Here is a 57671-nt window from a genome sequence, read left to right on the forward strand (position 1 = left end):
ACCTTTCGCCCGCCTATCACCGTCACGATACGCATCAGCTTCTCGTGCGTGGTGCGGCTTACATACAAGGGCTGTCGGTCTGCCAGTTCCACTTTCTGAAAGTAGGTTTCCCGGTAGTCGCCCGAACCGCCCTTGCGCTTGCGGGGTGTCGATTTCTCTACTTGCACCGTTTCTGTTTGTATTTCTTGCGGTACATCATTCGTCTTATTATTATCTTGTTTACTGGGGACACCTTGCGAGATAAGTTCTTTCATGAAATCCTCGTCTATCTTCGGCATCCCGCCGCTTTGCTTTGCCATATCATTGTAATTTGATGTAGTACGTTATTTCGGTTATCAGTTCTTCCAAGTTGCTTCCCCTTACCAGCGGGCGGCTGGCGGGAAAGAGCGTGGAGCGGAACACCGCTTTTTTATCCGCCACCAGTTCCTTTTTGTAGCGTTTGGTATCGGGGATAAAGGTTTTCATCAGTGGCAGTTCCAGTTCCTTAATCGTCTTGTCGTAGGCGGTGTAAAGGTCTGTTTTCTCTCGCCCGTCCACCATGTTCCAAAAGAGGTACAGCCCGGCAAGTCGGCAGGCTTCATTCTTCACCAATAGCTTTTGGATAGCCATTGCGAACGACAAGCTGCTTTCCAGCACCACCTTGTCGGCTGAAATGGGGGTGAAGATGTAGTCCATGCCCGCAAGGGAGTTTATCACGCCCTCGCTGTTCACCGTGCCGGGCAGGTCGAAAAAGACAATATCCGGCACGTGTCCGGCGGCTATATATTCGTCAGCCGTTGCAATCGCCTTTTCGGGCGAACTGCACAGCACCGGGTAGGCTTTCTTCCCCAGCCGGGTAAACTGTTCATACGCCATACGCTTGTAATCTTCATCAGCCCCGACCTGCTCGGCATCCCGCTTTCGCATCCCGGCAATGGAGTGTTGGGGGTAGTCGCAATCGACCACCGCCACATCGTAGCCTTTGAGATAGTAGAGGTAACTCGCCGCCAGCACGGTAAAGGTTGTTTTGCCGACCCCGCCCTTTTGGGTGGAAAAGGCGACATAAAGGGGTGTTTTCTCGTTTTCCATATTGCTTTCGTTCATTATTGGTTGATTTATTTATTGCTTCCAATCATTCATTCTTTCCATGTTGCAATCTTGAAATATTGAAAGACTGTTTTATTTCAATCTTGTTTTCTTGCTTTCATTCTTTCTTGGAATATTGAAATAATGCAATCATGCTTTCTTGAAATCATGCTTTCAATCATTCTTTCCTGATTGGAATATTTCTTTCAATCTTGAAATCCGATGCAAAAAAAGGGAGAAAAAACGTCCCCTGAAAACCTTGTCCCGATTTGTCCACCAACTACTTATTTTACAGCATTATAAATCACCGTTACTTTGCAGCGGAGTAACGAACCGCCGGGGGCGCAGGTGTAAAAACGGGCTGGTGAATGCAGGGCTTACCGTTCCACACTAACCCCAATCCGTCCGTGACGGATTTCGATTTTCGTCAGAAAATAGCAAGGTGTGTTTTGTATGCTACAAAACCGTTTTCCGTGCCTGAAAACGCCTTGCCCCTTGCGGGGGTAAAAATCACTCCGAAGTCGTAATTTTTTAATCCAAAGAAGTATGGAAACAAGAAGAACCAACAAGGGCGGTCGCCCCGCCCTCGCAGACCCGGCGAAGCATCGCCATGTCCTTTACTTGAACGACCGGGAGAACGCCCGCTTCCTCTCGCAGTGGGAGCAGTCGGGCGTTACGAGCAAGTCCCGTTTCATCGCCGCCCGGCTGTTCGGCGAGCCGTTCCGGGTGGTGAAAGTGGACAAGTCGGCGGTCGAGTATTGCGCCCGGCTGACCGAATTTTACGCCCAGTTCCGGGCGGTAGCGGTCAATTACAACCAAGTGGTAAAGGTGTTGCACGGCAATTTTTCGGAGAAAAAGGCACTGGCTTTTCTCTATAAATTGGAAAAAGCGACCACTGAATTATCTATGTTGAACCGTCAGGTTATCGACCTGACAAACGAGTGCAAGGAACTATGGTTGCCAAAATAAGCACGGGCGGCAATATGTTCGGCGCACTGGCGTACAACCAAAACAAGGTGGACAGCGAGGAAGCAAAGGTGCTTTTCTCCAACCGGATGCTGTTAAGCGAGGACGGGAATTTCTCTATCGGTGAGTGTATGCGCAGCTTTGAAATGCAGATGCCCGTCCAGCTATCCACCAAGAAGCCGATACTTCATATTTCCATAAACCCGCACCCGGAAGATAAACTTTCAGACCAGCAACTTGCCGACATTGCAAGGGAATATATGCGGAAATTGGGCTATGGCGACCAGCCTTATTTGGTATATAAACATACCGACATTGACCGCCACCATATCCACATCGTGGGCTTGCGGGTGGACGAGAACGGCAGACCGCTGAACGACAGATTCGAGCATCGGCGCAGCAAGCAAATCACCCGTGAACTGGAAAAGAAATACAACCTGCACCCGGCAGAGCGAAAGGAGCGTGCCGAACGCCCGGAACTTAAAAAGGTGGACTATGCCGCCGGGGACGTGAAGCACCAAATCGGCAATACCGTGAAAGCGGCTTGTTACGGCTACCGCTTCCAGTCGTTCGGGGAGTACAAGGCTTTGCTTGCCGCTTACAACGTGTGCGCCGAGGAAGTCAAAGGCGAGATAAACGGCAAGCCCTATCAGGGCATTGTCTATTCCGCCATGAACGACAAGGGCGAAAAGACAGGCAACCCGGTAAAGGCTTCCCGCATCGGCAAGTCGGTGGGTTATGAAGCGGTGCAGCGCAGAATGGAGAAATCGGGCGAACTGATTAAGGACGGAAAGCTGAAAGAGCGCACCCGGAAGATTGTCGCCACTGCCATGCAGACCGCCCGTAGCCGCAAGGAACTGGAACAGCAGCTAAGAAAGCAGGGCATTGACGTGGTATTCCGTCAGAACGACAGCGGGCGCATCTATGGCGTTACGTTCATCGACCATGACAGCCGTGTGGTGCTGAACGGTTCACGCTTGGGCAAGGAGTATTCGGCGAACGTGTTCAACGAACGCTTTTCGGGCGAAACCGGAAAGATGCACCAGCCCGAAGTGTCAGCACCGCAGCAAGACCAATCCACGCATCAGGAACAGCCGGGCTTCACGCCGAAAGCCGACATCGTTTCGGGCGTGGCTTCCGTGCTGGGTGCTTTCGGTGGATTGTTGGGCGGCGGTGCATCAGGCGGTGACGAGCCGCAGGACACCGCCCGCCAAAAGAGAAAGAAGAAAAAGAAGCGCACAAGGCGCATCGACTAACTTAAAAAACATTACAATCATGCAACAGGAAGATGATTTGAGAGGGCTTGCACGGGTCATGGACTTTATGCGGGCTATCAGTATTCTATTCGTGGGAATAAACGTGTACTGGTTCTGTTACTCCACCCTGAAAGAATGGGGAGTAACCTTTGAGGTGATAGACAAGATACTGTGGAACTTCCAGCGCACCACCGGGCTGTTCTCGTCCGTCCTTTGGACGAAACTTTTTGCAGTGGTGTTCCTCGCCCTGTCGTGCATCGGCACTAAGGGCGTGAAAGAGGAAAAGATAACGTGGACGAAGATACATTGCAGCCTTGCGGCGGGAGTAACTTTGTTCTTTCTGAACTGGTGGTTGCTGGAACTTCCGCTGCCACACACGGCAGATGCCGTGTTTTATATCGTTACGCTATCGGCGGGCTATATCTGTATGCTCATGGCGGGTACGTGGATGTCCCGGTTGTTGAAAAACAACCTCATGGATGATGTCTTTAATACGGAAAACGAAAGTTTCCAGCAGGAAACAAGGCTTATCGAGAACGAGTATTCTGTAAATCTGCCTACCCGGTTCTACTATAAGAAGAAATGGAATAATGGCTGGATAAATGTCGTGAACCCGTTCCGTGCCAGCCTTGTACTGGGAACGCCGGGCAGCGGTAAGTCGTATGCAGTGGTAAACAGTTACATAAAACAGCAAATCGAGAAAGGTTTTGCGCTTTACTGCTATGATTATAAGTTTCCCGATTTGTCGGAAATCGCTTACAATCATCTGCTTACCAACTTGGGCGGTTACAAGGTAAAGCCCAAATTCTACATTATCAATTTTGACGACCCCCGCAAGAGCCACCGATGCAACCCGATAAACGCCAGCTTCATGTCGGACATTGCGGATGCCTACGAAGCCAGCTATACGATTATGCTTAACCTCAATCGCTCTTGGATAAGCAAGCAGGGCGACTTCTTCGTGGAAAGCCCGATTATTCTACTTGCAGCCATTATTTGGTATTTGCGCATCTATCAAGGCGGCAGGTATTGCACGTTCCCCCATGCCATTGAACTGTTGAACAAGAAATACGCCGATGTATTCACCATTTTGCGCAGCTACCCCGAACTGGAAAACTACCTTTCTCCATTCGTGGATGCTTGGGAAAGTTCGGCAGTTGAACAGTTGCAGGGGCAGATTGCCAGTGCGAAAATTCCGCTTTCAAGGATGATTTCACCCGCCCTTTACTGGGTTATGACAGGTGATGATTTTTCACTGGACATCAACAACCCGAAAGAGCCTAAAATCTTGGTTGTCGGCAACAATCCTGACCGCCAAAATATCTACTCGGCAGCACTGGGATTATATAATTCCCGTATCGTGAAGCTGATAAACAAGAAAGGTCAGCTTAAAAGTTCGGTGATAATAGATGAATTACCGACTATATATTTTCGTGGGCTTGATAATTTGATTGCCACCGCCCGAAGCAACAAGGTTGCGGTTCTGTTAGGCTTTCAGGATTACAGTCAGCTTACCCGTGATTACGGGGACAAGGAAAGCCGGGTGATACAAAATACAGTGGGTAACGTGTTCAGCGGTCAGGTAGTTGGTGAAACGGCGAAAATCCTGTCCGAACGTTTCGGTAAAGTGTTGCAGAAACGGCAGAGTATGACAATCAACCAGCGGGAGAAGTCCACCTCGATAAGCACCCAAATGGACAGCCTGATACCCGCCAGCAAAATATCCAACCTCACGCAAGGTATGTTCGTGGGTGCGGTAGCAGACAACTTCGATGAACGGATAGAACAGAAGATTTTCCACTGCGAAATCGTGGTGGACAATGAAAAGGTGAAGCGGGAAACCGCCCGTTACGTGAAGTTGCCGCAGATAATCGACTTCACCGACAAGGACGGCAACGACCGGATGCAGGAGGAGATACAAGCCAACTATGACCGCATCCGTCAGGAAGTCCGGCAGATAGTCGAGGACGAGATAACCCGGATTAAGAACGACCCGGAGCTATGCCACTTGATTAAGGAGGAAGAATAGCCGTATATAATAATGTATAGGAACATCAAAGCCGTAGTTTTTATACTACGGCTTTGGCTATTTATTATCGTTCTATCAACAATTCTATTTTCTTGGCTATTTCTTCCGATGTCGGTAATAGTTTTTTGTAGGCTTCGGGTAATTCGGAAGAAAGGCTGTATGTTGCCACTCCGATGGGCATATTGGAACTTTTCAAGGCATACTCCACTATCATGCGGCTTTTGGACTTGCAGATGATAATACCGATAGCCGGATTTTCATGCGGTAGTTTTACTGTATCATTCAAAATGTTCAGATAAAATTCCATTTTCCCTTTATACTCCGGCTGGAACTCTCCGATTTTCAGTTCTATGGCAATCATGGCTTGCAAACGTCTGTTGTATAACAGTAAATCTATGAAGTATTCTTTCCCGTCCACTTCCAGCCGATATTGGTTGCCTATAAATGAAAAATCCGTACCGAACTCCATAAGGAACGCACGGATATTCTTAATAATAGCCTGTTCCAATTCATATTCCGAATGTTCCTCTGCAAGCCCTACAAGGTCAAAAGTATATTCATCCTTTAATGCAAGTATGGCTTGATTTTTTATGCTATCAGGCAAGGTTTTATCGAAATTACTTTGTCCGAGCAGATAGTTTTCGTAAGTTTTGGCTTCTATCTTATTAAGAAGAACATTATTAGTCCACCCATATTTCTTTGTTGCCAATATATAAAATTGTCGTTGCTGGGTTTCCTTGCACTTCGTCAGAATGACTATATGTTTTGACCAGCTAATTTCTGCGAGCAATGTTCGCAGAATTTCATCAGACTGATATTCAGCATAAAAACGTGCCATATCCCATATATTCCGTGCGCTAAAGCCTTTTATTCCCGGAAACTCTTTCTGTATGTCCCGTGAAAGGTTTTCCACAACGGATTTTCCCCAACCTAATGCCGTCTGTTGCTCGGTAATCCGTTTGCCGACTTCCCAATATAAGGCTATCATTTCTTTGTTTACTGCCTTTAATGCTTCATACTGGGCAGACCTGATACGGGCAGTTATCTCATTTTTGAAGTTGAGATATTCGGGGGATAATATAGAGCTATTTTTCTCTGTCATATTCTGTATGTATAATAACTGATTACAAAGTTATGTTTTTCTTTGGATTAAGTAATGGATTGCTCCTACTTTATCACCTCTTTTTTAATCCCGACCGGACAAATCGGGACAGCGCAGGACAAATTCGGACAGCCGTTGCCGCCCGTCCAAATATAGCATATTTAGTCGCTACCTTTGGGCGGGACTATTCCCGTAACCACTAAAATTTCAATTATTTATGGCAAACAGAATGACCCCGCCCGCAGAGGGGCAGGAAAAAGACGTGCTGCTGGTCTTGGATAAACAGCAGGGCAAGGTGAGTGCCGTTAAGGGTATCGACAAGGAGGGCAATTTGCAGACCGTACCGCCGACACAGGGCGGCGAGTTCATGCAGGTGGACAAGAACAGCGATGTGTTCAGCAACTTCATTTCCAACTTCTACCGCAAGTATCAGGACACTTCCGGGCTGGAACTGTTCAGCGTCAAGGCTTCCCAAGCGGAGCGGGACGCAAAGGCAATCGAGGACAACCACCGCAACCCCACGCCGGAGGGCGGCAAGCGGGCTGAAATGCTTCGAGTTCCGAAGCCCGACTTCCACGAGTTCAAGCAGGGCTACCGCTTCGACCCGTCAAAAATCGACTGGGAGAACCTGAAAAAAGTCGGCATCACCGCCGACACTCTGAAAAACACGAAGGACTTCGACCGGGTGATGCGTGGCTACAAGTCCCGCAACACCTACACCGTTTCGGGGACAGTGGGCGGCTTCTACCTCAAACCTACCGATGTCAAGCTCTCTTTCTATCAGGCTAAGGACGGCACGGTAGTACCCAAGCTGCACGGCGTGCAGCAGGACGAGAAACTGTTGCAACGCCCGTTCCACGAACACGGGTTCACCAAGCAGGAACAGGGCAACTTGCAAGGCACTGGCAACTTAGGCGGCATCGCTGAAATCAAAGACCCTAAAAGCGGCGGGCAAATCCCCGTGTTCGTCAGCCGGGACAGGTACACGCACGAACTGGAGTATATGCGGGCTGACAAGTGGAAATGCCCCGACACCATTTGCGGCGTGCAAGTCAGCCCGGAGCAGAAAGCCGCCTTTGAAGCCGGGCAAGCGGTGAAAATGGAAAACCTGCAATTCAGGGACGGCACGAAGCGCAGTGCCTATTTGCAGGTCAGTGCGGTGGAGCGTGGCTTGGAGTTCCTGCCGAGGTCTGCCGTCCAGTTCTTGCAGCAGGTAGCCGGGTTAAAGGACGGCAAAGGCGTTGAGTTCAACGGTCATGTGCAGCCCGGCGCACAGGGCAAATCCCCTGACAAGGTGCAGCCGAAAGACGTTACCCCCGCCGCCGAGAGCCGGACGCAGGTAGCGGTCAATTCGGAGGGCAAGACCAACGAAGCCACCAAACAGGGCAAAGAGCCGCTGAAACAGGGTCAGGACAAGCCCACCGCCAAGCAGAAAGAGAAGCAGGAGAAAGCGCAGGACAAGAGCCTGAAAGCGGACAAACCCAAGAAGTCCAGAGGAATGAAAATGTAATATCCACCATTAAAAAGTAAAGAATTATGATTGCATTGATAGCAGAAAAGTTATCATAACTCGTGATAACTTTTCTTATCACAAGTAAATTATTATCCAAAGCCTTTATTTTTGTCTGTCTGTATATCAGCTATTTAAACACATTACTTTATATTACAGCTTTGGATAATAATCATCTTCATTTAGATAGATTCCTTAGCCATATCTTAAGTTCCTGGTCTTTTTCCCATGAACGTTCTGTTATATCGTTTGGTATCATATTAACATAAGCTGATTCCAAAGCCTCTCTTTTTTGTTTAGAATCAGCCCGAGCATATATTTCAGTAGTTTGTATAGATACATGTCCTAAAATATCACGAATATAGACCAAATTTACACCAGCTTGTAACAAGTGCATAGCTTTACTGTGTCGTAAAGTATGCGGGCTTATTTTTTCCGGTATAAGTTCCGGATCTTGTATTCGGGCGTGATTAATATAATTATTCAAGATATAAGATATGCCAGAGTTTGTTAGCTTTCTGCCACAACTGTTAAAGAAAAGAGGTCTTTGATTAAAACCGGACAGGTCTAAACGATTCTCTTCCATATAACTGCGTAATAAATTCACTTGTTCGTCTTGTAAAGGGACAATTCTTTTTTTGCGTCCTTTACCAAATAAGGTGACATGACAAGGCTTTTCCAATTTCAAAGATGCGGGTGTCAAGTCTATTAATTCTTGTACTCTGGCTCCACTATCATAGAGCAGGGATATCAAAGCTAAATCCCGTCGTCCTTTTTTCGTGTTGATTGGTATTTGTGCCAATAAAAGCTTAATGCCATCTATGCTGAGATAATTGACACTTCTTTTTTCATGTGTTTTTACCTTGATGGATAATATCTCTTGCCATTGTTCCAGACGCTTTACATCCTCATATTGCATATATGTACAAAAAGAACGTAATGCCGCCAATCTTTGATTTCTAGTCGCGTTACTCGATTTTTTCGTGTCTTGTAACCAATCAAGGAAGTTTAAAACCGTTTTTCTGGTAATATGTTCCAATCTAAGATTATCAGCCTTTATGTTTACCTGTTCGTCCAGAAAGTTTAACAGCAAGCTAAATGATTCGCTGTATGACCGTATGGTATTAGGGCTTACGCCTCTTTCTCCGATAAGGTACTCTGTGAAAAAAGCCGTTAAATGCTTCGCAAAGTCAGTCGTTTTCATAAGTATCTACATTTAAATTAGTTATTATGTTTGTTTGAGGGTACACAAACCGTGTTATCGTATTTTGTTTCAATAGAATATCGGGAAACATATCTTGTGTCAGGCGCACGTAGGTTTCAGTCCCTTTCAACGTCTTATGCCCCAAGAAGACCGACAAAAGAGGAAGCGCACAATATATGTCCATTCCTTCTTGCACCATCTTTGCAAGGGAATGGACGGCAAAAGTATGTCTGAGACTATGTATGCAGGCTCCTCCGGAACGGTTGCTCGAACAAGGTATATTGCATTTTTCCAACACTTTCTTGAAACCGCCCAAAACAGTACAAGAAGATAACGGTCGTCCTGATGGGGATATTAACAAGAACTTGTCCGGGGCATCAACGTCTGGCAAGGGCATCTTGTTGCGATATTCCAAATACTGTTGTAGAACCTTGGACAGGGAGTCGCTTAAAGGAATAAGCCTTTCCATCTTGTTCTTTGTCTTCCGAATAATGATGCAATTCCTTCTCAAATCAACATCCCGATTCCTAATGGATATGGCTTCCCCGATTCTAATCCCTGTAGCATATAAGATTCTATATAAAGCAGGTAATGCAAAAAGATTACAATATATATTATGACTATGCATCCTTTGCTTGTCGCAAGCTTCAAAGATGTCCTGCATCTGTCCACGGGTAAACACATAAGGAGTAAAATCCGAATATTCCTTCTTTGGTAACTTGGGTATATAGCATTCTTTTCCTATGTGGCATAAGTATAGGCAAAACTGTCGGAACATGGACACCTTGTCATAGAGGGTTTTCTTTTTATCATGTATGCGGGTGCACTTCCATGTATCAATCATGCTTTTAGTTATGAACACATCCCTGATGTTGCTATTAACAAAGAACTTGTCAAACTCCAAGAGCATCCACTTTATCCGTCCAATGTCGGAAACCTGATTTTCTTTCATCGCAAGAAAATCCTTAAAATAAGGTGCGAACACGCTTTGATATATGAATTGTTCAGACATAGAACAAACCTCCTTTCTGTGTGTAGAAATCGGATGGGACATCCGGGACTTCAAGGACACATTTCATCAAACCATCAATGTCTATCCGAAGATAGCCCATTGTCGTTTGTGTAGTTTTGTGTCCCAATGTCTCAGAAATGACGGGCAGTGATATGCCATTACGCAATAGCTGGCTGGCTAAAGTATGTCTCATAGCGTGAGGACCTTTTTTTCTATCCCTTGTATCTATTCTTGAATGGCAGATAATCTTTCTGACCGACAAGGAAACCACCGCCCCATTCACAGGATTATATGGGGCTAAAGAGGATAGGAATATCTGTTTGGAAGAAGAACTCGGTCTGCCATATTTCACATAATTGATGATAGCTTCTCCTACATCCTTTAAGAGTGGCAATTCTATTTCACGTTTAGTCTTGTACTGTATCAGGCGGATAATGTTTCTATCCCAGTCTAAATTACTGAATTGTAATCCGGCAATATCGGAGGAACGTAGTCCTAACCGTGTTGCTAATAGGAGCATGGCGTAATCTCGTTTTCCTACAGGAGTGGATTGATTTACCGAAGATTCTATTTGCAAGACTTCTTCACAAGTGTATGTCGACGGTAGTTTTTCTTTTACAATATAACGGTTTCTTCCTATCACATAATCAATATTCTTATTGATAAGCTTTTGTTCGTACAGGTAACGACAAAATGCACGCATCGTTGCCAATACTCTTTGTTTACTGTTTTGGCTGGAAGATATAAAAGTTAGCACATCATCCTCACCTATATCTGAGATGCGGGATACATTCCTCAAAGACAAATGCCTGAGAAAATAGCTGAACACATGTTCGTAGCCATCTATCGTTTTAGGAGATAGTCTTTGTTCTTCCAAGAGATGAAGGTATTTTGTCATAATGCCTCCTATTTCTCCTGAGAATTTGCGTATAACGTATCTTACAACTGGTTTTTGGATAGTTCTATCCGTAAGATAATTAACGAATAGCAGTAATCGATAATTGGTTCCATGTATCAACCGCGTTTTTTCTTGTGGCATAGTCTTTAAAAACAAATCGATGGATTCTACATTACAGTCTTGTATGTAGTTTATATCCATGTAAACGATAAAAAGACGACAGGTCTTTTTATACTGTCGGATAGTCGATTCTGAATATCCGGCTTTACGCAACGCTTCTAAAAAATCCGAAACTTTGGATTCAAAATGATTTTTATTGTCCATAATACTATATTTGGAGGGAGCAACATTACTCTCTCCACAATATAGCATATTATTATCAGAACATTATTATCACGAGTTTGATTGATTATCTGTCAGTTATTTGGTGTATTAGCTTATAGCTTTGGATAATAATTTACTTGTGATAAGAGAAGCCCAGCGTGGCAAAGGACATCGCCCGCATCATCGGTGCGACCCAGCGTAATGACGGTTATCTTTCCGGCAACGGGTATATGGTGACATGGGCGTTCGGCCACTTAATCCAGCTTGCCATGCCGGAAGCCTATGGCGTGGCGAACTTCCGCAGGGAGAGCCTGCCCATACTGCCGCCCGATTTCCAATTAATCCCCCGTCAGGTGAAAGCGGAGAAAGGTTATAAGGCAGACCCCGGCGTGCTGAAACAGTTGAAAGTGATAAAGGAAGTGTTCGACCAGTGCGACCGGATTATTGTCGCCACCGATGCAGGGCGTGAGGGTGAGTTAATCTTCCGCTATATCTTCCATTACCTGAACTGCCGAAAACCATTTGTGCGCCTGTGGATAAGCAGCCTTACCGACAAGGCAATCCGTGAGGGGCTGGATAACTTGCAGCCGGGAGAATGTTACGATAACCTCTACCTCTCTGCCAAGTCCCGCAGCGAAGCAGACTGGCTGATAGGGATAAACGCCACCCAAGCGTTGAGCGTAGCCGCCGGGCAGGGGGTGTTCTCGCTGGGCAGGGTGCAGACACCCACGCTCGTGATGATATGCAGCCGCTATTTGGAGAACAGGAATTTCGTACCCGCCAAGTTTTGGCAACTCAAAGCGGCAACCGCCAGCGGGGGAATAAGTTTCACCGCCCAATCGTCCGCCAAGTGGGAGCAACAGTCCGAAGCCATAGCCGCCCTGCAACGGGTTAAGGATGCCGGACAACTTGCCGTGAAATCCGTTGAGAGGAAAGAAACCAGCCAAGAACCGCCGCTTCTATACGACCTTACCACGCTGCAAAAGGAAGCGAACACGAAGCTGAACTTTTCGGCTGACAAGACGCTTTCCATAGCGCAAAGCCTGTATGAAAAGAAAGTGATGTCCTATCCCCGAACCGGAAGCCGCTATATATCGGAGGACGTTTTCGATGAAATGCCGGAGCGTGTCGCCCTGTTAGGGCAATACCCCCGCTTTGCCGGGTATGCCGCCGGGCTGGACGGCACACCCCTGAACCGCCGTAGCGTGAATGACGGCAAAGTGACCGACCATCACGCCTTAATCATTACCGAGAACCTGCCCGGCGAACTCACCAAAGACGAGCGGGCGGTTTACGAGCTGGTAGCCGGGCGTATGCTGGAAGCCTTTTCGGGCAAGTGCGTGAAAGACGTTACCACCGCCATATTGTCGGCTGGAGATACCGACTTCACGGTAAAAGGGTCTGTGATGAAAGAAGCCGGGTGGCGTGCCGTGTTCGGCGAGCAAGAAACGGGCGGGGACGAAGAAGCCGCCAGCCTGCCGCCGCTCCAAGAGGGCGAAAGCCTGCCGATTTCCAACGTGGATCTGCTCGAAAAGCAGACCAAGCCGAAACCGCTGCACACGGAAAGCAGCCTGCTTGCCGCAATGGAGAACGCCGGAAAGGAACTGGAAGATGCCGAACTGAAAGCCAGCCTGAAAGATGCCGGGATAGGTACGCCCGCCACCCGTGCGGCGATTATCGAAACGCTGTTCGCCCGCCAGTACATCGTGCGTGAGAAGAAGAACCTTGTGCCTACCGACAAGGGGCTTGCCGTTTACAAGATAGTCAAGGACAAGAAGATTGCCGATGTCGAAATGACGGGTATGTGGGAAACCGCCCTTTCCAAGATAGAAGCGGGCAGTATGGATGCCGACACATTCCGAAAGGGTATCGAGGTGTACGCAACGCAAATCACCACAGAACTGCTATCGGTGCAGCTATCTGTCGCTACTGGTGAAACCTGCCCCTGCCCGAAATGCGGTAGCGGGCGCATCCTGTTCTACCCGAAAGTGGCGAAGTGTTCCAACGTGGATTGCACGCTTACCATATTCCGCAACAAGTGCGACAAGCAGCTTTCCGACAAGCAGATTGTCGAGCTGGTGACGAAACGCAAGACCGGGCTAATCAAGGGCTTCAAGGGCAAGAACGGCAAGGCTTTCGATGCTTCGCTGGTACTGGACGAACAATTCAATGTCGGTTTTTCATTCCCCGAAAAGAAAGCGAAACCGAAGAAATAGCCTATCTTTGCCGCTGAAATTTCATTGTGATAGGTTTTACAACTTATAATAATTGAAATTTTAGTGGTTGCGCCCGGCGGGAACCGGGCGCATTTTTTATACGCTCCCGCCAAACAGGTAGGTCGAACAGACCACCCCGTTATCCAGCACCCTGCTTTCCGAGAGTTTCCAATGTGAGCCGAATGTTTCCCCGATAAAGCCGATGCCTTTGCCCGCCATGACCGGGACGGTGTATATTGTCAGGCTGTCCAGCAACCCGGCTTTAATCAATGAAGTAAGCAGCTTGCCGCCGCCCACCACCAGCATGGCGGTTTCCTGTTTCAATTCATAAATTCTTTGCAGCGGTTCTTCGGTCAGGAACTCCACGCCGCAGTCCGGCGTCACGTTGGTGTCGTAGTGTGACACCACAAAAGACCGCTTGCTTTTGTGCGGCCACCCGCCCCAGTGTTCAAAGATGTAGTTGTAGGTGTTCGCCCCCATAAGCAGGCAGCTTGCGGCGGCGTGTTCCCTTGCCGCCAGTTCCTTGACCTCACGGGGCATCCAGTCCAGTTCATAGTCCGGCGTGGCGGTATGCCCGTCCAGCGATACGGCGATGTGCGCTTTGATTTGTTCCATATTGTCAGGTATTAAAGTGATATAAATCCCTACTGTCTTTGCACGTTAGCCGCCACCCCAAAAAGAAAGCGTGGCATGACGCTGTTTCAAAGTAGAGGTACTGGCATACCCAAATGTGGAAACAGTGCAGCCACGCTATGACAAACGCATAGCATATCCTGCGCTGAATATCCCCACATTTTGAAAAGTGCCAGTTTTCTACTTTGGGACGTTCGGCGAACGTATATGTTATATATAAAGGCAATATTCCGGCAACCGCCGTCCAACTGCCGTTACTTTTTTCGTGTAACTTCTGCAAAGTTAAGCAAATACCCTGAATTTTCACGTGCAAACAGAAAAAATCCTGCCGTGTTTCACAACAGGGCAGGACACAAGCACCTAAAAATACACAAGTTCAGCCCATGCGCCTACGGGCAGCTTGTGTTCCTTTGAAGATTATATGAACCGATGACAAAACAGCTTTGGTTCGCCGTGTCTTTGGTGATGATGTCCCTTTCCCGCATGAAGCGGATATAGCTCTTTGCGGTGCGTTCCTTGATGTCCAAGACCTGCTGCAACTGCTCGCAAAGGTCTATGTAGGTGATGCGTGTCTGCCGCCCGAAGATGTCACGTGCGACATTCACCAGTTCCCTTTCCTTGCGCTTCTCCTTTTCCTCACGGGGCTTCTCGCCCTTGTACACGTGCATCCCCGCTTCCTTGTCCCATGCAAAGAGCATCAGCGGCACGTCCAGCGGGCTTCCGTCCCTTACTTTCAGGGCTTTTACCACCGACTGGGCGGGTTCATCGTCTTTCTCTATCGAAAGGATTGTAGCCGCCTTGCGCTGCAACTCGCTGCCCAAATGTCCCCGCAGTTTCAAACCGTTAGGGACGAAGTGCAGCACGCACAGAATACACGTGTTGTAGATGCCCGCCAGCCGATAAAGTTCATCTATCACCGCCACGCTTTCCGCTTCATCGTTGGCACTTTTCACAAGGTCGGCGATGCCGTCAATGACGACCAACTGGATGCCGCCGTACTGGTAGTAGAACTTATCCATGCTCTGCACAATGGCGTTCAGGCGTTCCTTGCGTGACATACCAGTCAGGCAGAACGCTTTCAGCTCATTGGGTTTGTCCTGCTGCCCCGCTCGTGCCAGCAGGTTGCTTACATTCTTGAACAGTTGCACTTCCGACTGTTCGGTGTCATAGAGCAAGACCGCCTTGTGCCTGCCGTTGGCGGTTATCTGTATGCCCAGCGTATCTATGTCCGCACCAGCGGGGCAGATGCAGCCCGCCACGATTGCGGCTACATAATTGCTCTTGCCCGTTCCCTCGCCCCCGGTGATGCCGAACAGGTTGCCTTGTGTTCCTAACGGAACGTCACCCGCCGAAATAATCTCTTGCGCTTTGGCGGGCGGGTTGTTGAAATCTATCTCGCACGATTTTAGCATAATTAGTGTGTCACTATACAGGTTGTCTAAAAATTCGATAAACAGTTTCAGGAAATCTTCACGGGTGTTCCCGGCTTTGAAGTAGTCGGAAATGTCCTTTTCCTCTTTCGTTCCCGGAAGCGGGAGCAGCAGGCGTTTCACGCCAAATTCTTCCAATAATTTTTCCTGCTTGCGTGAACTTTCCCTGCCCGTCTTGTCCATGTCAAAGAGCAGGACGATGTGCTTGAAGCGGAACGTCAGCCTATAAACCAGCGTGGGCGGTATCGTCACCGTTTCGCTGTTGAAGCAGATAGCGTGAAAACCATGCGCCGCCAGTGAAAGTACGTCTTTCTCGCCACCCGTGATAAAGAGCGTGTCACCTTTGGCGGGCAGTTGCTCCAGCCCGAAACAATAGTTCTCGCCGAAGCTGCCGCCGTAGAGGAAACGGGGTGTGGAGAACGGGCGGTACAGCTTGATGTGCTGTTTGCCCTTGTAGCCGTACATGGGTTCTGCCACCGATGAAATGTAGGTGTACGGCTTCCCCTCTGCCGTTTCACTGTTGTATTCCCGGAGCGAGCAGACCTTGTAATGTTCCAGCAGTTCGGGCGTGATGCCGTACTGTTGCCAGTACACTAATTCGGCAAGCGGGAACTTCTGTTCCCGGAACTGGTAGGGCTTGACTGGCTTTTCGGGTGTTTCTTCGGGTTTGTCCGGCTCTGCCCGGCGGACGGTTGCCGGGGGAATGGAAACCGGAGTGCCGGAAGCCAGCCCCAAGCCCAAATCCCGGTCGATGATTTCCAGTATCTCCACGAAGTCAGCCGCCCTATTGCAGTCCAGCCCCTTTAACTGCCCCACGAAGAAGAAACAATCGCCGCTATAATTGTCGTTACCGAAGTCTTTCATCTTGTACATACCGCTATGGCGGTCGAAATAGATGTTGCAGGAAGCCTTGCTGTCCTCGTACAACGGGTTAAGGAAGTTGCGACCTATGCGCCAGTTACCGGGCAGGTAGTGTTTGAATACCGCCAGCCCGTTACTTGTTCTTTCTAAGATTTCCTCTTTCCTTAGCATACAGTTGGTGGTTGGTTATCAGGTTGTCGATGTTCTCCTTGTTGCTCCTTATCAGGCGTTCTTCCAGCATCCGGCGTATCTCGCTGACCTTGTAGAAATAACGTCCCCTGATGTTGGAATAGGCGATAGTCCCCGACACTCGCAGGCGTTGCAGGGTCTTTTCGCTTATTTTCAAGAACGTGCAGACCTCGTAGCTGTCCACCCACATATCTTCCTCGCTTTGTCTTGCCGTTTCCACGTGGTTGAAGATGTAGTCGGCAATGGCGGTAATCTTGTTGTCCAGTTCCTTGTAGGCTTTGGACTCGAATGTTATTATTTCCATAATGGTAACTAATTGATTTGCCGCAAAGTTCGGGTGTCCTGAAAAATAAAACGCCACAGGCGAACCCACCTGTGGCGAAATAAATTTTGTTAAAGCACGGTTGCCTAATCCTGCTCCCTCATGCGCAGCAGCAACCTGTCTTTCAGGGTGGAGAGGAAGCCCGTGCGGTCTTTGGTCTTGGCTTTTAGTTCCATGTAGGTGTGGTAGAAGTCGCCGAGGTCGATGTCGAACACATATTCAAAATAGGCTACAATCTCCTTTATATCAACCGTTCCCTTGTTCAGACAGCCGCAGGCGTCCAGTGCATAGACAAGCTCCACCAACGCCCTTTTCGTCCCCGTCCAGCGCAGCACCTTTCCCGTGAAGCCGTTCTTCACCCGCTTGCGCTGTTCCCGGCGTTCCAGCTCGTGCAGTCGGTTGGTGAGGTATATTTCCAGCAGTTCGTTGGCTAAAATCTTGGCTACCTTGAAGTCGTGACTGGTGCTGAACTGTGGGTCTGTTTCGTAATAGAAACTGTCCACAATGATTTGTATGTCAGGCTTCCCACGCATGAAATACTGCCTGTCCAAGTAGGTGGCTTTCGTGCGGTGGTACTGGTAGAACGCCAAGTTCCGCTGGAACGACTTTGAAATCCGGTCGGTTTCCGACAGCAGGTAGTCCCGCTGCACGTCCTCGCTGCCGCTGGGGAAGCGCACCTCTATCTTGTAAACGGTATTGTAATAGATGATTTTGCTTGCTAAAAGCGGTTTCAGTTCCTTGAAGAAGTGTATTTCTTCCTCCGTGCTGGCGAACGGGTAGGAGATTATAAAGGTTTTGAGTTCGCCCAGTATCTCTTGCAGGTAGTCCACGCACAGGCGGCAAAGCGTCAGCGTGTCCGCTGCGGTGTCCTCGTATTCCTGTATCTGCCATTCCACTTTTTGAAGCAGTCCGGCGAAGTATGTTTCCAACAGTATCTTATGTTCCATAACCTTGTGCTTATCTTTTATGAAGCACAAAGTTACGGGCATAAAAAATCTGTTTTATTCTTGATTTTTCACATTACGTTCTTGTAACTGTGCATTTTCTTGTTTCCTGCGCTTTTCTGCGTATTTCTCCGGGGGTATCTAAAAGATACGCCTTGCAGAAGTCGTTCAGGTTCGATGTCGATGCGAACCCGGTGGTGAACGCCACTTCGGTAAGCGTGAGGTTTGTGTTCAACAGGTAGTGTTCCACGTCCTTTACCCGTTCCTTTATCACCCATTCCTTAGCCGTGTACCCGGTCATTTTCTTTACCTTTCGCCGGAACGAGCCGTATTCCATGCCGCATTTGTCCGCCAGTTGCTCGGCATCATAGACCATGTAGCCTTTCAGACGTACCATTTCGGTGAACGTCTGCCTGCCCAGTTCCGGCAGCATCCGTTCGGCGTGGCGCAGCTCCTTTTCCGTCACCAGCAGTCGGTTGTCCCTTACCGGGTTTCTCCGCAGCAGGTGGAAAGCGTGGCATACCGTGTTGTACACGTTGCATAGGTACTGCCGCCCCGGTCGCATCCAGTGGAGCGCATCGCAGTAGGCGGTCAGTTCGGGTATGTCGTCCCGCTTGCGGTGCTGTTCCGCCAGTTCGTCCAGTATGGCGTAACGGGTGGTGGACATACCCAGCAGGATGATGATTGCCTTGTAGTCCTTGTATGCCGCCAGTGTCGGCGTTTCCGGCAGGCTTTTGAGCGTGTCGCACACGTGGGCGCACAGCCGCCCGTCCTTGCTGAACGGTTTAAGTTCCAAGTAGTTGTCCATTTTCCGGCTGTTGTGCAGCAGCCATGTTACCTTTTCGTCCAGTTCCTTGCAGGACGCTTCCAGCTCCGCTTCGGGAGCGGGAAGCAATAGTGATGTAATACGTTGTTCCATATCTGAATAAATTGATTTGTTTCCTGTACGTTACCCGGTAGCCCATAGCCAGACCTTTTGGATTAGCCGCCAAACCACGTGATAAAGGAACATGGCGGCAAGCATAAGAAAACCTGCCCGCAGGAAATATTCTTCAATGCGTTGCCAAACGCTCGTTTTTCGTTCGGGCATCAGTATGTCCGCCACTTCCTCAAAGCTCTTGCAGGCGAAAATCACTTGCCGGAACTCGTCTGCGCTGTTCCAGCATTCTTCCTTGAACCACCGTGTCTTGGGGTATCGTTCCGCTACCAGTTCTTGCAGTTTCCGTAACGGGAACGGTTCGGGGTCGTCCCCGTACTCGTATTCAATGGAAATCACTCGTCCCTGCATCCTGATGCAATATCCCAATATACCTTGCCACTTCACTTTGTGCGCCCTCTTTTCAACATATTTCGTCCCGGTTGCATCCACAACAATGTAGTTCTTCCGCTTCTTCAACAACTTGGTATTGGTCGTTGTGTACAGTTCTTCCTTGCGAAACACGTATATCATGTTGCCTTTGGGGGCAAAACTGAATATCGGGTATTTTAACTTCGTTTTCATCTTTCAATACCCCCGCCAAATCTTCAATAAAATATTTTTAGAGGGGCAACATCTGAACAATTCTGCCAGTTCCTCAAAACTCTTGCATCTGAATACGGTCTGTGTGAATTCATCTGCGTTTTCCCAAAGCCCGGAACGATATTCTTGTGTTTTTGGGTATCGCTTAACGACAATCTCCTGTAATGTCCGTAAAGTAATGCGGACGGGATTTTCCTCGTATTCATTCTCTATTTCAATAATGCCGCACTGCATACCTATAAATCCACGTATGCCTTTCCAGCGGATGAAATGGGCTGATTTTATTGTGTACATCATACCTGAAGCATCTACTACAATGTTCTTTTCACGTTTGTTCCGCTTGAACCATGTTATACTTGTGGTATTATATGTATTCTCTTCCCAACAAACATATACCACGTTGTTTCGGGGAGAGAATGAAAATATCGGGTATTTTAGTCGAGCTTTCATTGGGAATAGTTTACTGTTTTATAAAAGCAAAATAAAGCAGGGTAACACCTACCACAACCCCGAAAAAGATACAACCTGTAATATTGAAAGCCCAATCGGGGTAATGGAAATCAAGTTCTTCATAAGGAATGGCGGCTTTCTTTATACATCTGTTCCATACCCATATCAGAACTTTTCCAAATCTCTTTACTGTGATAAGGCTACTCATATTGTTAATGGTTTGGTGAGGAACAACGTTTAGCTGTTATCTCGACCTTGTTAGCAAAATATTATACCCATTCTAATATTGGGTTAGGTCTATGAACAAAATACTGTCTATTACCCGGAATTGAAAATGTTATTCCTGTAATGCGATTTCGTTCAAGTTCCTCTTTTAGTTTGTCAGATATATAAATCATCCATGAAAAGTAGGGTATTTGAAACAAATCCATTGAAAAATCAAAAGAACGATTAAAATATATCCTATCAACTTGTTCAAAATTCCAATACTCCTCAGATAAAGTAGATATTTGTTTCTGATTTTTTTCTCTTAGCTTTGCCGTTTCAGACAACTTACTTATCATTTCCGATATAGTTTTGTTATGTATAGGCAAGTTCTCTACATCTTTTCTATCTCTTACTAAGTGATATTCTCCTGCTTTTGTTTTTATCCGAATATTAGATTTTTCATAATCAATCATTCCTAATATATCATTTTGAATATAGGTAAAGTCATAATGTAGAGCATAATAGTTGGCATCTACTTTATTCCTTTTTTTAGGCATATAAACATCTACATTAAAAAAACGATGTTCGGGTAAAGAACAAAGTTCTATGATGTTTTTGACCTTTTCGGATATACACAAATGCTCTATCGGGCTGAAAATAAAATCATTCAGCCTATTAAATTCCACATCATCATAAATCCTAATTTCAAGATTTAAATCGGGAATTTGTTCAGGATACGCACCGTTTTCTTTGATATATTCTCTCAAAGAGAATTTCGGCTGCTTTTTCCAATAGTTCTTTGTAAACTCCGCAGAACTTGTGTCCTCTACTTCTAATACATGGTATTCTTTGTTCATAGACTTTCTGTTTTTGCTAATGGTTAGCAGGGAACGGCTCGTCCGTTATCCTGCGTTGTTAGCTGTATTTTAGTCAAAAGTCATGTAGCACAAACAGACTTTTAACAAGATAATTTTCTACTGTCCATACGGCATAATATCCGCCTGCACCGTCACTGTTCTGCGTGCTGATGAACAGTGAGTTTCCTTTACCCAATGCCACGACAACATTGTTTCGGCTCGGTTCGTATAGATGTGTTATGTATGCTGTTGGAAATTCCAATATTCCGGCAGGGTGCTTGACGGTGACAGATGCGTATTCTTCATGCGGAATATTATCATCTATGCCTGTCAAGTCAGAACAACCGTCAATACTCCGAACAAAACCTGCTTCCAAATCATAAACAATGGCATGTTTTTGTGGATTAAAATTTTGGAAGTCTATCTTTACAGTTAATGTGTCGTTGGCATATACAAGGCATTTATCTGTGCTTTGCGGCTGTTTCTTCAACTGTGGCAAATCTGCCAAATAACGGATGCGGCTTTTATGGATTTCTCCTATATGGGTATTTCCATTCGGGCAAGTCTTGGTTATGCCCGTTTCTGCTCCATACTCTACGCTATGCCATTCTTTATGGCTCTTTTGTGCATCCCAATCGACAAACACATGATTATCCAATAATTTGCCTATTACTGTTCCACTTGTATCACGTACATTTACATATCCGTCCGCATCCTGAATGACACCGAAGAAACGCTGTTGTGCTTGTATAGGCAAGCAAAACAGAAGTGCCGATATGTAGAAAATAATCTTTTTCATGCTTCTATTACAGCTAATGGCTTGACAAGGAGCTGCGTTCAGCAGCTATCTTGGCTTGTTATCAACATTTATAATTACTTACTCCCATATTATTTCACAAAGAGCCAGCTTGTTATCTTCATTACAGATAAATGCCCGGTTATTCCAAACATCTAACACTCGGAAAGCACTATATCCACGAGGCATAACGAGGTCAACTAAAGTACAATCAGAAAGGCGTAATAGTTTTTGCTTGCCTTTCCATTCATCTGTTTTGAAAATGGAAGATAAAATTAGCCAAGTTCTATCCCCTGAGAATTTACCTCGCATCCCATGTTTTCCGGGCAAACGGCTTAAATTGTCTTTACCCCACAATTTATTTTTAAACAAGCCGTTAAACTCCAACTCTATATACCAATAATATCCCATTCCAACCAAACCTGCCGGATTAATTGTGCTGCTTTCCAAAAAAGCATATAAATGTCCAGCCTGTTCTTGCATAGAACCTATCAGAGGATAGTTATAATTGAAAACTGCTTTGGAGAAATCTCCATTCGCTTTTGTCACCGAATCAAGATGCGCCTGCCGAGTTCCAGCTTTGTTATATACACAAGAACCAATGTCAGACCAACGGGCAGTCATTGTTGCAAAATTGACAGTCAAAGTTGTGAAACTATTTGTTGCTTCCAAAACCCTATCCACTCTACATACAATAGGAAATACATCATGTTCTCCAGTAACAGCTATTGGCATAGGTATGCCTCCGGCACACCAGTTATCCATAGAAATAGAAGTCCAATCACCATTTATTTCAGATAACCACCAAAGAGTTTTGCTGGCTCCACAAAGAAATAATATTCCGTTATTACAAGATAAAAGTACGGGGTCTTGCACTTCTTGGGGTTTTGGAGTGGGGATAAATTGGGAAATATCTCCTTTTATCCATAGCACTCCTTTCGACTTTTGCTGTGAATGATAAACAGAGAATACAATTTCATCTTCGCTACGAACTATCATCCCTTTGCCGCCAAGTGGACTATATTTGAAAGAAGTGCCAGACAATTCAATTCCGCCAAACTCCCAATCTTTTATTATTTTCAGTTTCGCTTTCATGATTAAAATTCCGTTTTTGTTGATAATTTATTTATAACCGCACCTTATGGTGTCGTTCCTACATTCCTATAACTGCACCTCACGAATTATCCAGTGTATCAAGAGGATTAGGGATTTTTGCTTTATGGGCACTTGACACATGAAGATAAATGGTTGTGGTCTTGATGTCGTTGTGTCCCAGCAATTCCTGTATCGTGTGCAGGTCTGTTCCCTGTTCCAGCAAGTGTGTGGCAAAGGAGTGGCGCAGCATATGTACGTGTACACGGTGTTTGATGCCAGCACGATGTGCGGCTTCTTTCAGCACTTTCACCAATGCACTTGCCGAATATTGCTCTCCGGGTGTTTCGCCCTCAAACAGCCATTTTTGTGGACGATATTCCCGAAAGTAGTGCCGTAGTTCTTCCAGCAATTTGGGTGAAAGGAGCGAATAACGGCATTTCTTCCCCTTGCCCATAATGCGAACCGACATTGTTTCACTGTTGATGTCCTGCGGGGTCAGGTTAAGCAATTCGCTTCTTCTAAGTCCGGCAGAGTAAACCAACGAAATCATGCAGTGATGCTTGATGTTGGAAATTTGTGCAAGGATGCGCTTAATTTCATTCTTGCTCAACACTTCGGGCAGGCTCTTGTACTCTTTGGCACGGGTGATACCGCCGTAGTATTGCCGTTTGCCGCCTTTCACCTGCTCGTAATAGAACTTGATAGCATTGATGCGCATATTCTGTTGCGACACCGAGATTTTCTTCTCGTTCACAAGATAGAGTATGTACTTGTTGATGTCCGGCACTTTCAGGCGGTCGATGTTCCGTCCCTTGTGATATTCCATGAAATCGCTGAAATAGGCACGGTATGTTTTGACTGTCGAGGGGCTGTAACGCTTCTGTTCCAGCAGTTCGAGATAGCCTTTCGGCAGTGTGTATTCCCTTTTAGGTTTGGGATGCCGCACGTAAATCCGGCTGTAATCAATATAGGCGTGGGGTGAATAGCGGTCGTAGAAATCCGGCAGGCTGAAAGCGGCTGACGCTATGTATGCAGAACCGTTGCCAGCCATTTCCATGCCCGTGTCTTGGGCGAGCAGTTGGGTTACAGCCTGACTGTTCGCATATTCTATTCGTATGTAGTCTGCACCGTCCCTTGTTTCTTTGTGTAGCACGATGCTTCCTCTTTGTTTCTGAACCTTATCCATGTCGCTGAATTTTGCTTCATGCTCCAAAGATAAAACAAAAACGCCACATTTTGAACATACGTTCAAAAATAATAGAGGTTAAAAAAACAAAACTGTATCAGGCTTTAAGCAGCGAATAGATATAGCGAAAGTTTTCTGCCAGTTCGTCCACGTTCAAACCGTTCAGAAATGCTTGTTCGTATGACAGTCCTAAAAACATTTGCCGGAACATGGTAGCCGTTTTCCTCACGTCCGTGTCACTTCTGATTTCCCCGCTTTCTTTTGCTTTCTGCACGACTTTCGCCCACAGGTCATGGTCATGGCTGAATACTCTTTCGATTTTCTGCCTGATGCCCGGATAGTACGTACGCACTTGTGACAGGAAATGAAAGTAGTAGAAGCTGGGGCTACAATCATGTGGGCTGTTATTATCGTCAATCAGTTCAACAATCCTTTTCATGGAAGCGGCTACCCCCGCCACGTATTGCCCGATGAACTTCTCCAACGTATCGGCAGGAGTTTCAAACTTGTTTTCCGGTTCGTGCATTTTTAACACGTATTTGTCTGCCACAGCCATGAATAAATCCAGCTTGTGCGGAAAATAATAAACGATACCCGTTTTTGTCACTCCGCAGGCTTTGGCAAGCGTGATGATGCTTGCTTTCTCGTAGTTCATCCTGACAAATACCCCAAATGCTTTATCTATTACTTCTTCACGGTTAGTTATTATCATACACGTTTGTTTTTAATCGGTTACGAAGATACGGATTTTGTTTTAACCATTTGTACCCCAGTGCTTTTTTTTAGTGCAAGGTGCAAGTATATATTTATATATATAGCTTGCACCTTGCACTAATCCAAAAATATTTATTATCAGATGTTTGCGAGTTTCAAAAGAAAGCCGTATCTTTGAACCCGAAAGTTAGGCAGACAAACAGCGGTCAAAGTTGGACAGGCTTAACGGTTGAAAATCGTTACTGTTTCGTTACCTATTTGAAATTTTGAAAGCAAAGTAGCTGAAATATAAGCGGTTAGAGTTGTAGGTTCAAAACCCTGTCTCTCCGCGAAGCAGCATAAAAAGCTGCTTTTTTTATTTTATGGAGGGCTGTATGTTCTCCCAACCTTCCCAAAAGGAGAGATGCTCGAGTGGTTGAAGAGGCACGCCTGGAAAGCGTGTAAACCCCTAAAGGGTTTCGCGGGTTCGAATCCCGCTCTCTCCGCAAAAAATCTTTTTACATAATAATTGTGTAGACGCGATGAAAATGCTATCTTCGCACCACTGTTAACAAATGACTGGTGTGAAGAAATGAAGAAGTGTTTTTATCTCATTGTGACCTTATTGTGTGTTTCTCTGTCTGCTGCAGCCACTCCGATATCCCGTATTAAAGGGAAAATTGTGGATGCCGGTACCAATAAGCCATTAGATTTTGCAGACGTTCTCCTTTTTAAGAAAGGAGATAGTAATCCTGTATTCCATGCCCTGCCTGATATGGATGGGAGTTTCGGAATCGCAGATGTGAAGAACGGAGAGTATAGCCTGATGATCCGGCTGGTAGGGTACGACCTGTTTACCCGCCCGGATATTGTGCTGGCATCTTCATCGGCTGTGGTCGATCTGGGTACGATCCCCATGAAACCTCTTGAAGTAGGGCTGGCTGAAGTGGAAGTAGTCGCCCAAAAGAAACAGGTGATCTATAAACTGGATAAGAAGGTGATCGAAGCCTCCTCCAATATGCTGGCTAGTGGCGGAACAGCTGTCGATATTCTGGAAAATACCCCGTCGATCCGGGTGGATGCCGAAGGCGAAGTCTCTTTTCGCGGAAGTACCGGATTTACCGTTTATGTGGATGGCAAACCAAGCGTATTCAGTGGTACACAGGCATTGGAGCAAATCCCTTCCGGCCATATCGAAAATATAGAGATCATAACGACGCCATCTGCCCGTCATGATACAGGCGGCGATGTCGGTATCATCAATATCATCACCAAGAAACATGCGCAACATGGTTTCAGCGGGATGGTCAACCTGACCGGAAGCACATTCCTCTCCAGAGGCGTAGACTTTTTACTTACCCAGCAAAATAAAGCTTCCCGCCTGTATTTTGGTGGAGGCTGGACGGATCGTTTGCGTAAAAGCCATTTCGACCAGGAAAAGACAACGATCGTTGCCGATACGGCGACTACCTCGCATTCCAATGGCCCACGCGAAAGTAATAACTTCAACTATTCGCTGAAAGCGGGTTGGATGTACACATTGCCCCATACCACCTTCAATGCGGATCTGGAAGGCGGTTACGGAGGTCGTACCCGGAAAGGGGATCTGGATTATACCGAGGTGCGTATGGTTGAAAATAAGCCTTTTGCCAACGGCGATTATTACAGCCGCGACGACTATGACCTGCACGAAACCTATTTCCAGGGAAGCCTGGGCTTCGACCATAAGTTTGATGACAAAGGCCACCAGCTTACCGGTAGTTTTTATCTGAAATACGGAGGAGATGCTATGGAGTATTTCCAGAGCGACCTGTTCAACAAAAACAATGAGCGTGAACAGGGACACCGTGCCTGGGAAGACGAACATCGCTGGACTGTCCGCGGAAACCTCGATTATAATTACCCGTACAGCAAAACCGGCCATATTGAAGCCGGCTATCAGTATTTCTCTTATCTGGAGGACGGCGATTACAGTATGCAGTTCTGGAGCCCCGAAAAGCAGGAGTTTTACTGGCGGGATGATATCTACAATACTTTTTATTTCCAGCACGGAATAAACTCCATCTATGCCATTGTCGGCGACAGCTATAAATCATTCGATTTCCAGGCAGGCGTGAGGGGCGAACATACCCATCGCGTACTTCGCAGCTCTATCCCCGGAAAGGATCGCGAATATAATAAGTTCGAGTTTTTCCCATCCGTACATCTGGGATATACTTTCCCGAAAGATCATAAACTGATGGCTTCCTATTCCCGCCGTATCACCCGCCCGGAACTCTTTTTTATGGAGCCGTATATAACTTACCGCGACTACTATTCTGCAGAGATCGGTAACCCTGATATCCGTTCGGAGTACATCAACTCCTTTGAACTCAACTACAAAAAGAATATCGGTGAACACACCGTTTCCGCCACTGTTTTCCACCGCAGCCGTAAAGACAAGATCGAACGCCTGCGTGTCCCTTACGAAGCAGGAGTAACGCTCGATTCTATGGCTAATGTCGGCCACGATTATTCTACGGGATTGGAACTGAGCGGTCAGGTTCAGCTGACCCATTGGTGGAATATGAACCTGAACGGCAGCCTTTACCATTATAAGGTAAAGAACCAGTATAAGCTGAATGGCACGAACGAGAAAAGTACCAATTACGATATTATCTGGAATAATGCCTTCGATCTGGGTAAATCGACCCGTATCCAGCTGGACGGTAACTTTGTCGGCCCCTCCGTGACAACGCAGGGACGTACCGACGCTTTCTGGTACATGAACCTGGCAGTCCGCCAGCAGCTGATGAAGCGTAAATTGTCGGCCACACTCGCTTTCCGCGATGTGTTCAACTCGGCCCGTTATGTAAGCAAGATCACTACGGCCGACCTGCAATCGATTACCCGTATCCGTCCGAACTATCCGCTTATCACGTTAACATTGAGCTATACGTTTAATAACTTCAAGGCAAAGTCTACCCAGAAGAAAGAGGATCACGACCTGTTTGAAGGTACCAATCATTAAGCAAACCTCCTTTCATTTTGTTATATTGGATGATAAAATGAAAGGAGCCTATGTATAATGTATCAGTAAAGATTAAAAGACGGGAGTCTGCGGAAGCGGGAAAAAGAATGCCGCTGTATGTACAGATCATTTACCGTCGTAAAGTCCGGAAGATCCAGTTGCCTTATACTGTTTCCGGGGAAGAATGGAAGAAGGAGAAGGAAAATGTCGAAATACCCGGCAATACAGTTCGTGATCGGATGGAAGAACTCTGTTCGATTCGGGAACAGTTGAACCGCGATTGTGGCACGATCCGTTCCGTGATCCGCTCGATGGAGAAGCAAGAAATTCTCTCCGTGGATGAAATTGTAGCAACCTGCCGTGAACGTTTTGCCGTTTCCGACTTCCAAAAGTATGCAGAATATCTGATTACCGAATTAACTGCCGAAGGAAAGCTCGAAACTTCCCGGCATTACCGGAGCACTTTAAACTCGTTCATGCATTTCCGCCGGGAGCAGAGTCTTAGGCTGGACGAGCTCGATCCGGCTCTGCTGAGGGCTTATGAGTCCTGGCTCTATGCAGCCGGCCTTTGCAATAACACAGTCTCATTTTACTTCCGCATCCTCCGTGCCATTTGGAACCGTGCGGTAAAGGATGGGCTGGTGGAGCCCGACACGACCTTGTTCAGTAATGTACATACCCGGATCGAGAAAACCCGTAAACGCGCTGTTGAAGAAAAAGTTATTCAGCAACTTATCGCGTTGGAACTAACCTTGTCGCCCGATCTCTCATTGGCACGCGACCTCTTCCTGTTTTGTTATTATGCCCGTGGCATGGCCTTTGTCGATCTCGCCCATTTGAAGCGAGAGAATCTGAAAGGGGATAAGCTTGTCTATTGCCGGCAAAAAACCGGACAGCAGTTGCAGGTTCGTTTACTCCCTGTAATGAAGAAGCTGATCGCCCGTTATCGTAATATTTCCGGGCCCTATCTGTTTCCTGTATTGAAAAGTCCTAATTCTTCCTATCTGGAATATACAAGTGCACTTCGTTTACAGAACAAACGTTTGAAAAAGTTGGGCAAATTAGTCGATGCCGATCTCTCTACCTATGTAGCCCGTCATACATGGGCTAGTATAGCTTTACAAAAAGGAATTTCAGAGGATATAATTTCAAAGGGCATGGGGCATACCTCTGTTAAAACAACCCGTATTTATATAGCTGATTGGGATAATGCTCAACTGGATCGTGCCAACGAAATCGTGATTTTAGGTAAAGGCCATTATTCAAAGGATAAATACAAGGATGCTTTTTGAATGGATTCTGTCTCTTGGTAAGAGACGGAACGGGGAGGAACGTTTGTGTTAAAACTTCGCAAATGTAGCAACTCTTTTTATATAAAGCAATTATAACAAGGCCTTTTTTGACATGAGTAACCTTAGTATTCATGCCTTTTATGAATATTATTACTATTATTAAGAAAGAAGCATCATCATTTTTACTTCTATCTTATAGCTTCATGCCTGTATTTTGATGCGACTTGTGTACTCTTTCTTGTTGATAATCCGCTGTTTATGCATTGTTTGCCAATATGAGCCCTCATTCCCAATTTAATAAAACGCGGGACTGACTGATAAACAAGCTTTATTTATACTTCTGGTTGTAATTGCAATCTCTTTTGTTTTCTGATTGTTTCCTCTGAAACCGATTATCACATTTAAAATCCTACCTGAAAGCCTGATCATTCAGATATTTCTTCTTCTACTGATAACCCTGTTCCGTCTCTTACCAAGAGACAGAACGATGTCGAAGGTTGCTAAATCTAGTATTAGTATAATGTATAGGGTTCTCTATCTATCGCTTTTTTGCATGGGTCTTTTGTTCTTTCCTCTTCAAGTGGCGGGACAACAGGTTGCTTTGAAAACAAATGTACTGTTTTGGGCAACAACGACTCCTAACGCCGGAGTCGAGTTTGGTGTAGGCCGTCGGTTTACGGTAGACGTCTGGGGAGCCTACAACGCCTGGAAGTTTCCTAATGATATGAAGTTGAATTTATATCTCATACAACCCGAAGTGCGCCTCTGGCCCTGCCGTAAGTTCGAAGGGCATTTCTTTGGGGTGCACGGACATTACGGGCATTTCAACTTCGGGCAAATCCCTTTTCTCTCCGGACTGAAGAACCACGTGCTGCGGGGCGACCTCTACGGTGGCGGTCTCACCTACGGCTATCACTGGGCCCTGGGCGAACGCTGGGGGATGGAAGCCATGATTGGCGGGGGGTATGCCTATATGAAATACACCAAATACCGTTGTGCCGAATGCGCCGAGCCTGTCGGTGCTTATACCCGTAGCTATTTCGGGCCTACCCGTATCGGCTTCTCTATTATTTACTTCTTACGCTAACAAATCCGGACAAATGAAACATATCCTACATTATATATATGTATTACTTGCCGGACTTGCCCTTCTTCCGGCAACGGCACAGGGCATCCGCATTTCTTCGCAGGAATTCTCCATTCGGAACGACAGCCTGCAGATCGTTCTTGAAATGGATCTGAACGATGTGCATGTCAATAGCCTGACTGCCGTATCCTTCACGCTTGTTTTGCAGGCGGTGGAACGGCAGGATGTGGCGATGGAGTTGCCGCCTGTCGTTGTCACCGGCAGCAAACGGTTTCGCTTCGAACGCCGGGAGCGGGCACTGATCTCCGGACAAGCAGCGGCAATCCCTTATCTGGTATTGATAGACAACCGTAAGACTGTTTCCAAAAATATAAAGTACCGCCTGTCTATACCCTATGCTCCCTGGATGCAAAAGGCAAGGCTGCTGCTTCGTCAAGAGCTGAAAGATTGTTGCGACCTGCAACTACTGGGGGTCGATACGCTGGCGCGTGTTCCCGTGCTTGACACAGGATCGCAAGAGAACAAGCCTCTTCCCGCCGGTAAAAGGATGGCCACAGTTGATAGAGGGGATAGTGCCCATGCGGTCCCGTGTCAAGCACGGGAACAGGGCTGTGCTCCAGTTAGTGCTCCGGTAAAGCCCGTTCGGAAACCACGCGACACCGAGAGCCTGGTGCTCTATTTCGATTATCCGATCGGTAAAGACGATATCCATCCTGATTTAAAGAATAACCGGTATGAGATCGATAAGATCGACCGGCTGTTTGCCCCGCTCAGGCGGGAGCACTTTGTGTCTGTTCGGAGCATCCGCATCTGCGGGTATAGCTCACCCGATGGCAATTATGGCAATAATGAGCGGCTGGCGGGAGCCCGGTCGCGTTTCTTCTCGATCTATCTGCGCAGTGTGTACGGCATTCCCCGCGGGCTGGTGGAGGTATCGTCGGTGGCGGAAGACTGGGAAGGTCTGGTCGATTTGCTGGATCGCGATCAGCCCCCTTACCGTGAGGCAGCCTTGCGCGTAATCAGCCGTTACGGTGTTTTCAACGGGCGTGAAAAATATTTGATGGAGTTGCAGGCTGGTATTCCTTATAAAGATATGTTGAAGCATTTCTTTCCCCGGCTGCGTCGTATCGAAGTGATCGTGCGCTACGAGGATGATAAAACGGAAGAAGAATGAAGAAGATACCGGAGATAGTTTACACGCTGCTGGTGGTAGTTCTGTCCGGCTGTACGTTTGGCGACGAGCCGGGCGTCTGTCCGTATACGACACGGCTCGACTACTGGTACGCGGGTAGCAGTAGCGACAACCAGTTGTCGGTCTACGTAGATAATCTCCAGCAGTATCTTTTCGACAGCGAGGGAAAGCTGCTCGGCACCGCTACGTTGCGGGGCGACAGCATCAGCAGCTGGCAAAGCAACCTGAAGGCAGGCGATTACACCGTTGTCCTCTGGGGCAACCTGGCAGAAGACGGGAGCGACCGTCTGGAGGTGCAACAGGCGGCAGACTGCCGGCTGGGTGATATGACGCTGAGTGCCGCCACCGCCGAAGCCCCGCCGGGCTATCGCGGCAATACGGGCCGGCTCTACTACGGCTACCTCTCTTTCCATGTGGACGAAGGGGAGATGTTTCGCCGGCGGGTCTATCTCTCGCACGCCCATGCTTCGCTGCATGTGACGGTGCAGTGGATGGCCGACGCCCCGGCAGAGGGAGGAACTTACCGGATGCGTATGAAAGGGCTGCCTTCGGAGTACGGTTTTGGAAAAGGGTGGGAGAGTGAAGTGTTGACGTCGGGGGGTAACTATACGGTGCCTTATATCGGAACCTCGCAGGTCAACCACGAGACGCGTGCGGCGATGAATTACGATGGCGAAGTGACGGGCGAGTTCGTCACCTTCCGCTACACTTCCGGCACCCACCAGCTATGGAGTCTGTGGCGCAACGACGAGCGGATCGTGGGCGACCTCGATCTCTACCGCTTCTTTTCGAAGAAGCCGATGAATATGGATCAGAACATCGAGCAGGAGTTCGAGATACTGGTCACCGTCTATGAAGACAAAGTGATCGTCTCCGAAGTCACCGGTTCCGACTGGGACGAAGGGGGAGCGATCGGATAAAGAAGAAACAGATTTTAAAACATATAGTATTCACTTAAAAAAAGTAGTTATGAAAAAGACGTATGTAATGTTGCTTATGGCCCTGGCAGGGTTTGTAAGCAGTTGTACGAATGAAGACGGCACCGAAGGGCCGACCCCTTCCGGCAGCGCCGGCGAGATCCAGCTCGTGTTCAGCGGAAGCGGCGAGAGCACCGAGTACACCAAAGCGATCGCTTCCGATAGCGAGAACAAGATCGCAAACCTGAAGGTCTACCTGTTTGGCGCAGCCACAGCGGATGCTACAGATGCCGATTATCATTATATGGAAACCTGGACGATGACGGAAGCTACACCGGCAGGTAACCAGTTTATCCTGCAACCTTCCGGCTCTTCCTGGGCCGCCTCTATCAAGCCGGGCGAACTGAAAGGCTTGCCATATCTGACGCTGGTTTGTGTGGCTAACCAAGATAATCTGTTCAAGACGGATGGAAGTGCTTTCGATGCTTTGGAAGCCGTTGCAACAGATGCTACTGCAGGAACAATCACGACACCCGGCACAAAACTGGATGCTTTCAAAGCCGCCTATACAGCCAAGTTGGGAACTACTGACATCCTCAAAACCCCGCTAGCCATGACAGGCACGGGAACGACGAAGATCAGCGGCAGCGTATCGAAAGTAGCCATTACGCTGAAACGTATCGTCGCCCGCTTCGATATCGACAACACGACAGCCACTTCCCAGCTGACCATCGAGAATGTAGCGATGGGGCAGGGCCGTCCGAACGGTTCACTTTTCGGAGGGACGCCGACAGCCGATCCGATTACATATGCCGATGTCGCCTTTGCCGGCGAGAACGCCAACCAGGGAACCCTTGAAAGCGCCCTCTACGTCTATCCGAATCTGGCTGCTGACGAAAGCTACCTGATCATCAAAGGTAAATATAAGAGCCCGTCCACTGGCGAGCAGATCCCCGTTACCTACAACATCCCGGTAGTCAAGACGCCCGAAGATGCTACAGCCGATACTCCCGCCAACTATATCGCCATCAATGCGAACAGCCGTTACAAGCTGCGCATTACCGATGTCACCGAGTCGAATATCTATTCCACATTCGAGGTGGAAGACTGGACTTCGGGTGGTGGTGTAATCATCAAACCGGATAATGCGAAACCGGAAATGAATAAGATGGATGGCGATAATGTCCCGACTGAGGTAACAGGTATAACTTCCCTCTACCGCACAGCCGATGCCGGATCATTCAATATCGTTATGACTTCTACCGGCCCATTGGAATACAGCCGTGGATTGGTAACGAAAACCGACGAAATAGATTGGCTGACAGTTGGCGAGATTACTTCAGAACAAAAAGACGGCCTGACGGTAACCACTTATCCCGTAACCATCGCCGACGCTACCGGCAAACGCCCCGTATCGCTCACCTTCACCAATCAGGCGGCGTCTTACGACCCCGACCTGCAAACAACGCTCACCTTTACCGGCCCGGCTGCAGCTCCGATAGCCGGTGAAGTCGAGAAAGGTAACAGCAAAGGCAATACGCTCGACCTGACGGCAGATCCGGCAGCTCCTAAAGCTACCATGGCCAAAGCGGTAGGCAGCTACGTCTCATTTAGTCTGTTCTGTGTAGACGGTTTGGCTGAAGTTGCTGATGTGGAAGGTTATTCCGTAAAAGCTATCTCAACCGAAGGCTTCACTACAACTTATCGGGTTACAATAACTGATGCCAGCACTGCAGCAGATAATGCAACCATCGAGTTCAAGAGCAAGGAAAGCGGCGATACTAACAAGGTCACACTAACTATCGAACATAAGAAAGCATCTAAGCCTACGATTGTAGAAAACGATAAGAAAGAAACTTATGTAGCGAGTGCCTACAACAGTGAAACATTAGGAGGGGATTCTAATGAAGCTACCGCAAATATGTTCCTGATCGATAATAGTACTATTTATGTAAAGGCAACTTGTACGGAAAGTGCGGATGCGGGAGCGGTTATAGCAACATCATCGAGCGATAAGTTAACTGTGGTTGAAGAGTCCGGGACTCCGGGTATATTCAAGATCAACATACCGGATGCTAGCCAATTAACCGCCGGAAGTGCCGTTACCGTCACCTTCAAAAACAAGGCTGAGGAATCCGTTATCTCTACGCTGGCAATTACTCCGAAGAGTGCGGCTCCGACGGTAGTACTGGGAGATGATTATAGTGCAGTTACAGATAATGGTGACGGAAGCTATACGATTGATCTGGCTACTCTTTCTTCGAATACATTCACATTGACTGTTACAGCTCCGACAGGAGCAAGTATTACCAGTTTGGAGACTCCGTTTATAGGTGCCGGTTGGTTAAAACTGGATGGTACAAATGCCGGTACAACAGCTATTACTGCCGGAGGAAACCAGGTATACACCTTTACTTCCGGTGATACCCCTGATGATACAGGAAACATCACCTTAACCTTCACCAACACTGAAGCCGGTGAAGGTGACCTGACAGTAATCTTAAAGAAGAAGTCGGTTGGCCTCTAATAGGTGACGTTATCGGCCATCTCCACAGAACGCATCGCGTTCTAAGAAAGGCCTCATCGGGTGAGCGTAAAGCGAAGGTGGAAGACGGAGCGTCCGGAGTCTGTGCTGTTTGAGCGTAGCGAGTTCACAGACGACAGCGTAGTCTTTCACCGGAGTAGCGAAGCCGGTGCAGCCTTGATCTTTTCTTTGCTTCGTTTCTTTTGGATCAAGCCAAAAGAAATGAAGGCCCGTCCGGTGGCAAACCGGAAAACAACAAACAATAAAGAATTATGAACATAAAACATAACCTCTCAACCCTCCTGTTAGGCGCCCTGCTGGTCGCCTGTACCAGCGAGACGACGTTGGAAACCCCGACCCCTCCCGACGGAGGAGCGACATCCGACAACGACAGCCGCGAAGTCCTTCTTACCCTGAAGAACAAACTGAAAGTAATCCCGGTCGAAACGAAAGCCGGTGATGAAATCGCGACCACCGAGGAGAACCGTATCTACAGTCTCGACGTCTACGTGTTCGGTTCAAAAACCGAAGAAGGCCTTTACACCTTCCAGGAACAATTCTATTACCGCGAAGATGCCCGCCAGACCCTCGAAGGCGATTACGTCACCAGCTTCACCCTGAATACCGGTGCTGACAATTCGACCGCCCTGCTCCGCATGAAGAAAGGCCTCTTTGTTAAGATCTACTGCATTGCCAACAGCACGAAGCTGATCCAGCCCAATGGAGCTGAATTTACTGACTTCAAAGGACTGCTGCAAAGTGCCCCCGGACAAGCAGGAAATACGATCACTGACGGCGTACCGACCGAGGCTGATTTCATCAAGTTCCATACCCCGACCCTGCAAGCCGCAGTGCCAGGAGATATCCTGCTCACCCCGCTACCTATGACCGGCGCCAATACCACGCCGCTCGACCTGACCGACTTTTCCGTTTCGGCCCGTACGCAGCTGGGCTTCAAGCTCACCCGTATGGTAGCCCGCTTCGACGTGGTGAACGATGCAGAAAAGTCGAAGTTTACCGTTCAATCGGTCAGTATGGGTAACGGACGTACCGGAGCAAGCTATTTCCCGGTGAAGGTATTGGGTAACACACCGGCTGATCCTACCGACCTGATTACCTATCCGGCCCGCGACTACACAGCTGATCAGACTACGGGCAGCCCTACCGGTAAAGGTATCTTCTACAGCTACCCCAGCCCGGTAGACGATGGCGGCTACCTGATCCTGAGCGGCAGCTATGCCGTCAACAAGACCCAGAGTATCCCCGTCACCTACAAAGTACCTTTCAAACCGGCAGGCGATGAAACGGGTAACTATATCGAAGTGGCCTACAACCACCGCTATACCGTCTCTATCACCAGTGCCGACGAATACCATCTCGACTTCACCCTCAACGTAGCCGACTGGGCCGACGAGGACAAAGTAGACGACTACAAGCCGGAGAACGACTTCACAAAAGATGCCGTGGCTCTGGCCGCAGCCGGTAGCTCTGCTGATGTCAAACTCCTGTCCGACGGTAATATCGTGATGGATGCTGGTGTAGGGAAAACGCTTGCCTTTACCATCGCCGCCAACAACACAGATCCTACGGCATTCACCGAAAAACTCGATTATGCCGGTGGTGATGAATGGCTGGAGATTGATGGCGAAAGGAAAACGGAAGCCCCAACAAAAGCCTCTATGCTTACCACGTTCAAGTATAAAATGGCTGAAAGTATCGGTGATATGCACAATTGCCGTCCCGTTACCATCCGTATCACCAACAAGGTAAGCGGCAAGAATCTGGACATCAAAGTAACTCCGACCACCTTGTCAGGCCCGGAAATCAGCTTGGTGGCAGAGGGAAGCGAGGGATGCACCTACGATGCAGCAACTAAAACGGTCACTATCCCGAATACGGATAGTCGGGCATTCAAGCTGAAAGCGGTAGCCCCGACTCTGTCCGGCGAAGATGGAACTACGGGAAGCGGCGCAGCAGTAGCTAATGATTGGATAAAAGTTGATCCGGAAAGTGCAGCAACCGCCGAAGGTACATACACCTTTACGATGGAGACTGCTCAAGGTGATGTGAATTCAACCAACACGCTGACCTTCACCTCTGCGGCAACCACTGGGACAACCGTCATAACTGTCAAACTTGAAGCCGCAGACATATAATGAACAAACACGATTTAGTAATCGCCCTGTCCGAACGTCTCTCCCTGACTCAGTTACAGTCTCTCGAGATTGTGAACGCCTGGGAGGGCGTTCTTTTGGATGCTTTGCTGGCCGATCAGAGGCTTATGTTGCAAGGTTTCGGCACTTTTCATGCCTGGAGTCAGACCGAGCGTATGGGACGTAACCCCCGAACGGGTGAGTCTTGCCGTATCGCGCCGCGTGTCAGTGTGAAGTTCAAACCCGGCAAATTTCTGCTGGGTGCGTTGAACGAAAAAGAGAATGATTGTCAATCAACAAAAGAAAACAATGATGAAACTATTTAATAAGTTATATGGAATTAGCCTGTTTACCCTGCTTCTCACTGTGGCATCCTGCACCAGTGAGACAGAAGAACAGCTCCAAAAGCCCGCCCCGGAACCATCCGGAGGCGAGACTCGCCGCGAAGTAATGCTAACGCTGAAAAACAAATTGTCGGTCGCACAGACTAAGGCAGGCGATGAGATTGCCACAGCCGCAGAGAATAAAATCTCGGCACTCGACATATACGTTTTCGGATGCACGACCGAGAACGGAACCTACACCTATCAGGAACGTTTTTGCTATCGGGAGAATAGTGCCGATCTTCCAATGGGAGAAACGTCTCTCGACTTGACGGTTGTCGGTAGCGACGGTAAGCAGACGACGGCTCTTTTATCACTAAAGAAAGGATTGTTTGTCAAACTTTACTGTATAGCCAACCATAGCGAACTGATCGATCCGGGAACGGGTGCAGCGTTCAATAACTTTTTGCCTTTGCAGCAATCAGCCCCGGGGCAACCCGGAAATACCGTGATAGAAGGTACACCGACAGAGGATAATTTCAAACTTCTTCAAAGCACCCGACTCGATCCAGCTTCGGCTACTGACATACTGAAAAACTCCGTTACCCATGACAGGTGCTTATGACACACCTCTCGACCTGACTGATTTTTCAGTGTCAGCCCGTTTGCAGTTAGGTTTCCGCCTGACACGTTCGGTGGCACGTTTCGATATCGTGAACGATGCGAAAACCTCTAAATTCACCATCCAATCGGTTAGCATGGCGAAGGGACGTAAAGGGGTAAGTTTCTTCCCATTAAAGGTAATAGGCACAACTCCTAACGATCTGATCACTTATCCGGCCCGTCCGTTTGATGGAGAGAAAGCAAACGAGGGCAATTGTGTCGGAGCTTTCTACACGTGGCCCAGCCCAATGGAAGATGGTGGCTACCTGATCTTATCGGGTACCTATGTCGCCAATCTGACTGACAATATCCCGGTCACCTATAAAGTCCCATTCAAACCTGAGGGGGATGGAAATTATATCGAAGTTTCCCGAAACCACCGGTATACGGTCAATATCACAAAGGCAGACGAATATCATCTGGATTTCACGCTGGATGTGGCCGATTGGACGGACGAAGGCACAATCGATGAGTACGAGCCGGGAGGAGAAACGGATAAGGATGGTATGAAGATAACTATCGATCTTGACAACGGAACGTATGATCCTGTTACCCGTATGGTAACAATGGCAATCACGGATGATGCCCAGTTTACGATAGAAGGCAATTCAACATCCGGCTATTATACCAGAATGTATTATGAGAATGAAGATACGGAGCATCAATGGCTAACGATAGATCCGGCAGCTGATTATATGCCGTCAACGAAAACAGATGCTATACAAAAAACATATACAATAAAGAAGAATAGTGAGTATAAAGAGGCAAAGTTTCCTATCGCATTTATACGTTTCACTGATAAGATTTCAGCTAAAGAAACGGTAGTGATTGTTCAGCCGATAGCAGATCCGGTAGTCAAGGAAAAGACTATATCCAATGGTAGTACAATAGATGTAGATAAAGGAGAAATTATGCTTTATCAATCAGCATCAGTGGCTTCTCCTGCTGTTACATTTAGTGTCTTTGCTTCCGGTGGAAGTAAACTGGAGTTTCCGGACGATGATACTCCCGGTAATTGGCTGAAAATAACCCCGGCTGCAGAACAGGATTTGTCGCAAAGTGATTATACTTTAGCTTTTAATACTGATGCAGCTGATTTTCCTAATCCATTCCCGCTTGAAGGGAAAACAGTGAATGTTGTAAATAGAGGGGATGATACGAAAAAGACAATTTTGACATTGAAATTGAAATCGGATATAACGGTAACTTCAACAACAGAAGGAAAAGCAGAGTTTGATAATTCCAGCAGTACTTTACGTTTGTATAATAATGGTTCTGACAGGATTAAACTGACTGCAAATACGATTGGTGGCTCTGAACTAGTGGGTGTTCCCGGTTGGCTAACTGTTACAAAAGAAAATGATAATACAAATCAAACAACATATACCTTTGCTCCAAATGGTGTAGGAGGGAATGCTAAATTTTCAATTCGTAGTAAAGCTGATAATACAATATTGAAAACGTATACGGTTTATTCTATCAGTCCGGATATAACGTATTCTTCGCTTACAACTCCTTCCAGTTATACTACTAGTTCAAATTTGACAGTGCCTACAAACACAAGTCCGGTCATAACCTTTTTCCCTTGTTCTAATTCCACAGCAACATTTACCATTACTTCGCCACAAGGGGTAATAGTTAGTAATCCAGATTCATGGGCTGGAACTTCTTCGTCAGAAACAACGCTTAGTACAACCGGTCAGAAAAAGACTACTGTAACATTATATCGGAATTATTCTGATGCATCTTATAATGGCTTTTATGGTAATATATCTTTTACTATGAAGGAAAAATATAGTGGCAACACGAGGACGGTCACTATAAAGCAATATCCTGATGGTATAGTGTATCCGGGAAGTAATGTGCCTGCTAATCAGGTAAATGGTTATAATGTTGCCGGAGAAAATGGATATCAAAATGGAAGGGGTAATGTCTCTTATAGCAATCTGTTGACAATGATAAGTAATAGTACTGCTTGTCCTCCAGGTTGGAGAATCCCTGTCTTATCAGACTTTATTCTTATGACAAAAATAGACGCTCTTAATACTAATGGTCATATTAATGTACTCCATTCTTGGAATGGTTATGATCAATTAAGAAAGGCCTTTAATGGTAATTTATATTGGACAAGGGATGGGAATGGACGAGGTTTTCTTGCAACTGACGAAGGCTTTGGATTGTGGGATTTTGGAACAAGTAATGGAGGTGTCACCTATCGTTGCATAAAATAACTAGAAATCAGTTAGCCATTGTAAATGGCTGATAATTTATTCATATAAACAATTAAAATCATGGCAATTTACACCAAATTCTGGAAGGTCTGGCTCCGCCTGAACCTTCTGACGAAAGATGTGGATAACGACTACACGGCCGAAGTATCCACCATGAAAAACTCCCTGCGTAATGAAGACATTGCGCAGCGGATTGTAAATGAAGGTTCGGAATACAAGTACGACACCTTGTTGTCAATCATTAACCAACATGACCGTATCATCCGCGAGGCAGTTATGGATGGTTATAGTGTTCTAACGAAAACCTGCCAGTACACTCCGCGTGTAACAGGCAGTTGGATTGGTACTAGTGCCAAATTCGATCCGGAGAAACATAAAGTTACTCTCGACATCACTCTCTCATCCGAAATGCGCGAGTCGTTGAGCCATGTAGGGGTGGAAGTATTAACCGTTAAGGATAGTGGCGCAGCGATCGGCCTGGTTACCGATACTGCAACCGGCTTGTCCAATGATACCATTACCCCCGGCGATGATATCCGTATCGACGGTGAGAAGATCCGTGTAGCCGGTGAGGCTGCCGGTATCGGCGTTTTTTTCATCGATGCCGACGACAAGGAACACCCCGTTACCCGCCGCCTGACAACCAACGATCCGAAAACATTGCTGGCCCGTGTTCCTGCCGACCTGACTGACGGCAAGTATACGTTGCGTATCGTCACCCAATTCTCCAACACGACTACCCTGTTGAAAGAACCCCGTACCATCGAGTACGAACGTCCTCTCATCGTAGGCAACGGCGGTGGAGATAGCGGTGATGACGACGACCGCCCCGTAATCGAATAGCATTCTTTCTCCGTCGTATCGAGACGCCGCCTTACGTCTCGCCGCGACGCTTCCCACCGTCTCCCCCCAACGCAACGTTACGTCTCCCTGAGACGCAGCACAGTGTTGAGGGGGGACGTAAATTATCAGATAAGTAAGGAATAAATTTATAAAAAACTAAATACATATCATAATGTCAACAAGAGCAAGAGTTACAATGAAAGATTATGATGGTGAAAACTATTCTTATAGTCTGTTTTGCGATGGCTATCCGGAAGGAGTTATACAATATTTACCCAAAGGGAAAGTTAGCTATGAAAAATTACGTCAAAATATGCTACTTTCCGATGAGTATGAGAGTACACCTGACTATCTATATGAGATCGATCTCCCGGAAGAACATATCCGAATTTATAACTCAGACCGTATTGGATCTATATGGAACAAGGGACAGTTAATCTTTGATGGTACTTTTTATGAAGCCATAGCCAAATATCAAGAGGGCACTTAATGTGCCCTCTCCCTGAATTCGGAGGGCGTCACGCCCTCTTTCTTTTTGAAGAAGGTGGAGAACTGGCCTGCGTTTTCGAACTTCAGGTTATAAGCGATTTCCGATATATTCAGATTACTTCCTGTCAGTAGCTCTTTGGCTCTCAGTAATTTTTGCTGTAACTGGTACTGGGCGGGTGAAACACCGGTATATTCCTTGAACATACGGCGGAACCAGGAATAACCTAATCCTAATTGTGAAGCGATCTCTTCCGGTGACATCGGGTTCTCTATCTGCTCTTTCATCAGGATACGGGCTTCGTTGATCTTGTCTACTACATATGTATTGGTAAAAGAACTGTTTTTCTTCTTATAATAAACCGTCCCTAATATATGAAGTACGATACTGGAAATCATTTGCTGGTAGCCTGACTTCTCCTGTGACGCAAACTTTAATACATCTTCGTATAATCCTACTATTGTGGCACTTAATCCGATTTTATGAAGCGGTTCTTCTTTCGTGAAGAAACGTTTCTCTACCCGTTTATCGATATGTATTCCCCGGAAACCGACCCAGTATTCATCCCACCCGGTTTCTTTATCCGGATAATAACTATGCCATTCGCCGGGAAAGAGCAGGATCATGGTTCCTGCATTTATTTTCTGCATCTTGCAGGATTGGGAGGAGAAGTAGCCGCTTCCCTTCGTTATATAAACAAGCTGATATTCGTTCAGGATACGTCCTGTTTGCGGTTTGAAATTATAATTTTCCGGATGGCAGGATAACGGGTATTGACTTTTGGGAGGGATAAATTGATAACCAATGGTGGTAACAACAATTCCCCAGTCTTCGTCTGATGCTCCGATGGTTAGATAGCGTAGTTGGTCGCTGATGTGTTTATTCATGTCAGAAATGAAAGGTTTAAAATCATTTTCGTAAGCAAATATAGTAATTAACCCTTTACTTTTGCTATCAATAAACAAATAACTTTGTTATATCATGAAGAAACATACCTTTTTAGCGTTTGACATAGGTGCTACCAGCGGACGGGCTGTTCTGGTCATACTAATTAATGGCAAATTTGAAATGCGGGAGATACATCGCTTCCCAAATAACCTGCTCGAATTGCATGGTAAATACTATTGGAATATATACAATTTATATGAAGAACTGAAGAAAAGCCTTTCCCTTTGCACACAACAGCATATTGTACCCGACTCGATCGGTATAGATACCTGGGGCGTCGATTTTGGTTATCTGGCTTCGGACGGTTCTTTGCTGGGGTTACCGCGGGCTTACCGTGACCCGTACACGGAAGGGGCGCCGGAGGAATATTTCCGTCTTGTTTCACGTGAGGAGGTCTATCGCCTTACCGGCATTCAAATAATGAATTTTAATAGTCTTTTCCAACTCTTTCGTGCCGGGCAAGAGGGGTTTGCATCGTTGGAAAATGCTGAAGAAATACTTTTTATTCCTGACCTATTGTCTTATCTGTTAACGGGTAACAGGGTCTGTGAATATACAGACGCTTCCACATCCCAGTTACTTAATCCGGTTACACGGCAGTTTGAAGCATCCCTGCTGGAAGCGGCAGGGGTATCGCCTTCTATTGTGCGGCAGGTGGTAATGCCCGGAACGCTTGTCGGGGAGCTGACCGATGCGCTGGCAGAAGAAACCGGTGCAGGCAAAGTTCCGGTTATCGCTGTGGCAGGACATGATACGGCCTCGGCTGTGGCGGCTGTTCCCGCTCAGGATCAGCATTTCGCTTATTTAAGCAGCGGAACCTGGAGTTTGATGGGGATTGAAACGGAAGAGCCACTAATAACACAGGAATCATACGAAAACAACTTTACGAACGAAGGAGGTATTGAAGGAACCACCCGTTTTCTGAAGAATATCACCGGTATGTGGCTGTTGGAGCAATGCCGGAAAGAATGGGAAAAGGCGGGGAGGAGTTATACTTATCCGGAGATTGTACAAATGGCGGAACAAGCCGTTCCTTTTATACGCTTTGTGAATCCGGACGATCCTCGTTTTGCCAATCCTGCTTGTATGACAAAGGCCATTGCAAGTTATTGTGAAGAGACGGGGCAGCCTGTCCCGGTGACAGATGCCGAGTTTATCCGTTGTATTTTTGAAAGTCTCGCCCTGCGTTATAATGAGGTGATCCGGATGTTGAAGGAGATGGCTCCTTTCCGTATCGACCGGTTGCATGTGATAGGGGGAGGTTCAAAGAATACATTATTGAATCAGTTTACAGCCAATGCAATCGGTATGCCTGTGATAGCCGGCCCGTCGGAAGCGACTGCCATTGGAAATGCGATGATACAGGCACGCTCGGCAGGTATTGTCTCCACCCGTTGGGAAATGCGCCGGTTGATAGCCGGATCCGTTCATACGGAAACATTCCTGCCACAGGAAGAAATGAGCTGGAAAGAAGTCTATGAAAGATATATTGAAATAGTAAAACGATAAAAAGAAGAATATCATGAACACAGAAAAGAATGTAAAGCAAGCTTTTGATTTGGCAGCAGAACGTTATGCAGCCTTGAATGTCGATGTAAACAGTGCGTTGGAAAAATTGCAACAAATCAGTCTTTCCCTTCATTGCTGGCAGGCGGATGATGTGACAGGTTTCGAGAATCCGGATGGTTCGTTGTCCGGTGGCATACAGGTGACCGGAAATTATCCCGGAAAAGCCCGCAATATAGATGAGTTACGTGCCGATGTGCTGAAAGCCAATTCTTTTATTCCCGGTACCCATCGATTGAACCTGCATGAGATATATGGTGACTTTGGCGGAAAGAAAGTAGACCGAGATGAAGTGGAGCCGGCTCATTTCCAGAGTTGGATGGAATGGGGGAAAGAAAATAATATGAAGCTCGATTTCAACTCGACATCTTTCTCGCATCCCAAGAGCGGTAACCTGACATTGGCTAACCCGGATAAGTCGATCCGTGATTTCTGGATCGAACATACCAAGCGTTGCCGTGCTGTCAGTGAAGCGATGGGTGTTTATCAGGATGATCCTTGTATGATGAATCTGTGGATACATGACGGTTCGAAAGAAGTTCCGGCCAGCCGCATACAATATCGTCAGCTGTTGAAAGACTCGCTGGATGAGATTTTTGCTACTGATTATAAACATATGAAAGACTGTATTGAAGCCAAACTGTTCGGTATCGGGCTGGAAAGTTATACGGTAGGTTCGTATGATTTCTATCTGGGGTATGGCGCGAAGAACAACAAGATCGTAACGTTGGATACCGGCCATTTCCATCTGACGGAAAGTATTGCCGATAAGATCTCGTCGATGCTGTTGTTCACTCCGGAGATCATGCTTCATGTAAGTCGCCCGATCCGTTGGGATAGTGACCATGTGGTTATTCTGAGTGACGACCTGCTGGATCTTTCCCGTGAAATAATCCGTTGTAAAGCATTGGATCGTGTACACATCGGTCTCGACTATTTTGATGCGACCATTAACCGCATCGGTGCTTATGTGATCGGATGCCGTGCAACACAAAAAGCATTCTTGCAGGCCTTGCTTGAACCGTCTGCCACTTTGCAGCAATATGAAGCTGAAGATAAGTTATTTGAACGTCTGGCTTTACAGGAAGAGTTGAAGAGTCTCCCGTGGAATGCCGTCTGGGATATGTTCTGTCTGAAAAACGATGTCCCGGTAGGTGAAGATTATATCGGTGAGATAGAAAAATATGAAGCGCAGGTAACAAGTAAACGATAAATTTATGGATATACTTATCGGTTTACTGATTATCGCCGTCGGTAGTTTCGGACAAAGCAGTTCGTATGTGCCGATCAATAAGGTGAAGAACTGGAGCTGGGAAAGTTTCTGGCTGATACAGGGGATTTTTGCCTGGCTTGTCTTTCCTTATCTGGGAGCGCTGCTGGCTATCCCCGAGGGACAGAGCCTGACGGATCTCTGGAGTGCCGGAGGTAGTACCGGTGCGCTGGTCTACGGAATGTTGTGGGGAGTAGGAGGCTTGACCTTCGGCCTTAGTATGCGTTATCTGGGAATTGCCTTGGGACAAAGCATTGCCCTGGGAACCTGTGCCGGTTTCGGTACGCTTTTCCCGGCAGTATTCGGAGGTACGGATTTGTTTCATGGCGACGGATTGATCCTTTTACTGGGTGTTTGCGTAACGTTGGCTGGTATCGCAGTGATCGGTTATGCCGGTAGCCTGCGGGCCCGGAACATGACAGACGAGGAGAAGAAGGCGGCCGTGAAAGATTTTGCCCTGACAAAAGGATTGCTGGTTGCACTGTTGGCGGGTGTGATGAGCGCCTGTTTTAATCTGGGGCTTGAATCCGGAACTCCAATACTGGAAAAGGCAATAGCATCCGGAGCCAGCGAACTGTTTGCTCTGAACCCCGTGATCCTGTTGGTTACAATGGGTGGCTTCCTGACAAATGCTGTTTACTGTATATATCAGAATATTAAAAATAAATCGGGAAAGGATTATTTCTCCGTTACAGGTAAGATATTACTGAATAATGTCTTATTTTGTGCACTGGCCGGTGTCCTGTGGTATTCCCAGTTCTTCGGATTGGGCATGGGAAAGAGCTATTTTGCGGATTCACCCGTTATGCTGGCCTTTTCGTGGAGTATACTTATGTCGCTGAATGTTATTTTCAGCAATGTGTGGGGCATAGTATTGAATGAGTGGAAAGGCGTTAGCAGGAAAACGATTATAGTGTTGGTATCCGGTATGTGTATCCTGATATTCTCACTGTTATTGCCGAATTTATTAGGTTAAGGATTTTATAAATACAAAAGCAAATAAGTAAAATATTACATTGAGTAAAATGACAACAATTAAGAACAACAGCCCCCTGATGGCTGAAATAGGACGTATCGCCGAAGTAGCCGGCTATCTTTGGACAAAAGGATGGGCTGAACGGAATGGCGGAAATATCTCTGTGAATCTGACGGGTTTGCTGACTGACGAAGAAATGGCATTGCCGGCATTGGCACCGGCGACCGAATTGCAGGAAACCATGACATCCCTCGGCGGAAATGTATTTTATGTTACGGGTACAGGTAAACGTATGCGCTATGTGGCACAGGATCCGTTTGCTAACGGCGCACTGATCCGTATCGCTCCCGATGGTAAGAGCTACGATATCATTGCCGAACAGCCGGTCAGGCCGACATCCGAATTGCCTTCGCATCTGTTGATGCATAACTACCTTCGTTCGCTGGGACGCGATAACAGGGTCGTGCTGCATACGCATCCGACCGAACTGATCGGGATGACGCATTGCAAGCCTTTCCTCGACTCGAAAGTACTGACCCGTACTTTGTGGAGTATGATCCCCGAATGCCGTATCATCGTACCGAAAGGAGTAGGGATTGTCCCTTATGAAATTCCGGGAACGATCGAACTGGCGCATGCCACGATCCGGCAACTCGAAAAGCATGATGTCGTATTCTGGGAAAAGCATGGTATCCTGGCAGTAGGTGAAGACCTGATCGAATGCTTCGACGCTATCGATACATTGAGCAAATCAGCCCAAATCTATATCAGTGCCCGTATGGCCGGATATGAACCGGTGGGGATGACCGATCAGCAATTGGACGATCTTGTTCCGGCTTTTGGACTATAATAGATGAATTTAATAGCCGTCGGCTTCATTGCCGACGGTATTTCTAAGACCAGTTTGTGAAGAATACCATGAAAAAGATACTTATACTCTTTACTTTATTTTGTACCCTGCCGGCTATCGCCCAACAGCGGGACAGCCGTATACGCGAATATCTTTCTCCCACACGTATTGTATGGCAACAACATAACGAACTTATCCAGGATGCCGCTAATCTGCTTTTGCCGGGTAACGGGCAAGCCGGACTGGTGGATCGTACTATATGCAAAATGACCAGTACGAAGCAGAAACATCCTGCCATCCTGTTTGATTTTGGAAAGGAGCTTCAAGGTGGCATTCAGCTTGTGACAGGTGGTTTCCCTGTTCACCGGCCTATCTCCGTACGTATCCGCCTGGGAGAATCCGTAAGCGAGGCTATGTGTGAGATCGATGGAAAGAACGGGGCAAGCAACGATCATGCCATGCGTGACTGTATCGTTTCACTTCCCTGGATGGGAGTAATGGAAATAGGTAACTCCGGCTTCCGTTTTGCCCGAATCGATCTTCTCGACGACTCTACCGAACTGTATTTGAAAGAGGTGCGTGCTATTTCCACTTATCGCGATATCCCATACAAAGGATCATTCCGGAGTAGTGACGAGCGACTGAACAAGATTTGGCAGACTGGAGCTTACACCGTCCATCTGAATATGCAGGAATATCTGTGGGATGGTATCAAACGCGATCGCCTGGTCTGGCTGGGAGATATGCATCCGGAAGTCATGACGATCAATTCTGTTTTCGGTTATAATGAAGTCGTTCCCAAAAGCCTTGACCTGATCCGTGAAGCTACTCCGCTTCCCGACTGGATGAACGGTATTAGTGCTTATTCGATCTGGTGGTTACTGATTCAGCGCGACTGGTATTATTATCAGGGTGACAAGGTATATCTGAAAAAGCAACAGGCTTATCTGACTGGTCTGTTACGCCAGTTACTTTCGAAAGTAGATGCGGACGGGCATGAGAAACTGGATGGATGGCGTTTTCTGGACTGGCCTTCGAGCGAGAATCCCGAAGCGATCAACGCCGGTTTGCAGGCATTGGTTTTGCAGTCCATGAAAGCCGGTGACGAATTATGTACTGTACTGGAAGATGAAACACTGGCTGCCGAATGCCGGGAAACAGCTAAAAGAATGATTAAAGTGGCTCCGCAGGTAACCAAAACATTACTTAAGTCTAAAATAGCACCGGACGCGCCGGGTTCCAAGCAGGCGGCTGCTTTATTGACACTGGCAGGATTAATGAAACCGGAAGAAGCCGATAAAAAATATCTTTCGGTAAACGGAGCACAAGGCTTTTCTACCTTCTATGGATATTATATGTTGCGTGCTATGGCTACTGCCGGAAACTATCAGGGAGCAATAGATGTGATCCGCCAGTATTGGGGAGCGATGATCGATTTGGGAGCTACTACTTTCTGGGAAGATTTCAATATGGCATGGCTTCCGGATGCAGCCGGTATCGATGAACTTGTACCGGAAGGGAAGAAAGACATTCACGGAGACTTCGGCGATTACTGCTATAAAGGTTTCCGGCATAGTTTATGTCATGGTTGGGCTTCGGGACCGACCGCTTGGTTGAGTGAGTATGTATTGGGCGTACAGGTGGTGGAGCCTGGTTGCCGCGTTGTTCGTATCACGCCACATCTGGGGGATTTGGATTGGGTGGAAGGAACCTTCCCGACACCTGAAGGGATTATAACTATCCGTCATGAAAAAGGTGCGGATGGCAAAATCAAGAGTGATGTTAAAGCTCCGGAAGGTATACAGGTGATTCTGGAGAAATAGTTAATAACTAAAATAGTAATGAGATGAAAAAGTATCTTCTGTTACTCGCATGTATCGGGACTTTCGCTTCGGCAGAAGTAAAGACCGACTGGAAAGCACAATGGATCAACACGGAACGATGCCAAAGTGCAAGCAACACCTGGTTAGCTTATCGTAAGACAGTCTCAATAGACGAAGTCCCGGCAACCCTGACCGCCCATATTGCAGCCGACAGCAAATACTGGTTGTGGATAAACGGGCGGCTGGCCGTCTTTGAAGGAGGGTTGAAGCGTGGCCCTTCTCCTTATGATACCTATTATGATTCGGTGGAGATTGCTCCTTATCTTGTTTCAGGGGAGAATACCATTGCTGTTTTGGTCTGGCATTTTGGGAGGAATGGCTTCAGCCATGTGAATAGCGGACTGGCTGCCTTACTGTTTGAAGCGATAGCTCCCGGGATAGAGATCGTTTCGGATAAGAGTTGGAGATGCGGCGTATATGATGCATATCAGAATACCGAAGCGCCTTATCCGAATTACCGTTTGTCGGAAAGTAATATCCGTTTTGATGCCCGGCTGGCAGAGGAGGGATGGAACCTGCCGGGATTTAAGAATACTTTTCCCGGTGCGGAGATCGCTTCAGTGGTGGGGAAGGCGCCGTTGGGACGGTTGGTGAAACGTCCGATTCCGATGTTCAAGGATTTTGGTTTGCGGGATTATCCGGATATCCGGCAGTCGGCGAAGGGCGATACCTTGTTTTGCCGTTTACCTTACAACTGTCAGTTCACTCCTTATCTGAGAGTGGAATCCCCTGAAGGCAATACGATCTATATGCAGACGGATAACTATCGGGGAGGTGGGCCAGAAAATGTTCGCGCCGAATACATTACCCGCAAAGGTGTACAAGAATATGAAAGTTTTGGCTGGATGAGCGGTCACGAAATGTGGTATATTGTCCCCGAAGGAGTAAATATACTGGAAGTAAAATATCGTGAGACAGGATACGACACCGAGTTTGCCGGTTCTTTCCACTGCAACGATCCTTTCCTGAATGAGTTGTGGAAACGTTCGGCACGTACATTATATATAACGATGCGTGATAACTATATGGACTGTCCCGAACGGGAACGAGCCCAGTGGTGGGGCGATGAAGTGAATGAACTGGGGGAAGCTTTCTATGCGCTTTCCACCTCTTCCCATCAGTTGGCTGTAAAAGGCATCCATGAATTAATGAACTGGCAGCGTGCCGACGGCTCTTTGTTTGCGCCTGTCCCGGCTGGTAACTGGTCGAAGGAATTGCCTTTGCAAATCCTGGCGTCAGTAGGATGGTACGGTTTTTATACTCAATATTATTATAGTGGCGACAGTACGTTCGTCCCTGCTATCTACGATCGGCTGCACCGTTATCTGCATGAAACCTGGCAGGTGGATAAAAGCGGTTTCCCGATAGAACGGAGCGGGGAATGGAGTTGGGGCGACTGGGGAGAGCAGATCGACATGGGTGTCCTGACCAATTGCTGGTATTATCTCGCATTGAAAGCCGAGAAAGAATTTGCTTTGCAACTCGGAAAGAAAGCGGATGCCGAGGAGATCAGCCGTATGATGTATAGCATTGAAAAATGTTTCAATACGAAATACTGGACAGGAACGGCTTACCGCTCTCCCGGTTATCGGGGTGAAAATGACGACCGGGCGCAGGCTATGGCTGTTCTTTCCGGTCTTGCACCGAAAGATAAATATCCGGCTATCCTGAAACTCCTGAAGAAAGAATATCATGCCAGCCCATATATGGAAAAATACGTATTGGAAGCTCTTTTCCATATGGATGCTCCCGATGCAGCCCTGCAACGGATGAAAGACCGCTATGCCGGTATGTTGAGCTATAAAGAATATACCACTTTATTTGAAGGTTGGGGAGTAGGAGCCGAAGGTTTTGGCGGTGGCACGATCAACCATGCATGGAGTGGCGGCCCGCTGACATTACTGAGCCAGAAAGTGTGTGGTATAGAACCTACCTCGCCTGGTTTCAAGACATTCCGGGTGAAACCTCAGATGGGATCCCTGACGGAAGCATCGGCCACTGTTGAGACTCATTACGGTAAAATTAAAGTCGATCTGAAGAAGTCCGGCCGTAAGATCCTGATGGAAATTCAGGTACCCGAACAAACCGGTGCTGTTGTGATTTCTCCCAAAGGCAAAGTACAGGAAGTGGGCTCCGGAACCCATAAAATAACGTGTCCCTTTTAATAAATGCACTTTTTATAGTAATATTGACGAATAGATTTAAGGTTTATATATTGTTTGGTAACCTCACATTATCTACTTTTGCCCGGGATAATGTGAGGTTATTTATCAATGGCAAATAGAAAAAGTAAAACGAAGTCGAAATCGAAGTCGCGAAAGAAGAAAAAACAGGTATCATCGTTTGTTCTGGCAATCAAACGAATATTTGTGATTGTATCTGTAGTGCTCGCTTGCCTGATTGGCGTCTTATTCATCTACGATTATCTGTACCCTGTTACCGGAAAGCAACCGGTAGCAAAGGAACAACAGAAGAAGCCTGTAACAAAAGAGCAGAAGAAACCGGCCACTCAGCCGGAACAAAAGAAAAAAGAAGAACCTTCCCCTATAAAGCCTTCCCGTTCTAAGACAAAAACCTTCAAGGTACCTGCGAATGCAGAGATACCGAAGCTGCAAGCCAAACGGCCTGAGCAGGTAATTCGTCACGAAGGATATACCGTATCATACAATTCTGATTACAAAATAGCAAACTGGGTTGCCTATGAACTGACTCCCGAAGAAGCAAAAAGTAAAAAGACGGAACGTTCCAACAAGTTCGTTCCTGACCCGATGGTAAAAGGAGCTACTGCTACCAACGAAGATTATACCCGTACCGGTTATGACCGTGGACATCTGGCTCCTGCGGGTGATATGAAATGGTCGGCTAAAGCGATGCGCGAATCGTTTTACCTGAGTAATATTTGTCCGCAGAAACCGGCATTGAACCGGGGAATCTGGAAGGATCTGGAAGAACAGAGCCGGATGTGGGCGAATGATTACGGAGCTTTACTGATTGCTACCGGCCCTGTTATGACAGACGATATGAAACGGATGGGAAAGAACAGGATAGGAGTGCCCGAAGCATTCTACAAAGTTATTTGTTATGTCTCGGGAGATAAGTATAAGGCAATCGGATTTATTTTTGAGAACAGGGATTATAAGAATACTAGTTTGAAATCAATGGCAATCCCTGTGGATAGTGTGGAAAAAGTAACGGGAATAGACTTTTTCCCGGCAGTTCCTGGTGAGCAGGAAAAAGTAATGGAAGCAAGAATAGACTGGGACAGTTGGTCTTTTTAAGAATGTACAAGCAAATGATATCCCTCAGATAAAAAGGTAGGCGGTATCCAAACAATTATAAAAAAGTGAATGTTATAATGCTGTGACTTAACGCATAGTATTATATGACTTTGTATTAGCATATAATTAACAAATAACTAAATAAGTAAATGCAAGTTATCATGAATGGTAAATTAATTCCCGTTTTTGTATTGGCAGCATTGATGTCTTGTAGTCAACCGCCGGTAAAAGAGCAAGGGCCTCGTCCGGTAAAGTTGACTGAGGTTACATCTTTAAATGTGGTGGAAAAGTCGTTCAGTGGTGTAGTATCTCCTGACCAGTTCAGCGATCTGGCGTTTAAGATGTCAGGGCCATTGATCTCCCTGAACGTGGAAGAAGGACAGAAGGTTCGTACCGGGCAAGTGGTGGCAGAAATGGATCCGCAGGACTTTAAATGGGATTTTGAAGCGAAGAAAGCTTCTTTTCAAACAGCACAGGCTCAGTTGCAGCGTGCTGAAAGACTATTGGCGAAGCAAGCCATCTCCCAACAGGAATATGAAACGACAAAAGCCTCTTATTCCAATGCTCAGGCAGCATTTGAGAACTCTCAGAATACATTGGAACAAACCAAGCTTCGTGCTCCTTTCGATGGCTTTATCCAGAAGAAGTATGTAGAGAACTATCAGAAAGTACAGATGGGGCAAGGTATCGTTTGTCTGATCAACCCGAATAAACTGCAGGTTCAGTTTACAATGCCGGAAACCAATATCACCTATTTCTCGACTCCTTATTCGATCTATGTGGAGTTCGATAATTATAAGGGTGTCCGTTTCAAGGCAAAAGTAAAAGAATATGTCGAAGCCTCTCCTGACGGCTCCGGTGTACCTGTATTCCTTTATATCGATGATCCTGCATTCGATCTTAATAAGTATAAAGTGGCAGTCGGTTTCTCCTGCCGTGTTGTTCTCAACATCGAAAGTCAGAGCTTCAACGAAGGAGCCGTGTTAATACCTCTGTCTGCTATTGTTGCCGATGAACCTAATAGCAACAATAAGTTTGTATTTGTATATAACCCTCAGACACAAAAGGTAGAACGCCGTAAGATTACCGAAAAAGAATTGGTCGGTAAAGATGGCGTTGTCATTACAGAAGGTTTGAAAGCCGGCGAACAGATTGTTACAGCCGGAGTAACCCGCCTGGTAGACGGACAACAAGTAAAAGTATTAACAGATTAAGAAGATAAACGATGAATATTCCAAAATATTCCTTAGAGAATAGTAAGATTATATACTTCTTCCTGGCTGTGATGCTGATAGGCGGTATATACTCTTTCTTCAAATTGCCGAAGAAGGAGGATGCCCCCTTTGTAATCAAGCAGGCTGTGCTGGTTACACAATATCCGGGTGCGACTCCTTTTGAAGTGGAGAAACTGATTACCGAACCGATCGAAAGAGAGATACAGTCTATGTCGGATGTGTTCCAGATCAAGTCGGAGTCTTATTTCGGGATGTCGAAGATATCGATTGAATTGCAGCCGACACTTGATCCCGATTATATGCCTGTCAAATGGGACGAACTTCGTCGTAAAGTAGCCAATATAGAACCCCGCCTTCCGAGTGGAGCCTCATCTATATCAGTCAGTGATGACTTCGGTGATGTATTCGGTATCTATTATGCCTTGACAGCCGATGATGGATTTACCTACGACGAACTGCGCGATTGGTCGCAGAAGATTAAAACGGAACTGTCACCCGTGCCTGGTGTTCAGAAGGTTTACCTGTTCGGTGAACAGACACAGGTGATTAACGTCAGGATATCCGTTCCTAAACTGGCAAACCTGGGAATCGATCCTAACTCGATCCAACAGGTACTGCAAACCCAAAACCTTCTGGTCAATACAGGGGATGTTAATACCGGCAGTTACCAGTTGCGTATACGGGCTGAAGGGACATATAAAAACATTCAGGACATTCGCGATCAGTTGATTGTCACCAAGAGTGGAGGAGAAGTCCGCCTGGGTGATATCGCTATCGTTGAACGTGGTTACATGGATCCCCCTTCCAATCTGATGCGTGTAGATGGCAAACGTGCTATCGGTATCGGTGTGGCTACCGGGGCGAATGACGACGTGGTTGCCGTAGGTAATGATGTAGCCAGTCATCTGACAGAAATGGAGCAGCTTTTCCCTATCGGTATGGAACTGAAAACAATTTACCCGGAAAATAAGATTGCCGATGAAGCGAACAACGGTTTTATCCTGAACCTGCTCGAGTCTTTACTGATCGTTATTGTGGTTATCTTCCTTGTGATGGGATCGCGTGCCGGTATGCTGGTCGGTAGTTCATTGCTTTTCTCGGTAGGAGGAACGTTATTGCTAATGCTTATCTGGGGTGTCGGACTGAACCGAACTTCACTGGCTGCCTTTATCATCGCGATGGGTATGTTGGTGGATAATGCCATTGTGGTGACGGATAATGCACAGGTCGGTATTAAGCGTGGACTCTCCCGTTATCAGGCATTGATAGACGGAGCAACCAAGCCGCAATGGGCGTTACTGGGAGCAACCTTTATCGCTGTCTGCTCTTTCCTACCGATGTATCTGGCTCCTGCTTCAGTGGCAGAGATCGTTAAACCGTTGTTTATCGTATTGGCCGTATCGTTGGGATTGAGCTGGGTACTGGCATTGACCCAGACAACTACTTTCGGTAACTTTATCCTGAAAGAAGCCAAGCCGGGTGAATCTAAAGATCCTTATGACACGAAACTGTACCATAAGTTCGAGAAAGTATTGGCCCGCCTGATCAAACGCAGATGGGTAACTATCACTTCTGTTGTTGCCACATTATTCCTTTCCCTCTTTATTATGGGGATCATGCCGCAGAGTTTCTTCCCGATCATGAATAAGCCGTATTTCCGTGCCGACCTGATCTTCCCGGAAGGTTACAGTATCTACGACGTGGAAAAGAATGTGAAAGAGATTGAGGAATATCTGAGTAACAATAAGAATATCAAATCATACTCATTTACACTGGGAGGTTCTCCGGTTCGTTACTATCTGGCTAGTTCGTCCGTAGGCCCGAAACCTAACTTCGCCAATGTGCTGATCGAAACCCAAAAGGCGGAAGATGCACAGGTGGAAGAAGGAAAGTTCTACGATTATATGGTGGCCAACTATCCGAACATCCTGACCCGTTCCGCTTTGTTCGCCTTGTCTCCCGTGCCCGATGCCGCTATCGAGATCGGTTTTATCGGTGATAACGTGGATACATTGGTTGCATTGACAGAGAAGGTAAAAGAGATTGCCCGCAATTACGACCAGGTAATGGAAGTGCGTGACAGCTGGGGAAATAAAGTTCCTGTATGGAAACCTTTATACTCGCAGGAAAAAGGCTTGCGCCTGGGTATTACCCGTCAACAGGTGGCTTACTCGTTGCGTTCGGCTACGAACGGTGTTCCGTTGGGCGAATACCGCGAAGGCGATGTCTTTATGCCGATCCTGATGAAAGACGCTGATCGTGACTCTATGAATCTGAACGATATCAAGACCTTGCCGGTTTATAGTGCCAAAGGACGTTCTGTTAAAGTAGAGCAGGTGATCGACGACTTCTCGCTCGATTATGAATATAATGTGGTGAAGCGCTTTAACCGTCAGCCTTATATGATGATGCAATGCGAGCCGAAGCGTGGTGCTAATACAATGGCCGCTTTCAGTCATCTTTGGACGGAAGCTCAAAAACAAATACAGGTTCCCGAAGGTTATAAGATGACTTATTTCGGGGAACAAAACGAACAGGACAAAGGTAATAAGGCAATCGCCGCCAATATCCCGTTGATGTTCGGTCTGATCTATATAACCCTGCTGTTCCTTTTCCCGAAATATTACCGGAAACCGGTTCTGATCATGGCAATGCTTCCATTGATCTTTATCGGTGTGGTATTGGGATTGCTGGTATTCGGAAAGTCGCTCGACTTCTTTGCCATGCTGGGTCTGTTGGGACTGATCGGTATGAATATCAAGAATGCCATTGTGCTTGTCGATGAGATCGGCCTGCAAATGGATAGCGGTCTGGCTCCTGTCAATGCCGTAATAGAGGCAACCAAGACACGTATCGTGCCTGTAACGATGGCTTCGGGTACAACGATCCTGGGTATGCTTCCTCTGTTGGGAGACGCCATGTTTGCCGGTATGGCAGCTACGATCATGGGAGGTTTGTTTGTTTCAACCATCCTGACCATCTTCGTGCTTCCGGTTACCTATTGTATATTCTTTAAGATTAAATCGGAATAAGTAATATGAAAAGTAAACTGATAATAGGTTGTATGCTGTTGGGTGCTATATCTGCGAATGCGCAGGTACAGCCCATCACGGCAGCCGAATATAAAGAAAAAGTGCTTGAATACAGCCGTCAGATCAAGCAAAGTTCCGAAGAACGTATCGCCATGCAACATGCTATCAAGGCGGCTAAGACTGCATTCTTCCCGGCTGTGGATTTCTCCGGTAGCTACCAGTACCGTCTTAATAAGTACGAATTGGGCATGGGTGAAGGCATACCCGGTATCGAAATGGATCATAATACCTATAGTCTCGGTGCCACAGTAAGCCAGCCTATCTATGCCGGCGGACAAATTTATAACAACTATAAGGCGGCTGAGATACAAGGCCAGATTGCCACCGAGGCTGAAGAGCTGACGACCGATAACATCGTCTATGCGGCCGATATGAACTATTGGTCTGTTGCCGCCCGCAAAGGTATGTACGGTGTTATGACACAGTATGTCGATATCGTACAGGAGTTGGCGAATGTGCTGACCCTTCGTTTTCAGGACGGACAGATCAGTAAAACGGATCTGTTGCAGGTTCAGGCTCGCTTGAAAGAAGCCGAGCTGAATAAAAGTTCTGCCTATAAGGATTATCAAATCGCTTTGCAGAACCTGAATGTCCTGATGGGTGTTCCGCCGATGGAACCGATCACGATCACGGATTCTATTACAATGGTCTTGCCGTTGCCTATGAAAGTCGGTGAATCGGCAGCCCTGGAAAACCGTCCGGATTACCTGATCTCCAAGCTGAATATCGAGTATCAGAAAAGACAGATCAACCTTTCGAAAGCCAAATATAATCCGACGTTGTCGGTTGGTTTTCAGGGAGCATGGGGAACTTCTATGCTGAATGTAAAAGGTTCTGATAACTTATGGACGCCGGCAGTCTTTGCTTCCCTGAAAATTCCATTGTTCCGTTGGGGAGCACGTTTCAAGGAAGTGAACTCGCAAAAAGCGATCCTGCGCAGCAAAGAGTATGCAATGGACAACACCCGCGACCAGATCAGCCAGGAAGTAGCTAATGCATGGACTAGCCTGACCGAGAATACAAAGCAGATCGATGTCGCTGAAGAAGCTTGTAAAATAGCGGAAGAGAACCTCGACCTGAATACATT

At 46.9% G+C, this 57671-nt stretch carries 49 protein-coding genes and 1 tRNA gene (1 of these 50 running past the window's edge); 29 read left to right on the top strand and 21 right to left on the bottom strand.

The window, feature by feature from the left end; translation table 11 throughout:
- Both HMPREF1536_RS19070 and HMPREF1536_RS19075 read right to left on the bottom strand, forming a co-directional pair.
- Window positions 1-299, bottom strand: a 299-nt coding sequence (locus HMPREF1536_RS19070; protein WP_046151815.1) for a DUF3408 domain-containing protein, incomplete at its 3' end; no start/stop codon positions are given.
- A gap of 1 nt (window position 300) precedes the next feature.
- Entirely contained in the window at window positions 301-1083 is a 783-nt protein-coding gene (locus HMPREF1536_RS19075; RefSeq protein ID WP_046151802.1) for a ParA family protein, read from the bottom strand.
- A gap of 528 nt (window positions 1084-1611) precedes the next feature.
- Between HMPREF1536_RS19075 and mobA the strand changes: the two genes are divergently transcribed.
- Genes mobA through mobC form a run of 3 tightly spaced genes read left to right on the top strand, consistent with a single transcriptional unit; the run spans window position 1612 to window position 5316 of the window.
- Window positions 1612-2034: a conjugal transfer protein MobA gene (gene mobA, locus HMPREF1536_RS19080; RefSeq protein ID WP_046151803.1), complete on the top strand. Its 423-nt coding sequence runs from the start codon at window positions 1612-1614 to the stop codon at window positions 2032-2034.
- Window positions 2019-3287, top strand: coding sequence for a conjugal transfer protein MobB (mobB, locus tag HMPREF1536_RS19085; protein ID WP_087880996.1), 1269 nt, complete (start codon window positions 2019-2021; stop codon window positions 3285-3287). Before mobA ends, mobB begins: the two co-directional genes overlap by 16 nt.
- A 19-nt stretch (window positions 3288-3306) precedes the next feature.
- On the top strand, window positions 3307-5316 hold the full coding sequence (gene mobC, locus HMPREF1536_RS19090) for a conjugal transfer protein MobC (RefSeq protein ID WP_046151804.1): 2010 nt from the start codon (window positions 3307-3309) through the stop codon (window positions 5314-5316).
- 64 nt (window positions 5317-5380) lie between these two features.
- On the opposite strand, the gene HMPREF1536_RS19095 is transcribed toward mobC, so the two are convergent.
- Entirely contained in the window at window positions 5381-6418 is a 1038-nt protein-coding gene (locus HMPREF1536_RS19095) for a PDDEXK nuclease domain-containing protein (RefSeq protein WP_028728948.1), read from the bottom strand.
- Between the two features lie 217 nt (window positions 6419-6635).
- Here HMPREF1536_RS19095 and HMPREF1536_RS19100 point away from each other — a divergent pair, with 217 nt between their 5' ends.
- Window positions 6636-7928: a DUF3945 domain-containing protein gene (locus HMPREF1536_RS19100; protein WP_046151805.1), complete on the top strand. Its 1293-nt coding sequence runs from the start codon at window positions 6636-6638 to the stop codon at window positions 7926-7928.
- A gap of 178 nt (window positions 7929-8106) precedes the next feature.
- Here HMPREF1536_RS19100 and HMPREF1536_RS19105 read toward each other — a convergent pair whose 3' ends face one another.
- The 3 genes from HMPREF1536_RS19105 to HMPREF1536_RS19115 are packed head-to-tail and all read right to left on the bottom strand — an operon-like array spanning window position 8107 to window position 11042.
- Window positions 8107-9132 carry a site-specific integrase gene (locus tag HMPREF1536_RS19105; RefSeq protein WP_007754523.1) on the bottom strand — a complete coding sequence of 342 codons (1026 nt, stop codon included), beginning with the start codon at window positions 9130-9132 and terminating at the stop codon, window positions 8107-8109.
- Window positions 9119-10186 (bottom strand): tyrosine-type recombinase/integrase, encoded by a 1068-nt coding sequence (locus tag HMPREF1536_RS28390; protein WP_080704491.1) that lies wholly within the window; start codon window positions 10184-10186, stop codon window positions 9119-9121. Before HMPREF1536_RS28390 ends, HMPREF1536_RS19105 begins: the two co-directional genes overlap by 14 nt.
- The gene (locus HMPREF1536_RS19115) at window positions 10137-11042 is read right to left on the bottom strand and encodes a site-specific integrase (protein ID WP_158236838.1); all 906 of its coding nucleotides are present in this window, start codon (window positions 11040-11042) and stop codon (window positions 10137-10139) included. Before HMPREF1536_RS19115 ends, HMPREF1536_RS28390 begins: the two co-directional genes overlap by 50 nt.
- A gap of 482 nt (window positions 11043-11524) precedes the next feature.
- Between HMPREF1536_RS19115 and topB the strand changes: the two genes are divergently transcribed.
- A complete protein-coding gene (gene topB / locus HMPREF1536_RS19120) occupies window positions 11525-13582 on the top strand; it encodes a type IA DNA topoisomerase (protein WP_087880997.1) in 2058 nt (685 codons plus the stop codon).
- Window positions 13583-13678: 96 nt separating this feature from the next.
- Here topB and HMPREF1536_RS19125 read toward each other — a convergent pair whose 3' ends face one another.
- The 14 genes from HMPREF1536_RS19125 to HMPREF1536_RS19185 all read right to left on the bottom strand — a co-directional run bounded on the left by HMPREF1536_RS19125 (window position 13679) and on the right by HMPREF1536_RS19185 (window position 24783).
- A complete protein-coding gene (locus tag HMPREF1536_RS19125) occupies window positions 13679-14197 on the bottom strand; it encodes a dihydrofolate reductase family protein (protein WP_046151806.1) in 519 nt (172 codons plus the stop codon).
- Between the two features lie 407 nt (window positions 14198-14604).
- Complete coding sequence (locus tag HMPREF1536_RS19130; protein ID WP_028729541.1) at window positions 14605-16677, bottom strand: AAA family ATPase; 2073 nt, start codon at window positions 16675-16677, stop codon at window positions 14605-14607.
- On the bottom strand, window positions 16640-16999 hold the full coding sequence (locus tag HMPREF1536_RS19135) for a helix-turn-helix domain-containing protein (RefSeq protein ID WP_028729542.1): 360 nt from the start codon (window positions 16997-16999) through the stop codon (window positions 16640-16642). Before HMPREF1536_RS19135 ends, HMPREF1536_RS19130 begins: the two co-directional genes overlap by 38 nt.
- Window positions 17000-17103: 104 nt before the next feature.
- Entirely contained in the window at window positions 17104-18006 is a 903-nt protein-coding gene (locus tag HMPREF1536_RS19140) for an RteC domain-containing protein (RefSeq protein ID WP_009291861.1), read from the bottom strand.
- A 31-nt stretch (window positions 18007-18037) separates the two neighbouring features.
- On the bottom strand, window positions 18038-18832 hold the full coding sequence (locus tag HMPREF1536_RS19145) for a helix-turn-helix domain-containing protein (RefSeq protein WP_233426428.1): 795 nt from the start codon (window positions 18830-18832) through the stop codon (window positions 18038-18040).
- Window positions 18747-18926, bottom strand: a complete 180-nt coding sequence (locus HMPREF1536_RS28245; protein ID WP_225608096.1) for a hypothetical protein — start codon at window positions 18924-18926, stop codon at window positions 18747-18749. The genes HMPREF1536_RS19145 and HMPREF1536_RS28245 overlap by 86 nt, the downstream gene beginning before the upstream one ends.
- The gene (locus tag HMPREF1536_RS19150; protein WP_028729539.1) at window positions 18911-19462 is read right to left on the bottom strand and encodes a hypothetical protein; all 552 of its coding nucleotides are present in this window, start codon (window positions 19460-19462) and stop codon (window positions 18911-18913) included. Before HMPREF1536_RS19150 ends, HMPREF1536_RS28245 begins: the two co-directional genes overlap by 16 nt.
- 3 nt (window positions 19463-19465) lie before the next feature.
- Window positions 19466-19930: a hypothetical protein gene (locus HMPREF1536_RS19155; protein ID WP_028729538.1), complete on the bottom strand. Its 465-nt coding sequence runs from the start codon at window positions 19928-19930 to the stop codon at window positions 19466-19468.
- 10 nt (window positions 19931-19940) lie between these two features.
- Window positions 19941-20138 carry a hypothetical protein gene (locus HMPREF1536_RS19160; protein WP_028729537.1) on the bottom strand — a complete coding sequence of 66 codons (198 nt, stop codon included), beginning with the start codon at window positions 20136-20138 and terminating at the stop codon, window positions 19941-19943.
- A 61-nt stretch (window positions 20139-20199) separates the two neighbouring features.
- Entirely contained in the window at window positions 20200-20994 is a 795-nt protein-coding gene (locus HMPREF1536_RS19165) for a hypothetical protein (protein WP_028729536.1), read from the bottom strand.
- 73 nt (window positions 20995-21067) lie between these two features.
- Window positions 21068-21793 carry a hypothetical protein gene (locus tag HMPREF1536_RS19170; RefSeq protein ID WP_028729535.1) on the bottom strand — a complete coding sequence of 242 codons (726 nt, stop codon included), beginning with the start codon at window positions 21791-21793 and terminating at the stop codon, window positions 21068-21070.
- 78 nt (window positions 21794-21871) lie between these two features.
- On the bottom strand, window positions 21872-22885 hold the full coding sequence (locus HMPREF1536_RS19175) for a hypothetical protein (RefSeq protein WP_028729534.1): 1014 nt from the start codon (window positions 22883-22885) through the stop codon (window positions 21872-21874).
- Window positions 22886-22964: 79 nt separating this feature from the next.
- Window positions 22965-24071: a tyrosine-type recombinase/integrase gene (locus HMPREF1536_RS19180; RefSeq protein ID WP_028729533.1), complete on the bottom strand. Its 1107-nt coding sequence runs from the start codon at window positions 24069-24071 to the stop codon at window positions 22965-22967.
- Between the two features lie 97 nt (window positions 24072-24168).
- Window positions 24169-24783, bottom strand: coding sequence for a TetR/AcrR family transcriptional regulator (locus HMPREF1536_RS19185; protein ID WP_028729532.1), 615 nt, complete (start codon window positions 24781-24783; stop codon window positions 24169-24171).
- A gap of 399 nt (window positions 24784-25182) precedes the next feature.
- Here HMPREF1536_RS19185 and HMPREF1536_RS19190 point away from each other — a divergent pair.
- The 14 genes from HMPREF1536_RS19190 to HMPREF1536_RS19245 all read left to right on the top strand — a co-directional run bounded on the left by HMPREF1536_RS19190 (window position 25183) and on the right by HMPREF1536_RS19245 (window position 41489).
- Window positions 25183-25270 (top strand) — tRNA-Ser (locus tag HMPREF1536_RS19190).
- An 86-nt stretch (window positions 25271-25356) separates the two neighbouring features.
- Complete coding sequence (locus tag HMPREF1536_RS19195) at window positions 25357-27774, top strand: TonB-dependent receptor (protein ID WP_028729531.1); 2418 nt, start codon at window positions 25357-25359, stop codon at window positions 27772-27774.
- 50 nt (window positions 27775-27824) lie between these two features.
- Complete coding sequence (locus HMPREF1536_RS19200; RefSeq protein ID WP_028729530.1) at window positions 27825-29066, top strand: site-specific integrase; 1242 nt, start codon at window positions 27825-27827, stop codon at window positions 29064-29066.
- A gap of 553 nt (window positions 29067-29619) precedes the next feature.
- A complete protein-coding gene (locus HMPREF1536_RS19205; RefSeq protein WP_044193184.1) occupies window positions 29620-30153 on the top strand; it encodes a DUF3575 domain-containing protein in 534 nt (177 codons plus the stop codon).
- Window positions 30154-30166: 13 nt separating this feature from the next.
- Window positions 30167-31327 carry a DUF3868 domain-containing protein gene (locus HMPREF1536_RS19210; protein WP_044193247.1) on the top strand — a complete coding sequence of 387 codons (1161 nt, stop codon included), beginning with the start codon at window positions 30167-30169 and terminating at the stop codon, window positions 31325-31327.
- Window positions 31324-32265, top strand: coding sequence for a FimB/Mfa2 family fimbrial subunit (locus tag HMPREF1536_RS19215; RefSeq protein ID WP_028729528.1), 942 nt, complete (start codon window positions 31324-31326; stop codon window positions 32263-32265). Before HMPREF1536_RS19210 ends, HMPREF1536_RS19215 begins: the two co-directional genes overlap by 4 nt.
- Before the next feature lie 49 nt (window positions 32266-32314).
- Window positions 32315-34789, top strand: coding sequence for a hypothetical protein (locus HMPREF1536_RS19220; RefSeq protein ID WP_028729527.1), 2475 nt, complete (start codon window positions 32315-32317; stop codon window positions 34787-34789).
- A 60-nt stretch (window positions 34790-34849) separates the two neighbouring features.
- A complete protein-coding gene (locus HMPREF1536_RS27715) occupies window positions 34850-35062 on the top strand; it encodes a hypothetical protein (RefSeq protein ID WP_044193182.1) in 213 nt (70 codons plus the stop codon).
- Window positions 35059-36942 (top strand): fimbrial protein, encoded by a 1884-nt coding sequence (locus tag HMPREF1536_RS19225; RefSeq protein ID WP_028729526.1) that lies wholly within the window; start codon window positions 35059-35061, stop codon window positions 36940-36942. The genes HMPREF1536_RS27715 and HMPREF1536_RS19225 overlap by 4 nt, the downstream gene beginning before the upstream one ends.
- Window positions 36942-37265, top strand: coding sequence for an HU family DNA-binding protein (locus HMPREF1536_RS19230; RefSeq protein WP_028729525.1), 324 nt, complete (start codon window positions 36942-36944; stop codon window positions 37263-37265). The genes HMPREF1536_RS19225 and HMPREF1536_RS19230 overlap by 1 nt, the downstream gene beginning before the upstream one ends.
- The gene (locus HMPREF1536_RS26715) at window positions 37249-37887 is read left to right on the top strand and encodes a hypothetical protein (protein ID WP_157395736.1); all 639 of its coding nucleotides are present in this window, start codon (window positions 37249-37251) and stop codon (window positions 37885-37887) included. Before HMPREF1536_RS19230 ends, HMPREF1536_RS26715 begins: the two co-directional genes overlap by 17 nt.
- The gene (locus tag HMPREF1536_RS19235; RefSeq protein ID WP_052349903.1) at window positions 37871-40156 is read left to right on the top strand and encodes a hypothetical protein; all 2286 of its coding nucleotides are present in this window, start codon (window positions 37871-37873) and stop codon (window positions 40154-40156) included. The genes HMPREF1536_RS26715 and HMPREF1536_RS19235 overlap by 17 nt, the downstream gene beginning before the upstream one ends.
- A gap of 60 nt (window positions 40157-40216) precedes the next feature.
- Entirely contained in the window at window positions 40217-40999 is a 783-nt protein-coding gene (locus tag HMPREF1536_RS19240; RefSeq protein WP_028729524.1) for a DNA-binding domain-containing protein, read from the top strand.
- A 172-nt stretch (window positions 41000-41171) separates the two neighbouring features.
- The gene (locus HMPREF1536_RS19245; RefSeq protein ID WP_147337542.1) at window positions 41172-41489 is read left to right on the top strand and encodes a hypothetical protein; all 318 of its coding nucleotides are present in this window, start codon (window positions 41172-41174) and stop codon (window positions 41487-41489) included.
- Here the strand turns inward: HMPREF1536_RS19245 and HMPREF1536_RS19250 are convergent.
- Window positions 41486-42373 carry an AraC family transcriptional regulator gene (locus HMPREF1536_RS19250; RefSeq protein WP_028729522.1) on the bottom strand — a complete coding sequence of 296 codons (888 nt, stop codon included), beginning with the start codon at window positions 42371-42373 and terminating at the stop codon, window positions 41486-41488. The two genes, HMPREF1536_RS19245 and HMPREF1536_RS19250, sit on opposite strands and share 4 nt — an antisense overlap.
- Before the next feature lie 94 nt (window positions 42374-42467).
- Between HMPREF1536_RS19250 and HMPREF1536_RS19255 the strand changes: the two genes are divergently transcribed.
- The 10 genes from HMPREF1536_RS19255 to HMPREF1536_RS19300 all read left to right on the top strand — a co-directional run.
- A complete protein-coding gene (locus HMPREF1536_RS19255; RefSeq protein WP_028729521.1) occupies window positions 42468-43943 on the top strand; it encodes a rhamnulokinase in 1476 nt (491 codons plus the stop codon).
- 13 nt (window positions 43944-43956) lie between these two features.
- On the top strand, window positions 43957-45213 hold the full coding sequence (locus HMPREF1536_RS19260; protein WP_028729520.1) for an L-rhamnose isomerase: 1257 nt from the start codon (window positions 43957-43959) through the stop codon (window positions 45211-45213).
- Between the two features lie 4 nt (window positions 45214-45217).
- Entirely contained in the window at window positions 45218-46246 is a 1029-nt protein-coding gene (gene rhaT / locus HMPREF1536_RS19265; protein ID WP_028729519.1) for an L-rhamnose/proton symporter RhaT, read from the top strand.
- A gap of 49 nt (window positions 46247-46295) precedes the next feature.
- A complete protein-coding gene (rhaD, locus tag HMPREF1536_RS19270; RefSeq protein ID WP_028729518.1) occupies window positions 46296-47096 on the top strand; it encodes a rhamnulose-1-phosphate aldolase in 801 nt (266 codons plus the stop codon).
- Between the two features lie 68 nt (window positions 47097-47164).
- On the top strand, window positions 47165-48919 hold the full coding sequence (locus tag HMPREF1536_RS19275; RefSeq protein ID WP_028729517.1) for an alpha-L-rhamnosidase-related protein: 1755 nt from the start codon (window positions 47165-47167) through the stop codon (window positions 48917-48919).
- Between the two features lie 23 nt (window positions 48920-48942).
- On the top strand, window positions 48943-51144 hold the full coding sequence (locus tag HMPREF1536_RS19280; protein ID WP_028729516.1) for an alpha-L-rhamnosidase-related protein: 2202 nt from the start codon (window positions 48943-48945) through the stop codon (window positions 51142-51144).
- A 108-nt stretch (window positions 51145-51252) separates the two neighbouring features.
- On the top strand, window positions 51253-52257 hold the full coding sequence (locus HMPREF1536_RS19285) for a DNA/RNA non-specific endonuclease (RefSeq protein ID WP_028729515.1): 1005 nt from the start codon (window positions 51253-51255) through the stop codon (window positions 52255-52257).
- 161 nt (window positions 52258-52418) lie between these two features.
- The gene (locus HMPREF1536_RS19290; protein WP_028729514.1) at window positions 52419-53471 is read left to right on the top strand and encodes an efflux RND transporter periplasmic adaptor subunit; all 1053 of its coding nucleotides are present in this window, start codon (window positions 52419-52421) and stop codon (window positions 53469-53471) included.
- An 11-nt stretch (window positions 53472-53482) separates the two neighbouring features.
- Window positions 53483-56524, top strand: a complete 3042-nt coding sequence (locus tag HMPREF1536_RS19295; protein ID WP_028729513.1) for an efflux RND transporter permease subunit — start codon at window positions 53483-53485, stop codon at window positions 56522-56524.
- A 5-nt stretch (window positions 56525-56529) separates the two neighbouring features.
- On the top strand, window positions 56530-57671 hold the 5' portion of the coding sequence (locus tag HMPREF1536_RS19300; RefSeq protein WP_028729512.1) for a TolC family protein. Its footprint extends 154 nt past the window's final position; the window shows 1142 of its 1296 coding nt (coding positions 1-1142); its start codon is at window positions 56530-56532; its stop codon lies off the right edge, out of view.

Source organism: Parabacteroides gordonii MS-1 = DSM 23371, assembly GCF_000969825.1.
Taxonomy (GTDB): domain Bacteria; phylum Bacteroidota; class Bacteroidia; order Bacteroidales; family Tannerellaceae; genus Parabacteroides; species Parabacteroides gordonii.

Bases quoted from the DNA above. Each gene is read 5' to 3' on its own strand.
- HMPREF1536_RS28390 (WP_080704491.1), bottom strand. From the start codon at position 10,186: ATGTCCCATCCGATTTCTACACACAGAAAGGAGGTTTGTTCTATGTCT.
- mobA (WP_046151803.1), top strand. From the start codon at position 1,612: ATGGAAACAAGAAGAACCAACAAGGGCGGTCGCCCCGCCCTCGCAGAC.
- HMPREF1536_RS19225 (WP_028729526.1), top strand. From the start codon at position 35,059: ATGAACATAAAACATAACCTCTCAACCCTCCTGTTAGGCGCCCTGCTG.
- HMPREF1536_RS19160 (WP_028729537.1), bottom strand. From the start codon at position 20,138: ATGAGTAGCCTTATCACAGTAAAGAGATTTGGAAAAGTTCTGATATGG.
- HMPREF1536_RS19095 (WP_028728948.1), bottom strand. From the start codon at position 6,418: ATGACAGAGAAAAATAGCTCTATATTATCCCCCGAATATCTCAACTTC.
- HMPREF1536_RS19205 (WP_044193184.1), top strand. From the start codon at position 29,620: ATGGGTCTTTTGTTCTTTCCTCTTCAAGTGGCGGGACAACAGGTTGCT.
- HMPREF1536_RS19115 (WP_158236838.1), bottom strand. From the start codon at position 11,042: ATGACAAAATACCTTCATCTCTTGGAAGAACAAAGACTATCTCCTAAA.
- HMPREF1536_RS19155 (WP_028729538.1), bottom strand. From the start codon at position 19,930: ATGAAAGCTCGACTAAAATACCCGATATTTTCATTCTCTCCCCGAAAC.
- HMPREF1536_RS19165 (WP_028729536.1), bottom strand. From the start codon at position 20,994: ATGAACAAAGAATACCATGTATTAGAAGTAGAGGACACAAGTTCTGCG.
- HMPREF1536_RS19210 (WP_044193247.1), top strand. From the start codon at position 30,167: ATGAAACATATCCTACATTATATATATGTATTACTTGCCGGACTTGCC.
- HMPREF1536_RS19235 (WP_052349903.1), top strand. From the start codon at position 37,871: ATGACAGGTGCTTATGACACACCTCTCGACCTGACTGATTTTTCAGTG.
- HMPREF1536_RS26715 (WP_157395736.1), top strand. From the start codon at position 37,249: ATGATGAAACTATTTAATAAGTTATATGGAATTAGCCTGTTTACCCTG.
- HMPREF1536_RS19250 (WP_028729522.1), bottom strand. From the start codon at position 42,373: ATGAATAAACACATCAGCGACCAACTACGCTATCTAACCATCGGAGCA.
- HMPREF1536_RS19075 (WP_046151802.1), bottom strand. From the start codon at position 1,083: ATGAACGAAAGCAATATGGAAAACGAGAAAACACCCCTTTATGTCGCC.
- HMPREF1536_RS19295 (WP_028729513.1), top strand. From the start codon at position 53,483: ATGAATATTCCAAAATATTCCTTAGAGAATAGTAAGATTATATACTTC.
- HMPREF1536_RS19185 (WP_028729532.1), bottom strand. From the start codon at position 24,783: ATGATAATAACTAACCGTGAAGAAGTAATAGATAAAGCATTTGGGGTA.
- HMPREF1536_RS19130 (WP_028729541.1), bottom strand. From the start codon at position 16,677: ATGCTAAGGAAAGAGGAAATCTTAGAAAGAACAAGTAACGGGCTGGCG.
- HMPREF1536_RS19245 (WP_147337542.1), top strand. From the start codon at position 41,172: ATGTCAACAAGAGCAAGAGTTACAATGAAAGATTATGATGGTGAAAAC.
- HMPREF1536_RS19260 (WP_028729520.1), top strand. From the start codon at position 43,957: ATGAACACAGAAAAGAATGTAAAGCAAGCTTTTGATTTGGCAGCAGAA.
- HMPREF1536_RS19215 (WP_028729528.1), top strand. From the start codon at position 31,324: ATGAAGAAGATACCGGAGATAGTTTACACGCTGCTGGTGGTAGTTCTG.
- rhaT (WP_028729519.1), top strand. From the start codon at position 45,218: ATGGATATACTTATCGGTTTACTGATTATCGCCGTCGGTAGTTTCGGA.
- HMPREF1536_RS19285 (WP_028729515.1), top strand. From the start codon at position 51,253: ATGGCAAATAGAAAAAGTAAAACGAAGTCGAAATCGAAGTCGCGAAAG.
- HMPREF1536_RS28245 (WP_225608096.1), bottom strand. From the start codon at position 18,926: ATGGGCTACCGGGTAACGTACAGGAAACAAATCAATTTATTCAGATAT.
- HMPREF1536_RS19175 (WP_028729534.1), bottom strand. From the start codon at position 22,885: ATGAAAGCGAAACTGAAAATAATAAAAGATTGGGAGTTTGGCGGAATT.
- HMPREF1536_RS19170 (WP_028729535.1), bottom strand. From the start codon at position 21,793: ATGAAAAAGATTATTTTCTACATATCGGCACTTCTGTTTTGCTTGCCT.
- HMPREF1536_RS19290 (WP_028729514.1), top strand. From the start codon at position 52,419: ATGAATGGTAAATTAATTCCCGTTTTTGTATTGGCAGCATTGATGTCT.
- HMPREF1536_RS19275 (WP_028729517.1), top strand. From the start codon at position 47,165: ATGAAAAAGATACTTATACTCTTTACTTTATTTTGTACCCTGCCGGCT.
- HMPREF1536_RS19105 (WP_007754523.1), bottom strand. From the start codon at position 9,132: ATGAAAACGACTGACTTTGCGAAGCATTTAACGGCTTTTTTCACAGAG.
- mobB (WP_087880996.1), top strand. From the start codon at position 2,019: ATGGTTGCCAAAATAAGCACGGGCGGCAATATGTTCGGCGCACTGGCG.
- HMPREF1536_RS19150 (WP_028729539.1), bottom strand. From the start codon at position 19,462: ATGAAAACGAAGTTAAAATACCCGATATTCAGTTTTGCCCCCAAAGGC.
- HMPREF1536_RS19100 (WP_046151805.1), top strand. From the start codon at position 6,636: ATGGCAAACAGAATGACCCCGCCCGCAGAGGGGCAGGAAAAAGACGTG.
- HMPREF1536_RS19195 (WP_028729531.1), top strand. From the start codon at position 25,357: ATGAAGAAGTGTTTTTATCTCATTGTGACCTTATTGTGTGTTTCTCTG.
- HMPREF1536_RS19255 (WP_028729521.1), top strand. From the start codon at position 42,468: ATGAAGAAACATACCTTTTTAGCGTTTGACATAGGTGCTACCAGCGGA.
- HMPREF1536_RS19280 (WP_028729516.1), top strand. From the start codon at position 48,943: ATGAAAAAGTATCTTCTGTTACTCGCATGTATCGGGACTTTCGCTTCG.
- HMPREF1536_RS19180 (WP_028729533.1), bottom strand. From the start codon at position 24,071: ATGGATAAGGTTCAGAAACAAAGAGGAAGCATCGTGCTACACAAAGAA.
- HMPREF1536_RS19200 (WP_028729530.1), top strand. From the start codon at position 27,825: ATGTATAATGTATCAGTAAAGATTAAAAGACGGGAGTCTGCGGAAGCG.
- HMPREF1536_RS19220 (WP_028729527.1), top strand. From the start codon at position 32,315: ATGAAAAAGACGTATGTAATGTTGCTTATGGCCCTGGCAGGGTTTGTA.
- HMPREF1536_RS19125 (WP_046151806.1), bottom strand. From the start codon at position 14,197: ATGGAACAAATCAAAGCGCACATCGCCGTATCGCTGGACGGGCATACC.
- HMPREF1536_RS19135 (WP_028729542.1), bottom strand. From the start codon at position 16,999: ATGGAAATAATAACATTCGAGTCCAAAGCCTACAAGGAACTGGACAAC.
- HMPREF1536_RS19230 (WP_028729525.1), top strand. From the start codon at position 36,942: ATGAACAAACACGATTTAGTAATCGCCCTGTCCGAACGTCTCTCCCTG.
- rhaD (WP_028729518.1), top strand. From the start codon at position 46,296: ATGACAACAATTAAGAACAACAGCCCCCTGATGGCTGAAATAGGACGT.
- HMPREF1536_RS19240 (WP_028729524.1), top strand. From the start codon at position 40,217: ATGGCAATTTACACCAAATTCTGGAAGGTCTGGCTCCGCCTGAACCTT.
- HMPREF1536_RS19140 (WP_009291861.1), bottom strand. From the start codon at position 18,006: ATGCCCGTAACTTTGTGCTTCATAAAAGATAAGCACAAGGTTATGGAA.
- mobC (WP_046151804.1), top strand. From the start codon at position 3,307: ATGCAACAGGAAGATGATTTGAGAGGGCTTGCACGGGTCATGGACTTT.